Below are 54765 nucleotides of genomic sequence, written 5' to 3'. Positions count from 1 at the left end.
GGAGTCTTCGATTTTGGAAGTGAAGCATTTATCAATTTATTACGGTGACAAACAAGCGGTAAAAGATGTAAACATGAATATTGAAAAACATGCGGTGACGGCTCTGATCGGTCCGTCCGGCTGCGGGAAATCAACATTTTTGAGACAGATTAACAGAATGAACGATGCCATTGCTTCGGCAAGAAGCGAGGGAGAGATCCTTTATGAAGGGCTGAATATTTTGGGTGAAGCGATTAATATCGTGTCTCTCAGACGGGAAATCGGTATGGTGTTTCAAAAACCGAATCCGTTCCCGAAATCCATTTACAATAACATCACACATGCGCTGAAGTATGCGGGGGAACGCAGGAAAGCCGTTTTGGATGAGGCGGTCGAGGAAAGCTTAACGAAGGCGGCGCTTTGGGATGAAGTCAAAGACCGGCTTCATTCATCGGCTCTGTCGTTATCAGGCGGCCAGCAGCAGCGCCTTTGTATCGCCCGTACGCTTGCGATGAAACCTGCCGTGCTTCTTTTAGATGAACCGGCTTCAGCTCTGGACCCTATTTCAAACGCCAGAATCGAGACGCTTTTGACAGAACTGAAAAAAGATTATTCGATTATTATCGTTACGCATAACATGCAGCAGGCGCTGAGGGTGTCTGACCGAACGGCTTTCTTTTTAAACGGGGAAGTGGTGGAATACGGGCAGACAGAACAAATTTTCACGAGTCCTAAAGCGCAAAAGACAGATGACTACATTAACGGAAAGTTCGGATAGGGGGAAGGACTGTGAGCCTTGTGAAGGAAGCGGTGCACACACAGAATTTATTTGATATTCACGGCATGAACGTATGGTACGGAGCCCATCAGGCTTTAAAAGACATTACGATCGGTTTTGAGGAGCGGAAGGTAACTGCGATCATCGGTCCGTCCGGCTGCGGGAAATCCACTTTTATTAAAACATTAAACTTAATGCTGCAAATGGCCCCGAATGTCAAAGTGACAGGCGACATGATCTATAACGGGCGCAATCTGCTGAAGGAAAAGACGGATGCGGCAGAATTAAGAAAACAGATCGGTATGGTGTTTCAAAAAGGAAATCCGTTTCCCCAGTCAATATTTGAGAATGTCGTGTACGGTCCGAGAATTCACGGCGAAAAAAATAAAAAGAAACTGCTTGAAATCGCCGAGGAATCTTTAAAAGCAGCTGCGCTCTGGGATGAAGTGAAGGATCGCCTTCACCAACAGGCGCTTTCACTGTCAGGCGGTCAGCAGCAGCGGCTGTGCATCGCAAGAGCGCTCGCCACCAAACCGGACGTCCTTCTGATGGATGAACCGACGTCCGCTCTTGATCCCGTGTCCACGCGGAAAATAGAAGAGCTGATTTTGACATTGAAAGAAAAGTATACAATCGTCATTGTGACTCATAACATGCAGCAGGCTGCGAGGGTCTCTGATCAAACCGCGTTTTTCTATATGGGCGAACTGGTAGAGTGGGGCGATACGGGCAAAATATTTTCTCAGCCGGACCATCAAAAAACACATGATTATATCACCGGAAAATTCGGATAAAAAAAGGGCCCGGCCATTGACCGGGTCCGTTTTATATGTCTATTAAAAAAGCCTGCCGGCCGTATCCATCTGAATGGACGATGCCTGCAAGCTTTTTTAGCGGGTTAATGTTTTGACGATTTTTTTAAAGCTCATATCTGAGTCGACTTTGAAATGGCCGGCGCGGATTTCTTTGTGGTAGCCTGCGTCAATGACGTAATCATTGAAGTCTTTCGCTGAAGGAATAATCCCTTCTTTTTCAAGAATGGATGACACATCAGCAGTGCTCATTCCGTCTTTAATCGTCAGTTTGTATGTTACTTTTTTCTTTTTGGCGTCTGTGTTTTGGTCGTTGTTTAACGATTTTTCTTTAGAATCAAGCAGTTTTTGATAGTCATCCCGGTTGACGGAGACTTTGTGCTGATCGTCGAGGTAGCTGTTTACTTCTTTTTCTGTCAATGCTGTTTTTTCGGTTTTAACGGCGGCTGCCTGGTCATGGTCAGTCAAATAGAAGACAGCGGCGAGAACGGCCGTCGCTAAAATCATGCCTGCTGCAAAAGCCTGAATGCCCCGTTTTGTCATACGAGCACCTTCTCATTATCTTTAATAATGGTATTGACGTCCTCGACAGACACGTGCTCCGCTTTTGCGATGGCTTCCGCAGACATTCCGTTGTTATATTTTGAAATGATTTGTTTGGCGATTTTTTGGTTAATGCCGCTGCTTTTGGCTTTGCGGATCACGAGGTTGGTTTCCAGCAATTCTTCTTCAAGCACCGTCATTTTCTTTTTCAACTTGTAAATTTCCTGCATAGCGGAAAGCTGAAGCGTTTCTAGCTCCTGTTCCACGTCTTTCATCGGATCTCTTTGAGAATATGAGAATGCAATAAGCGCTATACTGACGATAAACAACGCAATAATAGCAATTTCCACGTTTAATCACCTTCTATTATTAATTTGCCCTTCTTTTTTATACCATAAAACGCCGCCATTCTAAAGGAAATAGAGAAAAAAACGGAATTTTGTCGGAAAATCTTTTTTACTCGGGGAGCAGACGGTTATTTCTCTATAGATTTCGTATCAGAAAGCCCTTTTTTGTCCTGTTTCGTCATATTTTACCTTCTTCTGACGCAAGCTCATTCAGAGGATCAGAAGCGTAAACTGATGTTTTCTGCACTTAAACAACATTTCATGTAAATCAGCTCTAGCATTCCGTCCATTATAGTGGTATTATATATAAGTCTGAATAAGTAAATGATATTTAGTTTGGAGGGAAAATAATGCGCGTTAATATTACTTTGGCTTGCACTGAATGTGGTGAGCGTAACTATATTTCTAAAAAGAACAAACGCAACAATCCGGACCGCGTTGAATTTAAAAAATATTGCCCACGTGATAAAAAATCTACGTTACACCGTGAAACAAAATAAGCTGTTTAACACAGCGGAAAAAGCTGGAGCTTTCAATAAAGTTCTGGCTTTTTTGTCTTTCAGGGAGGTTTGAGAAACGTGAAAGCACAAATCAGAACCGATATAAAAGCAAAGCTTTCTGACATGACAGAAAGTGAATGGGAGAAAAAATGCCGCAGCATGCGTGAAACGCTGTTTTCTTTAAAAGAATGGAAACAGGCCCGCGTGATCGCCGTTACCATCTCGACACGCCTGGAAATTCCGACACGGCCGATGATTGAACAGGCCTGGCAAGAGAAAAAACAAGTCTGTATCCCAAAATGCTTTCCGAAGACGGGAGCAATGGAGTTCCGTACATTTTCTGCGTATGATCAGCTGGAAACCGTATATGCGGGCCTCAGTGAACCGATCGAGAGTCTGACGGAAAAAGCCGCCCAAAATGACATTGACCTTGTGATTGTGCCCGGCGTGGCTTTTGACCGGGAAGGCTTCAGAATCGGATACGGCGGAGGATATTATGATCGGTACCTGTCCGGTTATAAAGGCCGTACCGTGTCGCTTCTCTTTGACTGCCAGCTGACAGACCGCATTCCCCGCATGCCCCACGATATTCCGGTCGATATGATCGTGACTGAATCTGAAACCATCGCTTAATCGCATAAAAAACTTTTTGCACCGGAATAATTCTCGCTGTTTGACAAACGATAGGGGCAGGAGGGATAAGATGAAAAAATTGTTGATCTACTCATTATGCGCCGTATCTGTTTTAGCCGTTTACCAAAACCGCTACCGTCTGATGAACAGCGTGCTCAGCCAGCCGGGGATCAGACGGACATTCATTCATTTCTTTTTAAAAATACCGTTTATCAGAAACAAATTCATTCAGCAGGCATTTTAAACAAATCCCGTTTTTTAAGCGGGATTTTTTGCATAAGAAAACCTGCCGGTAAAAAACGGCAGGTTTTCTCGTATTGTCAGCTTTTTTTCAGGAAACCGAGCAGAATTGAGATCATAGGAGAAATGTACAGGAAAAAGGTAAACGGCAGGTAGTCGACGACGGAAACCCCTAATGCGCTTGCCATAAAAGCGCCGCTTACTCCCCAGGGAATCAGCGGGTTGATCAAAGTTCCGCCGTCCTCAAGCGACCGCGCAAGGTGAATCCGCTTAATGCCGAGCTTGTCATATAAAGGTTTATAAGATTGACCCGGAATTAAGATCGACAAATACTGCTCACCTGTCGCAAGGTTTACGCCTATACTTGAGAAGACGGTCGCCATGACAAGACGTCCTTTCGTATGCACGCCTTTTATCAATCCTTGAAGCAGCGCCGCGATCAGGCCCGTTTTTTCCATCAGGCCGCCGAGCGCAAAGGCGATCATAATCAGAGAGACTGATCCCATCATCGATTGGAGCCCGCCTCTGTTGATAATGCTGGCCACAGCCTGGTCGCCGGTTTTAAACGCCGTCCCGCTTTGCAGGGCGGATATAAATCCTTGAATGCTGCTGTCAGGAATAAAAACAGCAGTCAGAAGCCCTGCGGAAATAATACCGGCGGTAAGCACCGGAATCACGGAAACCCGTCTCACAGCTAAAATGATCACCAACAGAGGTGAAAGAAGCGACCAAGGCGTAACGTGCACGGCCTCTTTTATTCCGGAAATGACCGCCTCAATATTTTGCGTTGAAGCGGCATTTATTGAAACAGATGAACCGAGAATATAAAAAAGAACGATCGTGATCAGCAGTGCCGGAACGGTAGTGCCCATCATATGGCGAATATGCTTAAAAATCGGAATTTCGCCGATTCCGGCGGCAAAATTCGTCGTGTCGGACATCGGTGACATTTTATCACCGAAACAAGCTCCGCAAATGACTGCTCCCGCCGTCCATTCGAGCGGAACTCCCGCCGCGCTTGCTACCCCTAACAGCGCGACGCCGATTGTACTGACAGTTGTCAGACTTGAGCCGACAAGCGTGCTGATAATCATGCAGGAAAATAATGCGGTCAAAAGCAGCTGACTCGGCTGTATAATTGACAGAGCGTAAACGGTGACGGTGGGAATGGCGCCGCTGTACATCCAGGCGCCGATCAGCACGCCGATCAAAGCCAGCACGATAATCGGCTGCACACCGTTTTTCAATCCGCTGACAATTCCTTTTTCAAGACTCTCCCACGAGAAACCGAGCCACAAACCTGCCAGAGACAGAATAATGACGCAAAAGAACAGCGGCATATGCGGCTCTGTATGAAAGAAAAACAGGCAGGAAATAATGACTGCTAACATCAAGACAAATAAACTGATGGCTGAGATGAACGTCAGCCTTTTTTCTTGTTTCAAAACAACACCCCATCAAACTTTAATCCTTTTGTGCTTTTGGGCACGAAAGTATTGTAACAGAAAAACGCATAAATGAGTGTTTTTTTACAATTGTGAATATACAATTTATGAAAATAATACAAGGATATTTTCTCCAATCGTTTTTTGCTTGACGCCCGGATCAGTGATGAAATACGCTTATACTAAGAAGAATAGAAATGGTGAAGAAGATGAATTCATTTTATGACGTGCAGCAGCTGTTTAAGTCATTCGGACATATTGTTTATTTCGGTGACAGACAAGCCGAAATTGACTTTATGAAAGATGAATTAAAGGAAATGTACTTGTCAAACGTGATTGAAAGAGATTTATGGCAAAAAGCCGCCGGAGTTCTTCAGAGAGAATCGGAGCGGATCAGAGGCAGTTAACACAGCAGGATTTTAATAAGAAAAGGAGATTATTATGGAAGATACATGGTTTGCGGGGATTGATCTTGGCGGAACAACCATCAAGCTGGCCTTTATCAACATGTACGGTGAAATTCAGCATAAATGGGAAGTTCCGACCGATAAATCAGGAAACACAATTACGGTCACGATCGCCAAAGCGCTTGATCAGAAGCTGGAAGAACTGAACAAGCCGAAACGGATTGTAAAATGGATCGGAATGGGAGCGCCCGGACCTGTGGAAATGACGACGGGAATGGTCTATGAGACGACAAATATGGGGTGGAAAAACTATCCGCTGAAAGACCATCTCGAGGCGGAAACGGGTATTCCGGCCGTCATTGAAAACGATGCCAATATCGCGGCGCTCGGAGAAATGTGGAAGGGTGCAGGTGACGGGGCCAAAGATGTCATTTTAGTGACGCTCGGAACCGGAGTCGGCGGAGGCATCATCGTCAACGGAGAAATCGTTCACGGTAAAAACGGGGCCGGCGGAGAAATCGGTCATATTTGCAGTATCCCGGAAGGAGGAGCTCCGTGCAATTGCGGAAAATCCGGCTGCATCGAAACGATTGCGTCCGCAACCGGCATCGTCCGCATCGCGAAAGAAAAGCTTGCGGCGGTTTCCGACTCTTCGCTCTTACAAGTGCGCGATCTGACGGCACGTGACGTGTTCGAAGCGGCTAAACAGCAGGATAAGACCGCGCTTGAAGTCGTCGATTATGTCGCAAAACATTTAGGCCTCGTGCTCGGAAATCTGGCAAGCGCCATGAATCCGACGAAAATCGTGCTCGGCGGAGGCGTGTCTAAAGCGGGGGAAATCCTGCGGTCAAAAGTGGAAGAGACCTTCAAAATCACCGCGTTCCCGCGTTCTGCGGAAGCGGCCGATATTTCGATTGCGGCACTTGGAAATGACGCCGGAGTCATCGGCGGGGCGTGGATTGCCAAAAATGAATGGCTCAAACATCAAAACTGCTGAAGAAAGTCTGCCTGCCCATATCGCGGGCGGCTTTCTTTTTTTATCTCCCCTGTCATATAGTTTTTAAAAAAGGGGGATGAACATGGCGGGAATTCGTGTCAAACCTGAATTGAAACAGCATATGAAAGATATTGCAAAGGTGCTTTCAATTGATGAAAAACTGTTGAAAGCCGCTGATAAAACGGCGGAAAGCGATGAATTATTTTGTCCCGGCTTTGCCGTTAGCGGGCAGTCAGAGGGTCCGCCGCTTGAGACGCTGAGCGGGCTTTCACGATACATCCGGCACTGTGAAAGCGTTCTTTCCGCTGATCAATGGGTGAAGGAAGAAAAGGTGTACGGCTCTGAATCGGTTTATGAAGAAATTGAGAAAATAACGGATGTCTTTCCGTTTGTCACAAGCCGTAAAATCGGCAGTTCCGTATTGGGAAAGCCGCTTTATGAGCTGAAAATAGGTGCGGATACGGCCGAAAGAAAAGTCCATGTAAACGCCTCATTTCATGCCAATGAATGGATCACCACCTCGGTCGCGCTTAAATGGTGTAAAGAATATTGCGCGGCATTATGCGAAAATAAAACCGTTTTCGGGCAGTCTGTGCTTGATATATTCAGCCGGACATCATTGTCATTCGTTCCGCTCGTAAATCCCGACGGTGTTGATCTCGTACTTTACGGATGTGAAGATTTATCAGAAAAAAATGAATTCCTCAACGAATTAAATGAGCGCCGCCCGGATTTCCGCGAATGGAAGGCGAATATAAACGGTGTGGATTTAAATAAACATTTCCCATCCAATTGGGATATTGAACAAAGGCGCAAACCGAAAGCCCCTTCATACCGTGATTTTCCGGGAACGGCGCCGCTCACTGAACCGGAGGCGCAGGCGATGCACCGGATGATAACGGAACAGCCGCCTGACCGGCTGATCGCGCTTCATACGCAGGGAGAAGAGATTTACTGGGGATACGAAGGATGTGAACCGGAGCAATCATCCCAGATGATTCGGGAGTTTGAAGCGATAAGCGGAAACCGCTATCAAGGCGTTAAAACCATTGACAGCCATGCCGGTTTTAGGGATTGGTTTATACAGCAGTATGGAAAAGAGGGCTATACCATTGAGCTCGGGAAGGGAAAAAACCCTTTGCCTTTTCATCAGTTTGCTGATATTTATCAAGCGACGGAAGGTATTTTGTGGAGGTCGCTTGTTTTTTGAGACATCTGTGAAATTTCTCATTTGTTTACATAAACAAATATGGGACAATAGAAAAGAATGGAGGGAAGGCTGATGAGATACTTGGTTTGTGTTCTGCTGTCCGCATTCGTTCTGTGTTTAGCGGCCTGTGAACCATCTCATCAGCAGCAAGACACAGGCGTTTCGGCAAAATCGGCAGAACAGAAAATCGTTCCGCTCAGTAAAAAGGAAGCGGAAAAAACGGAAGGATGGCTGGATAACAGAACAATTCTGTATACAGCACATCATCAGCTGATGAAATATGATCTTTTCAGCGGAAAATCCGAACGGCTCTATGAAACAAAGGGCAATATTGTCAATGTAAAGATCAGCCGGAAAAAACAGCTGATTCTCGTACAGGTGACAAGCAGCGGTCAGACTGAGCTTGTGCTTATGAACAAGCAGGGGAAAAGACTTTATCACAAAGCCTTTAACTCTTATGAGCTGGAGACGGCTTGGAATCCGTATGACCCGTATCAAATGATGATTACCGTTTTTACTGAAACATGGGACTTCACAGCCTATACGGCCGATATGAACAACGGCATTTTAAAAAAGAGTCCCGTTCAGGCCCCTTTTGTCCATTGGACCTCCACTGATGAATTCCAATATATCAAGCAAGGAAAAACGGAGGAAGAGGGTCCTTTATATTCTTATGACTTGCAGACGAAAAAAGAAAAAAGAGTGCTTCATCACGTCATCTGGGCTGATTCCCGCCCGGGCATGACGATTGCCGTCAGACCAACGGATCAATCGGACGGAGACGGCGAGTTCTTTTTCCAAAAGCCGGCATCCGTGACACACCGCTTTCCTCTCCAAAAAAAGTATGAGAGCTTCGCGCCGATGGAATATGATTACGATCAGACACACAAGCGGTTTTACATATTTAAGCCTGAAGGCCGCTCTTACAATCTGATCAGCTTTGACTTAGGAGACGAACGGGAGCGGACGGTGCTCAAAAACACGGAAATGGAGCCGATTCAGATCTCTCCGAACGGGGAATACGCTTTATACGGCTTTACGTATGACCGTCTGATTTCACTGAAAACGGGCATGACAGAACCAATCATAACAAATGAAAAAGGAGTTTGAACCAAATGGCAATTGCAGATGTCACAATCATTCCGATCGGAACAAAAACACCGAGCGTCAGTGAGTATGTAGCGGATGTGCAAAAAATTTTGGAGGGTTACAAAGCTGCCGGCAAAATCAAATTTCAGCTCACGCCGATGAACACGTTGATTGAAGGTGAGCTGAGCGACTTATTCGCAGTCATTCAGGATATTCACGAAGCCCCGTTCCAAAAAGGGCTGCACAGAGTGGCGACAAATATCCGCATTGATGACAGACGTGATAAAGAAACGACGCTGGAGAGCAAAATCAAAAGTGTCAGCAAACATTTGCAGCAATAAAAAATAAGCCTGTATCCATTGGATACAGGCTTTTAATGTGCAGTCGGATAGCCGCTGGTTACAACGGTCATTACGGTAAACCAGCCAAACACGCCCAGCGTGGCGGCGGCTAACAAAAATCCCAGGATATTTTTCTGTCTGACAGCCCGCAGGACTCCTAATACAGCTAATAATGCGACAAGGCCGAAGATTACAACAAGTAACATCATGCTCCTCCTTTGTCATTGGAACCTGAAAATCTTTCCATTTCATTTTAACCGTTTTCATTTTGTTTGTCGATAGCGTTTTCCCGGCCGCATCCATTGAATCTTCCCCAGAAAACCTTCATAATAAGGGCATATACATAAAGAGGTGATGAAAGTGAAATGGAGACGAATGCCGGCCGGTCCGATTCAGGCAAACGCGTATTTTCTTGTCAGTGAGGATCAGTCCTGTCTTATTTTTGATCCGGGCGGGGAAGCGGACAAAATCAACAATTACATAAAAGAAAACAATCTGAAGCCGCTGGCCATCTTACTGACGCACGCTCATTTTGACCATATCGGCGCACTTGACGAAGTAAGAGACAGATGGGATGTTCCCGTCTATCTTCACAAAAATGAAGAAAAGTGGCTGGAGGACTCTTCCTTAAACGGATCAGGCATATTGCGGGGCATCGCCGTAACGGCACGGCCCGCCGAACGGCTCATCGAAGGCGACGGCATTTTGGACATCGGGCCTTTCCATTTGGAGACATTGTTTACGCCGGGACATTCACCGGGAAGCGTTTCTTATTATGTGAAGGACGCAGATCTGGTGATTTCAGGTGATGTGCTCTTTCAGGGAGGCATCGGCCGAACTGATTTACACGGCGGAAGTCAGGACGTATTGCTTGATTCCATTCATCAAAAACTGCTCACGCTTCCCGGACATACACTTGTATTAAGCGGGCACGGGCCGGAAACGGACATCCAGACAGAGCAGGAGCGAAACCCGTTTATCAATGGTTTTTCACTGTAAATGAAAAAAGACAGACCATAATCGGTCTGTCTTTTTCTGTTCAGTGGGTTCCGCCGCCCGGTGTCATAATAAAAATAGAGTAGTATGTAAATCCGGCGAAAAATACGGTTAAGTAAGCTCCGAAAATATAAATATACATCCGCTCAGTCAGATTCAAATAAGAAAGAAATACGAAAAAGATCGTCTGTCCAAAAAACAAAAGAGAAGCGTCTTTCATGCCCCCTAGAAAAAACATGACCGCAAATATCCCCGTCCAAAATCCTAACACCCGGAACATGCGATTCATTCCTTATCCCCTCCCGAGAGTCTATCTGAAGTTTATTATAATAGATCGGCACTCAAAATGTAAACATTTTCATGATTATATTTATTGTGGAATTTATGTCTTTCCCTGTGTTTTATATCTTATGCCGTTCTCTAAAAAAGATCCGAAAAATCTTTTTGAAATACGTTTAGGGAAAAAAAGTTCAGGGTACTTATGTTAACAAAGAGACGGATTATCCGAGGGAGGAATTTTTAAAAATGAAAGAACTTATTTTTTATTCATACCCGAGCTGCACATCATGCCGAAAAACGAAACATTGGTTAAAAGCCCACAATGTTGACTTTCAAGAGCGACATCTATTCCGGGAGACACCGACAATTGATGAATTGAAACAGATCTTATCATTAACGACCGAAGGAATTGATGAAATATTGGCGACGAGAAGCCAAACATTTAAAAACCTTAACCTCAACATTGAAGAAATGACTGTAAATGAAGTGCTGAAGCTTTTGACTGAGAAGCCGAAACTGCTGCGGCGTCCGATTCTGATCGATCGCAATAAGCTCGTTATCGGATACAATCCGGGAGAACTGATGAAGCTGACGAAGAAAAAAACGGTACATCAATCTGTATCATAAGAGAAAAACGAAGATCCGCTGATCAAATATATCAGCTAATCTTCGTTTTTTGCGGTTGCGGGACTGGGCTAGCTGGATTCGAACCAACGATCACGGAGTCAAAGTCCATTGCCTTACCGCTTGGCTATAGCCCATCGGATGTAATTACAGTATGTGCGTCCGGCCCCGATTTATACATACAAAGTAATTTGAATGGAGGAGACCCGTGAAACATTTGAATGAAACATTATCTCGAACTTTAATTGAAGAATCAGGTGAAATCACACGCCAGTGGCTGCTCATACCAAAATCGGGGCGGCCTTCAGATGATCAGAAAGCGGAAATGCAGCACCGTCTGTTAATTGAAATCGTTGCCGGCATTTTATCGGAAAAAGAAGGCGGAGAAGAGGAGCTGACAAAGTGGGCGCTTCAGTTCGCAAGGGACCGGGCCGTCCATGAAGTACCGGTCTATGAAAGCGTCACGAGCTTTAAAGAATTCCGGAGATTGGTCTGGAACCGCATACAGACATGCTGCGAAACGATGTCTGAGAAGCCCGGGGCGAATGCGGTATTCCATTGGGGAGAGAAGCTGAACAAAGCAATTGACCATATGATTGAAGTATTTACAGAGGAATATTATAAAGTGACGGTTACACAATTAAACGCCCAAAAGGAAATGATTAACGAACTGAGCGCGCCGATTATGCCGATTGCCGCCGGTATTGGAATTTTGCCGCTTGTCGGCGAAATTGATACCTACCGGGCAAAAATGATTTTGGAATCGGTGCTTGACCAATGTTCTTCACTCCGGCTTTCTTATTTATTTTTAGATATATCAGGTGTGCCGATTGTGGATACGATGGTCGCTTATCAGATTTTCAAAGTGATTGACAGCACAAAACTTCTCGGCATAGAAACGACAATCTCAGGCATCAGGCCGGAAATCGCGCAGACCGTCGTGAAGCTCGGCATCGATTTTTCTCAGGTGAAAACGGAGCAGAGTCTGGCGAAGGCGCTGGCAAAAAACGGATTTATCGTAAAAGAATCATTAAGATGATAAAAAGCTGAATGGCCGGGAGGGATTTCTCCCTCAGCTATTCAGCTTTGTCAGCTTCAATCGTCATGATATGATGGCTGTCGATTTCTTTTACCGTAAATGTGTAGCCTTCAAAATCAATGGTGCTCCCGGGCTTCGCGTCAATATGCTGAGTAAGAAACCAGCCCCCCAGTGTATCGACTTGATCAGCCGTAATCTCTGTTCCGAGTAAATCATTGACGTCACTGATCAGCAATTTGGCGTTCAGGAGATAGCGGTTCTTCCCAAGCTTTTGAACGGAAGGTGTTTCGTCCGTATCAAATTCGTCGCGGATTTCGCCGACGATCTCTTCAATGATATCTTCCGCCGTTACTAACCCCGCGGTTCCGCCGTATTCATCAATGAGAATGGCCATATGGGCGTGTTCCCGCTGCATTTTAACGAACAATTGATAAATCGGAATCGTCTCAATCACATGGATCGCCGGCTGAATGTAAGGGCTGAGTTCGTGTTTTGTAAACGCCGCTCCTTCTGACAGGAATCTGAATAAAACTTCTTTTATATTGATGATGCCGACTACATGATCTTTATCTCCTTTTACGACGGGATACCGGGTATATTTATTTGTTTTGATAATGTCCCGGAGCATATGTCCCGATCCGCTGTCTAACGGCAGGCTCACCATTTCATTCCGGGGCACCATAATTTCTTTGGCAGTGCGCTTATCAAATGTGAAAATGTTATTTACGTAATGCAGCTCACTTTTTTTGATCATGCCGCTTCGATAGCTTTCGGCAAGGAGCACCCGCAATTCCTCTTCCGTATAAGCCATTTCATGTTCGGAAGCAGGCTTCAAGCCGAACATGGCTGTAATTAGGCGGGCGGAATGATTGAGCAGCCAGATGAACGGAAACATTAACTTATAAAACAAAATCATCGGTCTGGCAGACAAAAGTGTAATCCGCTCGGCTTTTTGGATAGCAAAACTTTTCGGGGCGAGTTCGCCGATGACGACATTCACATATGTAACCAGCAGAAAGGCGATGATCAATGACAGTACTTGGGCAACCGCTTCGTGAACTCCGGTCTTTAAAAATAACGGCTGAAGCATTGCTTTGACTGTCGGTTCACCCAGCCAGCCGATCCCCAAAGCGGTGACGGTGATGCCCAATTGGCACGCCGATAAATATTCATCGAGGTGTGTAATGACATGCTTGGCTGCTTTTGCTCCTTTTACATCTTCCTCAATGAGCTGATTAATACGGGAGCGCCTTGCTTTAACGATTGAAAACTCTATGGCGACAAAACACGCCGTTAATAATATAAATAGTACGATGGCGGATAGTTTGATGATATACAATGTAACGCCTTCCGCGAAGGAAGGCTTGCACCTCCCTTTTTTCGGAATAATACCACTGTAGAAAGCTGCTCAAACATCGAACCTGGTTTAGCCCGCCTCATTTACGGTAATAAAACAAGAAAGCGATACTGGAGGATGACAAGAGATGAATGTACATTCGGGTGCGGACTGGCTGTGGTACCAGCTCGGTCCGCATGAAAAAACGGAAGCGAAAAAAATGATCCATCACAATCACTGGCCGCAATGCGAAAAGTGGTTTGAACATGAAAATCATATAAACTTTCTGCGCTCAGATACAAATGATCAGAATAATGAAGCGGTTTTCGGATCTTTAATCTATCATCAAGGATTAGATGATGAAAAAAACCATACCGTATTTCACTTTTATATTACGAGAGACTTCTTTTTTACGATTAATTTTGATTTTTCGCTGCTGCGCGGTGTAAAAGAAAAGCATGCCACACAGCAGATTCAAACCTGTGAAAATCCGATTGAAGGCTTTTTTGTTCTGCTGGGAGAGCTGATGAATTCCTATCTGATCGGACTGGATGAATTTGAAGTCAAGCAGCGGACGCTGAAATGGCAGATTCATGATGACAACAGCAAAGGAATCTTGGAAAATGTGCATAAACTGCGCCATGAGCTGTTCATTTGGAAAGGCCTTACACTGGGGGCTAAAAAAGTGGAAATGGCTTTAAAAGAAGCATTTCTTCCGAAAAATGACAGGCAGAAAGATTACCTCAGAGCTCATCATAAGATGGAAAGAGGGATTACATATATCAATGAGTTTGATCAGGAACTGAGCAATCTGCTGCACGCCGAGGAAGTCATTACTTCCCAAAGAGGAAATGAAATTGTGAAAGCCTTGACGATCTTTACAACTCTCTTTACACCGATGACGGCGCTTGGAGCTCTCTGGGGGATGAACTTTGATAACATGCCGGAGCTTCATTGGAAATATGCGTATATCTGTTCCATCGTGCTCATTATTGTATCAACCCTGCTGATTTATATTTATCTGCGGCAGAAAGGCTGGACAGGGGACATTTTGAGGGAGCATCAAAAAAAATATTTGCGGAAAGAAAAGAAACGCTAAGAAGAGCAGGCATACGCCTGCTTTTTTGATGGCTGAAAATGGCCGAATGGTTCCGGATTTCATTCAGTAAATCAATGTCAGGGGGCTTATTTTTTATTTTTTTGCGTTTTACACAGTGTAAAACGCATAATCTCTCCTTTGCCGGCTTTTGTGTATCTGATTTACAATACGTGCGGAAGGAGGGAAGTCTTGTGAAAAATATTGAAACATACAGCAGGAACATCATAAACGAGGCCTATACGGCAAGGGCTTCAGATATACACATTGTGCCGAGAGAAAAGGATGCTTTCATTCATTTTCGCATCGGCCATGCTCTTGTGAAAAAAAGAGTCTTAAAAAAAGAGGAATGCGTAAGGCTTATTTCTCATTTCAAGTTTTTATCGGCCATGGATATAGGAGAAAGACGTAAGCCGCAAAACGGGTCATTGTCTCTGCCGCTTCCGACGGAAACCGTTCATTTGAGAATGTCAACCTTGCCGACAATGAATGATGAAAGTCTTGTCATCAGGCTTTTGCCTAAGCGGCAGATTCCCCCTCTGGATAAACTGTCCTTATTTCGGGGGGCGGGCGCCGCACTATTGTCCTTTCTGAAGCATTCACACGGCCTGCTTCTGTTTACCGGCCCGACCGGCTCTGGAAAAACGACCACTCTTTACTCGCTTGTCAACTATGCAAAACGGCATTTCAACCGGCGGATTGTCACGCTTGAAGACCCCGTAGAAACAAGAGATGAGGATGTGTTGCAAGTTCAGGTGAATGAAAAAGCCGGAGTCACATATTCCGCCGGTTTAAAAGCGATTTTAAGACATGATCCCGATATGATCATCTTAGGGGAAATCAGAGATGCCGAAACGGCTGAAATCGCAGTCCGCGCGGCCATGACGGGACACCTCGTTCTTTCAAGCCTGCATACAAGAGATGCTAAGGGCGCCATATACAGGCTGCTGGAGTTTGGGGTGAACATGACAGAAATTGAACAAACCGTCATTGCCATTGCCGCTCAGCGTCTGGTTGATTTAACATGTCCGTTCTGCAAAGAGGAAAACTGTTCCGTGTACTGCCGGATGTACAGGCAGACCCGCCGTGCGGGCATTTATGAACTGCTCTACGGGAAAAACCTCACCCAATGCTTTCAGGAAGCAAAGGGAGAGCACGCCAATTTTCAATATCAGACGCTCCGCAGGCTGATCAGAAAAGGAATCGCGCTCGGCTATGTCACAACCGACAATTACGATCGGTGGGTGTATCATGAAGCGGATTAAACGAACCTGGCCGTTGAAGGATCAAGCGGCTTTTTTGAAAAGGCTCGGTGAAATGACGGAAAAAGGATACAGTCTGATTGAAGGGCTCAGACTGCTGAAACTCCAGCTGCATAAACGTCAGCTTGCAGAGCTGACGGACGGAATCCGCCGGCTGAGGGAAGGTGATGCGTTTTACGAAGTGCTTGAGGCACTGTCTTTTCATAAAGAAGCCGTCTCTATCTGCTATTTCGCAGAGAAACACGGAGAATTGCCGGGGGCGATGAAACAAAGCGGCGAATTATTACAGAGAAAGCTCATGCAGACGAATCAAATCAAAAAAATGCTCCGGTATCCGATGTTTTTAATTTCTTCCGTCTGTGTCATGTTTTATATCCTGCAAAGTTTAATTATTCCGCAGTTTTCTGGGATTTATCAATCAATGAATATGAATACATCCGGTGCGACTGCTTTCATCTTTGCATTTTTTCGGCATTTTCATGAAGCCTGCGCACTGGCGCTGTCCGCCGCTTTCTGCTTGTTTTTGTACGTTTGGTTCTTATGTAAGAAAAAATCCCCGCAAGATAAAATGCTCATTGTTGTGAAAATACCCCTCTTGGGAAAAGCGGCCGTTCTTTTTAACAGCTACTTTTTCTCTTTACAGCTCAGCAGTCTTCTGAAATCCGGCCTTTCTATCTATGACAGCTTAACAGCTTTTAAAGAACAATCTTTTCTGCCTTTTTATCGTGAAGAAGCAGAGATGCTCATTACACGTCTGAAAGCCGGAGAAACCATAGAATCCGCTCTTTCCGGGCATCCGTATTATGAAAAAGATCTTGCGGCTGCAGTCAGCCACGGACAGGCAAACGGCCTGCTTCACCGCGAACTTTATACGTACAGCCAGTTTATGATGGAGCGTCTTGAACAAAACGCGGCGAAGTATACCGGCATTCTCCAGCCTGTCATTTACGGTGTTGTGGCCGGTATGATTTTAATTGTCTACATGTCAATGCTGATGCCGATGTACCAGATGATGAACCAAATGTAAGGGAGTGCTTCGGCTGAAAAATCAAGATGGATTTACTTTAATTGAAATGCTGATCGTTTTATTTATCGTTTCCATTCTGCTTTTAATCACCATTCCTAACGTTACAAAACATAATCAAAGCATTCAGCATAAAGGCTGTGAAGGACTGCAGAATATGGTGAAAGCCCAAGTGACGGCGTACGAAATCGACCATGAAGGTAAAATGCCGGATATGAACGATTTACAATCAGAGGGGTATATCAAAAAGAATACAGCCTGCCCGAATGGTAAACAGATCTTAATTAGTGGCGGAGAAGTTACAGTTGAACAATAACAGGCGGACAGAAAACGGGTTTACCCTTCTTGAAAGCCTGGTTGTGTTAAGCCTGGCGTCCGTCCTGCTGACGGTTTTGTTCACGACGGTTCCGCCGGTCTGCACCCACCTTGCCGTGCGGCAAAAAACAGAACAGCTTCAAAAAGATATTCAGCTTGCGCAGGAAACGGCTATCGCAGAACATAAAAGAACAAAAATCACTTTTCTTCCAAAAGAGCATAAATACAAACTGCAGTCAGGCGGTAGGATTGTCGAGCGTTCTTTTGATTCATTTCACATTACACTTGTGACTTTACCGGAGAGCCTTGAATTTAACGAAAAAGGCCATCCGAATTCGGGAGGAAAGATTCGATTGAAGAGCGCCGGGTTCACCTATGAGATCACAGTTTACTTAGGGAGCGGAAATGTCCATGCTAAACGGAAATAAAGGGTTCTCTACTATTGAAACACTATCAGCAATGGCCATTTGGCTGTTCCTTATGACGTCTATCATTCCGGTCTGGACGGGCATGCTGACAGACGGTCTGAAAATAGAAGATCGCCAGGAAGCGTACCAGCTTCTTCAGAAACATATCAGCACTTATATGATGACCGGAAAAAAGCCGCCGTCTCCCGGTGTGAAGTGGAAGGAGGATGGTGAGTATTACAAAGTGTGTGCGGCTGACCGCGGCGAAAAAGAAATGTGCCTCAGCATTCTCAAAACAGACTGGCTTTACGCTTCTTAATGTTTTGTTCTCCTTGGCAGTCTGTCTTTTCCTATCAGGCACCCTGGGCCCGATTTTACATCTGTTTTTATCAAACCGGACCGATAACGGCGGATTAGACAGCCGGGAGCATCAAATTGCCGTTCAGCAGATCATGAACGAATGTAAACAGGCTGAGACTGTGAAGCCGGCGGACGGCGGATTGGCGTTAGCATGCCGGAAAACAGGGGGCGAAGAAGTGCGTTTTGAAATTTATCATAAGATGATAAGGAAAAGAGTAAACGGAAAAGGCCACGTGCCGATCCTGCAAAACGCGGCATCATTAACGGCTGATGTGAAAAACGGCCTGCTCTTATTAGAGATCTCAAGCGTTACAGGTAAAAAGAATCAGGCGGTCATTCCGGTTTACAGCTCTTTAAAAGGTGATTAAATGTACAAATCTGACGGTTTTATCTATCCCGCGGTTCTGTTTGTTTCTGCCGCAGTTTTACTTGTCATCAGCTATACTTCATCTGATTTCATCACCCGAAAAACATTTGCGAAAGAGGCCGGGGAGTACTGGATCGGAGAGAATCTGCTCCAAAACGGCGCGCTGCTGTCAAGCCGCCATATGACACAGGGACAAAAGGTCCAAACTGGTACACAGCGTTTTCCGTACGGAACTGTTTCCTTCCGCATCACCGGGAGTAATCGCCGGGAAACGGTTCAGGTTACAATTCAGGCCGAAACAGTGTCAGGCACGAGACGGGAGGCTCACCTTTTGTTCGATCAGAAGAAGAAACAGCTGATTCAATGGACGGAAGTATAAAAAAGAGGCGGCGGGACAACACTTCATAGTAAAGACAGCACTATGAGGTGAGAGCCGTGAAAACAAATGATTATGTAAAATATATGACTGAGCAATTCGTTAAATATTTCGATACGCCGAAACAGGAACGGAGAGAGCGAAAAGAAGTGCGGAAAGAAAAGAAAGTGCCGGCTTCTCAGCACTGGTTCGGAATATTGCCGTACAGTTTTAAGCTGTGGATGCAGCGGAAAAAATAAAGCGAATCACACGAAAGGTCCTCCTGTATCAGGAGGGCCTTATTGGTATTCCTCAATGACGGCAATTTTATTTACCTTTTGGCTGTAGGGATTAAAAGAAATCGTAACAAACACACCAAATTCTTTTGCGCCATCCCGCAATGTCAAGTGGTATTGTTTGACTGCTTCGTCCGTTCTTTTCCGGTCCCACACCTTTTGAATAAATAACGTTTGGGCGAGCGGATACCTTTTTTTAGCTTCTTTTTCTGCTAACTTTTCCCATTTTGATTTATGGTGAACAGCATAATAAGGCACCGTTTTCGCCTGAGCTGTTCCTGAAACCCCGAAAACAAGAAGAGAAAGGCAAATCAGACTTTGTGTGATCATCATTCTTCGTCCTTTCGCTGTATATACTTTCCATTTTGTGCTAGGCACCTCGTTATTTTCTCACGTTTTATTAGAAAAAATTCCAAAAAGGTGTGTAATTTGAAGCAAAACGATGTTTTTGAAAGATACGATTCTCAAAAACGAACAAATTGACCGATTTTGACATTTTTCAAGACGATAATCCTTGATTATACTTTGTTCATGAAGTTCTTTAAAGAGAACGGTTGTCATATTTATTAACAGTTTTTACAGGGGGTAAGGCATGTTCCGATTGTTGCGAATGGAAAAAAAGGGCAAGGTGAGATGGCGGATGATGCTATTTTTACGGCTTTCGTTCATTTTTTGCCTGTCCGTGACGATATGTGCTCAGTTCACAGGTGATACAAGTTCCTCCTTCAATGATGTGAAAAGCTTCAGTCTCCCGGTTCAAACGTGCGGAGATTTTCAATATACGGATGACGATTGCCGTTATGACGAACGCTGGGATCAGAGTGATTTACATATAACAAATCAAACTGATACGTCAGGCACCGTGTGTGCGCCGCTTCAACTCTATGCCGAGCTGGAGAATAAGGGAAAAGAGCGGACTGTTTCTGACTGGAAATGGGAGCTCCATAAAATCACTTCTCAGCAGCAGCCTTTACGAAACGGCAATGTTGTGGATAAAGGGCTTATTACTGATAAAAAAAGCAAAACGATTTTTAAAATTGAGTCAAAGCGGTCTTTGCAGCCGGGCATATACGCATTCAAGATTTACAAGCCTGAAGGGTATCCGGCGGACGAAGAACAATTTGAGTGGTCAAAACCGATGAAACTCGTCAAATGCCGGGAACAGGCAACCGTTTCCGATCTGAAGAAAACGGAGAAAGAGCCGGCTGAGCCGGTAAAAGAAAGCGGGGAAGAACATGAAAAAAACGCTGAAACTGATCAGTAATATTTTGTATGCCGTCATCTTCAGCCTGATTATTGTGCTGACGTTAACGGTGATTTCGACCCGGGCTTCCGGGGGTGAGCCGGCCATCTTCGGCTATACGCTGAAATCCGTGCTGTCGGGTTCAATGGACCCGGAATTTAAGACGGGTTCGCTCATAGCGGTAAAGAAAATTTCTGACGTGAATGACTTAAAAAAAGGGGATGTGATCACCTTTACGCAAGATGACGGAACAGCCGTCACACACAGAATAATCGGGATCACAAAAAAGGACGGGAACCTGCTGTTTGAGACAAAAGGGGACCATAATGCCGCCCCGGATGCCGCCCCCGTTCAAGCTGAAAAAGTGGCGGCCCAGTATACGGGATATCAGCTTCCGTATGCGGGATATGTCATACATTTGGCAAGCCAGCCGATCGGAACGGCGATTCTGTTAATCGTTCCCGGCGTCATGCTTTTGATTTACTCAATAACAGTCATCGTCAGCGCCCTCCGCGATATTGAGCGGAAAACGAAAGCGCTGGAAGAACATGCGAAAAAGAGAACCATCTCCACATGAATACGGTTGCAACCTGGCGACAGGATTTGATAACAAAAAATAAAAAGTAAGGGGAGTACAAACATGGGTATGAAAAAGAAATTAAGCTTGGGCGTTGCCTCTGCCGCACTCGGTTTAGCATTAGTAGGAGGAGGCACATGGGCCGCATTTAATGATGTGAAGTCGACGGACGCTACATTTGCGTCAGGAACACTTGATTTATCGGCTAAAGAACAATCAGCCAATGTCAATTTGTCAAACTTAAAACCAGGTGATAAATTGACGAAAGATTTTGAATTCAGAAACAACGGTTCACTTGCCATTAAAGAAGTGCTGATGGCTTTGAATTTTACTGACTTTAAAGGAGCAAAGAAAGGAAATGAATCTGCGGAGGATTTCCTCAGCCAGTTTGAAATTACGGTTCTGACAGTCGGTAAAGAAGGGGGCAACGGCTATCCTAAAAATATCATTTTAAAGGCGGCCAGCCTGAAAGACTTATACTTAATGTCAACAAAGCAGGATAAAGCAGCTGCCGAGGCGATCAGCAAGCACATTGATCCGAAATTCCTGAGCGAGAGCGGAAAAGTCAATGTGGCAACCATTAACGGCAAAACAGCTCCTGAGTACGACGGAGTTCCGAAAACGCCTGCTGATTATGACCAGGTGAGAATGGAAATCCAATTTAAAAATGACACCGCAAAAACTGCGGACGGATTAAGTGTGCAAAACAAGTTCCAAGGCAATTCGATTTCTCTTCAATTCTCTTTTGAAGCCACGCAATGGAACGGCTTGACTATTAAGAAAGATCATACGGATAAAGACGGTTACGTCAAGGAAAATGAAAAGGCTCACAGTGAGGATAAAAACTAATCCGAAAGTCGGACAGTTAAAAGAGGAGTTGTGCACATATGGCGGCACTACTCCTCTTTTTGCGCTTTTCTCCATTTTTGATAATCTAAAAATTCACGAAATTGTTTTTTTGATACCCCGGATGTCATCGCATCGCGAACTAATTTCTCCCATTCACTATCTAATTGACCATCGTATTCGGTTTCATGTTTTTCATCAAGTAAAGTATGAACCGAGACGTCCAGAACAGCGGAGACTTTTTCGAGAAATTGAATGGAGGGGTTCGTCTGTAAATTTCGTTCTATTGAGCTTAAATAAGACTTCGCTACCCCAGCTTTTTCAGCTAGTTCTGATAGTGAGTAGCCTTTTTCTTTTCGGTATTGTTTAATACGCTGGCCAATCAATGTCATCACCTTCCTTGTGATATTATAGCACATTCAGAAAGGATTTACGGTATGACTTCTGGCTGCCTGGATATGTTGAGAAGACTTTTTATGCGAAAGCAGGTATTTGCGTATTTCTTCTAGGCTGATATTTGCTTTTTGGGCTTCTAATATCAGCTCAACCCATTCCTTATCTAATTGCGAAAATTCCATTTTTGCATTTTTCATGCATTTTCTCCTCCTAAAATACTTGTTTATGTATTTCAGCCAATCCGCCCATGACCTTATCTTTACATGTCTGGAAGTGATTCATCGCATGCGAAACGCCAGAAATTTTTTCTATATACTTTTATTATAATATAGAATTTCCAGAAAAAACGGGAAAGGTGTCGAATGGATAACGCTTATCCAGAAAAATTACTTTGCAGGAAAAATAAACCGCCGTTTTCAATCTGAATGTGAATTTTCGGCTGATATAAGGCTTTCAGCGCTTGTTTTTCCAAATGGTATTCCTCAGGTTTTTCTTCTGTCTGCTCATAAAACTGATCGAGCAGCCTGAGGTCCTTTTTCCATCTGGCGATCGCGCTGTCAGCCCAGTCTGACGGCTCTTTGGAGGCAGCGTCTTTTAAGTAATGCTCCATCCTTTTAATCCCGCTTTCCGGCTTAATCATCGGCGATATGGTAAAGCAATAGTCTGATATTTGCGAGGTCAGCGGAAGCGGTGCAAGCTTCTGCTGAAACCCTTCTATAATTGTTCCAGAAACAAGATGCAGGCCTAAAGACAAAAGTCTGTCTTTTTTCATGTCGGATTGGTATGAAATCACTACATTTAATCCAAGCCAGGGCTGAAGCGGCACTCTGGCTCCGGCTGATACAATTTTCTCATATATTCTTGTAAATCTCCCATTTTGTTTAACTGCTTGAAAGATTTGAAAGAGGCGCGGGGCTCCAAAGTAAATAAACTCGCCGTCCATATCCTCCGGAGCCGTTTCTTTATCAGTGATGAACGTAATCTTCATCGGGTTCGGTTCGCCGCCCGTTTTTTCACGCCAATGCCAATAAAACGGACGGTTCATAATTTGTTTGTCCATCTCGACCGTCAACTGAACCGTCATAAAACCCGGCCCGTGTTCTGTAATCGGGCAGTGGTTCGCTTCAAAAAAGCGCAGTAAAAATTGGTGAACCTCCTGCTGTCTCATGTCGCGCTTCCTCCTTTTTAAGAGCCTTTTTTTCTGGCGGGCTTTTCCGTACCGTACGACAGAAAAGAGGTGAGATTGTCCATTTTGATTCTCATTTCCTCCTCTGTCAGCGAATGGCATAAAATATCATGCAAATGGTCTTCAAAATTGCTCACTTTGATTTTTGTTAAAATGTCATCTAATTCTCCGACGACATTTTCAAATAAATGAATTTTGTCATACAGAAGTTTTAAGATATGCTCTTCCACCGTATGTTTTGTCGCCATATTGTAGATATGGACATCTCTTTCCTGACCGAGTCTGTGAATCCTTCCGATTCTTTGTTCAAGCCGCATCGGGTTCCACGGGAGGTCATAATTGATAATATGGTTGCAGAATTGCAGGTTGATCCCTTCGCCTCCGGCTTCTGTAGCGATCAGCACCTGCACTTTGCCGCGGAAGAGATCCTTCATCCAGTCTTTTTTTCCGCGTTTAAATCCGCCTCTGAACGGAACGGAGCTTATGCCGTTCTGCTGAAGGAACCATTGCAGGTAAATCTGTGTCGCCCTGTATTCAGTAAAAATAATGACTTTATCATTAATCTTTTGGATCAAGTCAACAACTTGAATCGCTTTTGAGTTTTGCGTGACTTGATTGATGCGGTCCATTAAATTAGCGATCGTCTGTTCATCGAATGCGGGCGCTTGTTTGTCTTTTTGGTCAAGCATTTTTTTGAGCGTCATATACACGGCTTCTCTGCTTGAACAGCACTCTCTTTGCAGCGTCATAATGGAAAATGCGCTGGCGGGCTTTTCCGTGCCGTTTTTCAGTGCGGCAATGTCATCGTAAAGCGCCTGTTCCGTCGGTGAAAAGGTGATCGGCACTGTTTCCACGTGGCGCTTCGTCCATGTAAGGCCGGTGTCGCTCCGCGTGTTGCGGATCATCACCTTATTGACGAGTTCTTTCAAATGCTCATGAGCGTCAATCCCGTCCTTCTGATTGAAGGTTTCTTGAAATCCGCTTTCATTTCCTAAATGGCCGGGCTTTAACAGTGACACTAAATTGAAGATTTCTTCGATCCGGTTTTGAATCGGCGTCGCCGTCAGAAGCAGGCAGTATTTCTTCACAAGACTTCTCGCAAATTCATAATTTTTCGTTTTGCTGTTTTTGAGCTTGTGCGCCTCGTCAATAATGACGAGATCATACGGAATAGAAAGGACAATGTCTTTGTGAGGGGAGCGTTTGGCCGTATCAATAGAAGAAACGACGATATCGCACTGTTCCCACACATAGCTTTTCTTCTGTTCAACAGCGGGTATTAAAAACTTCTCCTGAAGCTCTTTCACCCACTGGGAAACGAGTGATGCCGGCACAAGAATCAGGATTTTTTTGGCCAGCCCGCGAATCATATATTCTTTTAAAATCAGGCCCGCTTCCACCGTTTTTCCGAGCCCCACTTCATCAGCCAAAATCGCCTTGCCGTTCATTTTTTCAACGACTTTCTGCGCGACCTCAAGCTGATGGGGAAGCGGAGTGAAATCGGGCAGGTATAAAGGAGCTCTCAACCCTTCAAATTCAGGAATGGCAAGGGTCTGCTGGACTTCAGCCGACAGTTTGTACAGCTCCCAATTTGACCAGGGACCGTCCGTTTTCAGCCGCTCAGAAAACTCTCCCGGCCAGTTTGCATCAAATATGATCTCTGCTGTCATTTGTAACAAAACCGCCTTTCTTTTAAAAAACTGATTTATCATAATTTTTGTTGCCGGACGTAAATGAGGGTGGTAGGATATAAGTAATGATTTCACTAAAAGATATTGCTTTAGTATGTCCATAAAATTGGTAAATATGAGCGAATGACAGCAAGGGGAGAGACTCGGACGAAAGATGGGCGTCCGGGCGCCGAAGGAGCAAACTGCGGAGTGAATCTCTCAGGCAAAAGAACTCTTGCTCGACGCAACTCTGGAGAGTGTCTGCACTTAGAAGAAGCAGGCCACCAAAGGGGACGTCTTTATGATATGTTCATAAAGTAAACTTTCAGGTGCCGGGACAGAGAAACCTTCATTTTCATGAGGTGTTTCTCTGTCCTTTTTTATATGTTTTTACAAGCGCCAATGACTGAAGGGGGAAGATGATGCTGAAACGAACACCGCTTTATGATGTGTATAAAGAATACGGCGGAAAAACGATTGATTTTGGAGGATGGGAGCTGCCGGTTCAATTTTCTTCTATTAAAGAGGAGCATGAAGCCGTCCGCACAAAAGCGGGCCTGTTTGATGTGTCTCATATGGGGGAAGTTGAAGTATCCGGTAAAGACGCCCTGTCTTTTCTGCAAAAAATGATGACAAATGACGTTGCCGATTTAAAGCCGGGAAACGCGCTTTATACCGCCATGTGCTATCCTGACGGCGGTACGGTCGATGATTTGCTGATCTATCAGAAAAGCGAGAGCTGCTATCTGCTCGTGATAAACGCGTCTAATATTGAAAAAGACATCGCCTGGCTGACGGAACATGAGGAAGGCGACGTCACGCTGACGAATCAGTCTGACCGGATTTCACTGCTTGCCGTTCAGGGGCCGAATGCTCAGTCGGTTCTTGCGAAGCTGACTGAATGTGATTTGTCCTCCTTAAAGCCGTTTGCATTTATTGACGAGGCGGACGTTGCCGGACGCCAAGTCCTGCTTTCAAGAACGGGCTATACCGGTGAAGACGGGTTTGAGTTATATTGCCGCAATGAAGATGCGGTTCATCTATTTAAGGAGATACTTGCAGCGGGAGAGCATGAAGGCCTCGTTCCGTGCGGCCTCGGAGCCCGTGATACGCTGAGATTTGAAGCGAAGCTTGCTTTATACGGTCAGGAATTGACGAAAGATATTACACCGATTGAAGCCGGAATCGGATTTGCCGTGAAACACAAGAAAGATTCCGATTTTTTCGGGAAATCTGTATTGCGTGAACAGAAAGAAAAAGGAGCCCCGCGAAAGCTGGTCGGACTTGAGATGATTGAAAAAGGGATTCCGAGACACGGGTACGCCGTGAAAAAAGACGGTGTTCCGATCGGGGAAGTCACGACAGGTACGCAATCTCCGACTTTAAAGAAAAATATCGGTCTTGCCTTAATCAAAACGGAATTCAGTGAAGTCGGAACGGAAGTAGAAGTGGAAATCCGTAAAAAAACGGTAAGAGCGAAGATTGTCCGCACACCGTTTTATAAACGTCCAAAACAGAGCTGAAAAAGGAGAGTCATATGAAGCATCGATATTTGCCCGCGACAGAACAGGATAAAAAAGAAATGCTGAAAGCCATCGGCGCAGAAACAATTGATGAACTGTTTGCCGATATTCCGGAAGATGTGAGGTTTCAAAAAGACTACCAAATTAAAAAAGCAAAATCTGAAACGGAGCTGACGAGAGAGCTGACAAAGCTTGCGGCGAAAAATAAGGACGCTGTTACATATGCGTCTTTTCTGGGCGCAGGAGTGTACGATCACTACCAGCCGATCATCGTCGATCATGTGATATCCCGATCAGAGTTTTACACGGCATATACGCCTTACCAGCCTGAAATCTCACAAGGGGAGCTGCAGGCGATTTTTGAATTTCAAACAATGATCTGTGAATTAACGGGAATGGATATCGCAAACTCCTCTATGTACGACGGGGGAACGGCGCTTGCGGAAGCGGCGATGCTTGCGTCGGGACATACAAAAAAGAAAAAAATCGTCATTTCCGCAGCCGTTCATCCGGAATCACGGGATGTTTTGAAAACATACGCAAAGGGCCAATATATTGAGGTTGTAGAGGTGCCCGCGAAAAACGGCGTTACAGATCTTGAAGCATTGGAACATGCCGTTTGTGATGAGACGGCCGCCGTGATCGTTCAGTATCCGAACTTCTTCGGACAAATCGAGCCGTTAAAGGACATTGAGCCGCTCGCACATAAAGGAAACAGCCAGCTGATTGTTTCTTCAAACCCGCTCGCGCTCGGTATTTTGACACCGCCCGGGGCATACGGAGCTGATATTGTCGTCGGAGACGCGCAGCCTTTCGGCATACCTGCGGCGTTCGGCGGCCCGCACTGCGGCTATTTTGCAGTAACGAAAAAACTGATGAGAAAGGTGCCGGGCCGGCTTGTCGGCCAAACGGAGGATGAAAACGGGCGAAGAGGTTTTGTTCTCACCCTTCAGGCGCGCGAGCAGCATATCAGAAGAGACAAAGCCACGTCTAACATTTGTTCAAATCAGGCGCTGAATGCTTTAGCGGCTTCAGTCGCGATGACGGCGCTCGGAAAAAACGGCGTCAAAGACATGGCCCGCCAAAATATATTGAAAGCTGATTACGCGAGACGCCAAGCGGAAAAAGCCGGCTTGCACGTAGCATTTGACGGCCCGATATTTAATGAATTTGCCGTCAGGCTGAATCTTCCCGTTAAGGAAGCAAACCGGCGGCTCCTGCAAGACGGCATCATCGGCGGATATGACTTAGGTCTTGCGTATCCGGAACTGGATCAGCATATGCTGATTGCCGTCACAGAGCTGAGAACGAAAGAAGAGATCGATTCGCTTATTGCGGGATTGGGGGATCAACATGAATAATCAAGATCAGGCGCTTATTTTTGAAATGTCCCGCGAAGGGCGTGTCGGTTACAGCCTTCCGGAGCTTGATGTGCCGGAAACAGAGCTTGAAAGCCTTCTTCCCGGTGACTATATCCGCGATGAAGACGCAAAGCTGCCGGAAGTATCAGAGCTCGATATTATGCGGCATTATACCGCTCTTTCCAAGAGGAACCACGGAGTTGATTCAGGCTTTTATCCGCTCGGCTCCTGTACGATGAAATACAATCCGAAATTAAATGAAAAGATTGCCCGGTTCGCAGGTTTTTCCGCTATTCATCCGCTTCAGGACGAGGACACGGTTCAGGGGGCGCTTGAGCTTTTATACGATTTAAGCGGACACTTGGAGGAGATTACGGGCATGGACGAGGTGACGCTGCAGCCTGCGGCGGGCGCTCACGGCGAATGGACCGGCCTGATGATGATCCGCGCCTACCACGAAGCGCGGGGAGACTTCGGACGGACGAAGGTGATTGTCCCTGATTCAGCCCACGGTACGAATCCGGCATCCGCCACGGTCGCCGGTTTTGAAACGATTACCGTTAAGTCAAATGAGCACGGGCTGGTTGACATTGAAGATTTGAAAAGAGCGGTAAACGAAGAAACAGCGGCGCTGATGCTGACGAATCCGAACACCCTCGGGTTATTTGAAGAAAACATTACGGAAATGGCTGAAATCGTCCATCAGGCCGGCGGAAAGCTTTATTATGACGGAGCGAATTTAAATGCCGTTTTAAGTAAAGCAAGACCGGGAGATATGGGATTTGACGTCGTTCACCTTAATCTGCATAAAACATTTACCGGGCCGCACGGCGGGGGAGGACCGGGCTCAGGGCCGGTCGGAGTGAAAAAAGAATTCATTCCGTATCTGCCGAAACCCGTTCTCACGAAAAAAGAGGGCCGTTTGACTTTTGATTATGACCGGCCGCAGTCGATCGGGCGCGTAAAACCTTATTACGGCAACTTCGGCATTAATGTCAGAGCCTACACGTATATCCGTTCCATGGGGCCTGACGGCTTAAAAGCTGTGACCGAAAACGCGGTTTTAAATGCAAATTATATGATGAGAAGACTCGCGCCTTATTATGATCTCCCGTTTGACCGTCATTGCAAGCATGAATTTGTGTTATCGGGAAGAAAGCAGAAAAAGCTCGGCGTAAGAACGCTTGATATTGCCAAACGGCTTTTGGATTTCGGCTATCATCCGCCGACTGTGTATTTTCCTCTCAATGTTGAAGAAAGCATCATGATCGAACCGACGGAAACGGAATCGAAGGAAACGCTTGATGCGTTTATAGATGCCATGATTCAAATTGCGCGGGAAGCGGAGGAATCGCCTGAAATCGTTCAGGAGGCGCCGCATACAACAGTTGTCAAAAGAATGGATGAAACCAAGGCGGCAAGAAAGCCGGTTTTAAAATACGAACGTACACCTGACGTCAGCCGCTGACACGGTATAAAAAAAGAGCTTCCGTATAAAACGGACAGCTCTTTTTTCATGATTAGTTTTTTGCTTTAATTTTTCCGCCCCATTTTTTAAATCCGCCTTTCAGGTTGTAAATATCTTTGCAGCCGTGTTTGCGGAGCGTCTGTGCCGCGCGTCCGCTGCGGACATTGTTTTGGCAGTACAGATAAACGGGTTTATCAGGACGGATTTCACTTTTGCGCTGTTTCAGCTGTGACAGCGGAATGTTGCGCGCGCCGAGAATATGGCCGCCTTCAAATTCATTCGGTTCACGGACGTCAATCAGCTGCGCTTTTCTGTAGCCCGCGCGGAATTCCTCTTCCGTAAGTGTTTTCATTAAACGCTGCTGGTAAAAATACGAAACGATCATATAAACGATAAACGCCGCAACAATAATTAAAGCAATCATATTAGACAATGCAATTCTACTCCTTTAGCTTATAAAATCAAAACCCTGCTTCCTGAAAACAAGGCTTACCGGACGTTTTGGGACAAATACTATTATAGTAAAGCATGAAGCGATTGTCATCCTTAATGAAACGAAATATTTTTCATTTTCAAGGCAGTTTGTTAAACTGATTTTATTAAAACGATAAAGAAGGGTTCAGTGTATGGAAAAAGAAACATGGCGGTTTATTGACTCAGGGAATGAAAGCCCGGCATTTAACATGGCGCTGGATGAAGCGCTTTTATATTGGCACAGCCAAAAAAAAATTCCTCCGGTGATCCGTTTTTACGGCTGGAATCCGGCAACTTTGTCTGTCGGGTATTTTCAAAATATTAAGAAGGAAATTAACTTTGACGCAGTACATAAACACGGCCTCGGGTTTGTCAGAAGACCGACAGGCGGACGGGGTGTTCTGCATGATAAAGAATTGACATACAGCGTAATCGTTTCAGAGGATCACCCGGAAATGCCGGCCACGGTGACAGAGGCGTACCGGGTGATTTCAGAAGGTATTCTGCAGGGATTCAGAAACCTTGGACTTGATGCCTGCTTTGCGATTCCGCGAACAGAGAAAGAAAAAGAAAGCTTGAAAAATCCGCGCTCGTCCGTCTGCTTTGATGCCCCTTCGTGGTATGAGCTGGTCGTCGAAGGACGGAAAGTTGCCGGAAGCGCACAGACACGCCAAAAAGGTGTCATTCTTCAGCACGGTTCCATCCTGCTTGACATTGATGAGGATAAGCTGTTTGATCTGTTTTTATATCCGAGCGACAGAGTCCGTGAGCGCATGCAGCGGAATTTCAAAAACAAAGCGGTAGCCATCAACGCCTTAGCGCCGAAACGGGTAACGATGGATGAGGCCAGAATCGCTTTTAAAGCCGGTTTTGAGGAAGGGCTGAACATTCATCTTGAGCCTTACACACTCACGTCTGAAGAGCTTGCATTTGTCAATGAGCTGGCTGAGACGAAATACGCGTCTGATGAATGGAATTATAAGCGCTGATAAGGCTTGACAGACCGGAAGCATCCTTGTTTTTTCATGACCGTTAGTGTAAACTTGTAATGGTTTATAAAGTTAAGGTGCTTTTTGGGAGGGTTACTTATGACAACACCAAGTATGGAAGATTATATTGAACAGATTTATATGCTGATAGAAGAAAAAGGATATGCACGGGTTTCTGATATCGCGGAAGCTTTGGCAGTCCACCCCTCCTCTGTAACGAAAATGGTTCAAAAACTAGATAAAGACGAGTATTTGATTTATGAAAAATATCGCGGGCTCGTATTGACGTCAAAAGGCAAAAAGATCGGCAAACGGCTCGTATACAGACACGAATTGCTTGAGCAGTTTTTAAGAATCATTGGTGTTGATGAAGAGAAGATTTACAATGATGTTGAAGGAATCGAACATCATCTGAGCTGGAACAGCATTGACCGCATCGGCGACCTCGTTCAGTATTTTGAAGATGACGAAAGCCGGAAAAAAGAATTGAAATCCGTACAGAAAAAAACCGAAAATCCCGGTGAATAAAGGGCAGCCCGAAATGGGGCGCCCTTTTTTTAATGTCTTCATTCTTTGGTCTATTTCGCCCAGCCGTTTCTTAAAATAATAATACACCTTGAGATGGAAGGGAGAGGGCGCGCTATGCAGATTGACGGCGTATTTTCGGGCGGGGGGATAAAAGGGGTGGCGCTTGCCGGCGCTTATGAAGCGCTGGAAGAAAAGGGCTTTCGCTTTGAAAGGCTCGCCGGAACAAGCGCCGGCGCGATTATTGCCGCATTTATCGCTGCGGGCTATACGAGCAGAGAGGTTCATTCCATCATAGATGAGGTGGACGGAAGGCAATTGCTTGATCAGAGATACTCATTTCTCCCGCTGAAAATCCTGCAGTGGGTGTCGATATATTGGCGCCTCGGACTATACAGAGGCGATATGCTGGAAAAGTGGATTGCGGATAAATTAAAAGCGAAGGGCATCATCGCGTTCGGCGATTTGAAAAAAGGCTCGCTCCGTCTCATCGCTTCAGATCTGACGAACGGAACGATGATCGTGCTTCCTGACGATCTTCCCCGCTACGGATTAAATCCGGAGATGTTCCCGGTTGCCAGAGCCGTCAGAATGAGCTGCAGCATTCCTTATTTTTTTGAACCGATAAAACTGAAGACCGAAAAAGGCACCTCAACGGTCGTTGACGGCGGCGTGTTAAGCAATTTCCCGATTTGGCTGTATTCAAAAGAACGCAAACGGCCGGTCATCGGAATTTCGCTTTCGCCCAACGAAAAAGAGCGCCCGAAAAAATCAATCCGCAACGCTTTTGAGCTGTTCGGGGCTTTGTTTGAAACGATGAAAGACGCTCATGATGCCAGGCATATCGCGACAAAGTACGAACAGAATATTATTTTTATTCCAGTGGAACATGTGATGGCGACGGAGTTTCATCTCACACCGCAAAAAAAACTAGCTCTCATTGAGCTAGGAAAAAGCAGAACAGAGCAATTTTTGAAGCAATGGAGCTATTAAAAAAGCGCTCTGTTTTTCTTTTTATTCTTTTTGCCTTCTATGACGGTAAGCTGGGTCTGGCTTTTTTTCTTAAGAATCATCGGCTTCGGTCTGCTGCTGCTCGGCACGCTCCGCAAATGGCTGACCCGGCCTCTGTGTCCGGCGCGGTGCTTCGCTTTTTGCTCCTTCATTCGGAGCCGCGATTGTCTGGCCGCTTTTTTGAAAGCGGTTCCGTCACGGCCGGTGCGTCGGTTCAGGACCGTCCTCACGATAAAATAAATAATAATGCCTGCGATAATAACGGTGATTGCTCTTGAAATCATCTGCCCGGGGTTGGTTACCGCCGCATAAATGAAACCGAATGCGCCAAGCGCTATCAATACAGCAAAAAAAGGTTGTACACGATGATTCATAACTGCCCACCTCCAAAATAATAACGGTAACGGTTCAGATTACGTTGTGAGACGGCTTTTCGCTCTGTTCTGAAATGTCTTCCAGTCTGAGAAGCTCGTTAAAGCTTTCTATGGCAACCTCGACCTGGTCATCCGCCGGTTCCTTTGTCGTTAAAAGCTGCAGCCACAGGCCGGGATAACCGAGCACTTTCAAAACGGGGATATTCCGTACTCTGTTCGTCAGCTGGAGCACTTCAAAGGAGATGCCGAGAACGACCGGTATAAGCGCAATCCTGTCTAAAATCCGCACCCAAAGCGGATCTGTCGGAACGAGTAAATAGACGAACATGCCGACAATGATCGTAAATAAAATAAAGCTTGAACCGCAACGGTAATGAAGCCGTGACTGTTTCTGAACATTTTCTATTGTAATTGGCAAATTCTGTTCATAACAGTTTATGACCTTATGTTCGGCTCCATGATATTGAAACACTCTTTTAATTAACGGCGTCATTGATAAAAAATAAATGTATCCGAGAAGCAGAATCAGCTTAAACAGACTTTCGATTCCGATCTGCGCGGCGTCTGAGGAAAATACGGGCCTTACAAGCTCCGCTAAGAAGACCGGGACGAGCGTAAAAACGAATTTGCTGAACAAAAACGACAGAACGCCGATCACCGCCAGGCTGAAAAACATCGATAAGCCGGAACCCTTCTTATCTTCCTGCTCCAGCTTGGCGTCATCCTGAGGATCAAGCCCGTAACGTTCGCTGGAAAAGTTTAAATGCTTTGTGCCGTTGGCGCTCGCCTCAATGATGGCGACGATTCCCCGCAAAAAAGGAATCTTTTTTAAAGCCGAAAGCTTGGCGTTCGGCACTCTCGGAAGCTTGAAAAAATCAATGCTTCCGTCATTCCTGCGGATGGCGGTAACATAATTTTTTCTGCCGCCGAACATTACCCCTTCAACGACAGCCTGCCCGCCGTATGCAGGGGGCGTTTTTTGTTTGGACATTGTTTATCAACCTGCCTGTTTTCTTAGGATTTACTAACCATTTCCTTTCACTCTATTGTACAGGAAACCGCGGTAAACCTCTAGTTAGACAGCCGGAAAATCAATGCTTTTTCTACATGCAGTATACCCCGTTTCTTTAGATTTTACTCATTGAATGAAAATATGGCGCAGCTTTTTATGACTTTTCAATTTTTGGGCAGTCTATGACTGGAGGTGCCATGATGACAAGCGAAAAACATTCAGAACAGGAAGAAAAAAAGAAGCAGGATGATGATCAGCAGCCTGTTTCATTTACCGGCAGAATTTGCGGTATCGGATTTGCCGGCGGTGTATTTTGGAGTTTGATCGGCTATCTCGGGTATGTCTTTCATTTTTCAGAGATCAGCCCCAACATGATTCTTCAGCCGTTTATGATCGGAGAATGGAAAAAACAATGGCTGGGCACGATGGTCAGCATCGTTGTCATCGGATTCATTTCAATTGCCGGGGCGTTTATTTATTTCGTCTGCCTGAAGCGTTTTAAAACCATGTGGCCGGGGATGGTGTACGGCGTCATTTTATGGTGTGCGGTTTTTTTCTTATTCAATCCGATTTTCGAAGATGTGAAATCCGTCACTGAATTGAAATCAGATACAATCGTGACGACGCTTTGCCTTTACATTCTGTACGGTTTGTTTGTCGGCTACTCAATTTCCTTCAACTACAATGAACTTACGTCAGACAAGCTTGCAAGGGCGCTCGGCAACAAGTGAATAAGTGTATAATCCCTGTCCGGTATGGTAAAATGTTCACGAGAAGTGAACATTTTTTATGCTGAAAACCGGGCGGGGATGCTCCCGCGTTGTCAGGCGGCAGTCAAGAATCGGCGAGGAGGAGAAAGGGAATGAAACTTGAGAAATTGCGAAATCTTTTCGGTCAGCTGGATATAGACGGAATGTTGGTGACAAGCTCCGCCAATCTGCAGTACATGACGGGATTTACGGGTTCGTCAGGCCTTGCGGTCATATCGAAAGAACGTGCGGCATTTATCACGGATTTCCGTTACACCGAGCAGGCGAAGACGCAAGTGAAGGGTTTTGACATTATCGAGCACGGCGGAAGCTTAATCCAAACGGCTGCGGATACGATTCTTGAGTACGGCATTAAAAAACTCGGCTTCGAGCAAAACAGCATGACGTACGGAACATATGCATCCTACCAAGCGGTGCTGCAGGAAGCGGAGATGGTTCCCGTCGCGGATTCCGTTGAAAAGTTGCGCTTGATTAAGTCAAGTGAAGAGATTAAGATATTAGAGGAAGCTGCGAAGATTGCGGATGATGCGTTTGAACATATTCTGACGTTTATCAAACCGGGCATCTCAGAGATTTCAGTTGCAAACGAGCTTGAATTTTATATGAGACGTCAAGGAGCAGACGGCTCTTCCTTTGATATGATCGTCGCCTCGGGAGTCAGATCCAGCCTTCCCCACGGAGTGGCAAGCGGCAAATTGATTGAAAAGGGAGACTTGGTCACGCTCGATTTCGGCGCTTATTATAAAGGCTATTGTTCTGATATCACACGCACCGTCGCGGTCGGAGAGCCAAGTGATAAACTGAAAGAGATTTATCAGGTCGTATACGATGCCCAAGCGCTTGGTGTCCTGCATATTAAACCCGGCATGACGGGAAAAGAAGCGGATGCCCTGACGAGGGATCATATCACCGCAAAAGGCTACGGACAGTATTTCGGCCATTCGACAGGACACGGGTTCGGAATGGAAGTCCATGAATCACCGGGGCTGTCTTTCAGGTCATCGGCCGTTCTTGAGCCGGGCATGGCGGTAACGGTTGAGCCGGGCATATACATACCGGAAGTCGGGGGCGCAAGAATCGAAGATGATATCATCATCACTGAGGACGGCAACCGGACAATTACGCATTCCCCTAAAGAATTAATTATTTTGTGATCGGAATATAGGAGGACATCAAACATGATTTCAGTTAACGATTTTCGTACAGGACTAACGATTGAAGTAGACGGCGGCATTTGGCGCGTCGTTGACTTTCAGCACGTAAAACCGGGAAAAGGAGCGGCATTTGTCCGTTCTAAATTGCGTAACCTGCGCACGGGCGCTATTCAGGAGAAAACATTCCGTGCAGGTGAAAAAGTCGCGAAAGCTCAAATCGAAACAAAAACGATGCAGTATCTTTATGCCAACGGCGATCAGCACGTGTTCATGGATACAAGCTCATATGAACAGCTTGAATTGAACGAAAACCAAATCGAAGAAGAATTGAAATACCTTCTGGAAAATATGTCTGTGCATATTATGATGTATCAGTCTGAAACGCTCGGTATTGAACTGCCGAACACAGTTGAACTGAAAGTTGTTGAAACAGAGCCGGGAATTAAAGGCGACACGGCGTCAGGCGGCACGAAACCTGCCAAAACGGAAACAGGCCTTGTCGTAAACGTACCGTTCTTCGTGAACGAAGGCGATACGCTGGTTGTAAATACATCAGACGGTTCTTACGTGTCAAGAGCGTAGTTAAAGAAATTCGGAGTCTGCTCCTTTTACGGGGCAGGCTTTTTTTGCGTTCTGCCTCAGAATCTTTCTTCTATATGAAAATAGTGAGACTACTTCCGTCAGCTAGAGCATATAGTGTAACAAAATGCTTGAAGTTGGGGGATTGCAATGAAATTTTTGTTCGGTTCAATCAATTCTACTGTTTTAACGATGGCCGGTTTACGAGTTTTGTCCTCGCTCATTGAATTATCTGCCGCTATTATCATGCTTTTGACAAACGACATCAGAAAAGCGGTTGTGGTGAATAGTATTTTGGCAATCGTCGGCCCTCTGATCTTTATCATCACAATGACGATCGGCATTTATCAGATTGCCGGACAGCTCTCATATGCAAAATTAATATTGATTTTTGCGGGGGTGGTGCTGATTTTGGCCGGTGTGCATAAATAGAGGGCCGGGGTGTCATAAAGTCTGTCCCGGATCATACATTTTAAAGAAGCCAATCGGTAAAAAGGAGGAGACTCTATTGAATGAAATTACAGAGGTTCTCCCTGAATTATTGAGAGATGCCATCTCCGCCGTGCCCGAAGAAGCGAGGCGGGATACAGAAGAAATCAGAATCCGGGTCGACAGGCCGGTTGAACTGATCCAAAAAGGACAACCTTTGTATTTGTCATATGTGTGTACGGCCGGCGACGCACAGCTGATCCTCAGCCGGCTCAGCAATTACAGTATGTACACGCTGGAAGAAGAGCTGAAAAAAGGATACATCACAATCAGAGGAGGCCACCGTGTGGGGCTGGCCGGAAGAGTCATCGTCGAAAACGGAGCCGTCAAAGGACTCCGGGATATTACTTCTTTTAATATCCGAATCGCCCGGGAGAAGCTGGGGATCGCAGAACCGCTCATTCCTTTCTTATGGAAAGAAAACTGGCTGAACACGCTGATCATCGGTCCTCCGCAAACGGGGAAAACGACCTTGCTTCGTGATTTGGCCCGGCTTTCCAGCACCGGATCAAAACGCATCCCGGCAAAAAAGACAGGTATCGTAGATGAACGGTCGGAAATTGCCGGCTGCCTGCGGGGCATTCCACAGCACAGTTTCGGCCGCAGAGTCGATGTCCTTGATGCCTGTCCGAAGGCGGAAGGGCTGATGATGATGATCCGTTCTATGAGTCCTGATGTCATAATTGTGGATGAAATCGGGAGAATGGAAGACTCACAAGCGCTGCTGGAGGCGCTCCATGCGGGCGTATCCGTTATCGTCTCTGCGCACGGATGGAATATGAAAGACTTGGTCAAGAGGCCGTCGCTGAAAATGCTTTGGGAGGAAAACGTGTTTGACCGGTATGTTGAACTGTCAAGGCACCGCGGTCCGGGAACGATCAGCAGGATGTACGGAAAGGACGGGGAACCGGTTCCGCATGCTGAAAGCGTGATGACATGCTGAAGCTTTTGGGTGCCGTGTTCATTCTGACAGCGACGACATGGACGGGATTTGAGATCGCCAAAATGTATATTGAAAGGCCGAGACAGATCCGTCAGCTGCGCGCGGCGCTGCAATCGCTTGAAGCGGAAATCATGTTCGGGCATACGCCGCTGCACATAGCTTCGGGACAAATCGCCGCACAGCTTTCCAAGCCTGTATCGTCATTGTTTCAAGCTTTCAGCAGGAGGCTTGAGCAGGGAAGCGATTCCGCCAAAACGGCCTGGGAACAGAGCTTGAAACATAACTGGCCCTCCATGGCGATGAAAAAAAGCGAATACGATGTGCTGAAGCAATTCGGAGAGACGCTCGGGCTCCATGACCGTGTTTCTCAGCAGAAACATATCAAGCTTGCGCTTACACATTTGGAAGCGGCGGAAGCGGATGCCGGACGGGCGCAGGCGAAAAATGAAAAAATGGTGAAAAGCTTAGGATTTTTAGCCGGACTGTTACTCATTCTTCTATTGATGTAAACATGAGGGGAGCAAACATAAAATGGGAGTCGACGTAAATGTCATTTTTCAAATCGCCGGAGTCGGTATCGTGGTTGCGTTTCTGCACACCATACTTGACCAAATGGGAAAAAAAGAATACGCCCAATGGGTGACGCTGCTTGGCTTTATCTATATTTTATTTATGGTGGCGACGATTGTCGATGACCTGTTCAAAAAGATCAAAGCTGTGTTTCTATTCCAAGGATAGGGGGGCTTACAGATTGAGATTGTTCAAATTGTAGGTTTAGGCCTGATCGCCACATTTCTCTCCCTGATCGTAAAAGAACAGAAACCGACTTTCGCGTTTATGATTGTCGTCTTCAGCGGCTGCGTGATCTTTCTCTATCTCATCGATCAGATTTACGACATTATCAGAATGATAGAAAAAATAGCCGTCAATGCAAATGTCAATATGGTCTATGTGGAAACCATTTTAAAAATTATCGGCATCGCCTACATCGCTGAATTCGGTGCGCAGCTGACAAAGGATGCGGGCCAGGGAGCGATTGCTTCGAAAATAGAGCTGGCCGGAAAAATTTTGATACTGGTAATGGCCGTGCCGATACTCACCGTCATTATTGAAACGATTCTCGGACTTATTCCTTCTTGATCATCAATAAAATGGAAAGGGGGGCACAAAAAATGAAGCGCTTTCGGTGGGCGGGGGCTTTTTTGTTCATCCTCTTATTTTTTCAGACTGAATGTGTACAAGCTGCCGGAACAGACGGTGCGTCGCAGGAAACCGCAGTTCACCAAGAATCCGCTGATGAAGTGGCGAAAAAGCAGGCCGAAGCGCTGAAAACAGAAGGCATCGGAAAGTTTTGGGACGACATCATGACAGAATACGGCGGTCTTCTGCCTGAAAGCCAAAAGGGAAGCATCATCGACTTTATTAACGGTGAAAAAACGTTCTCGCCGGAGGCATGGCTGAAGGCTTTATTTTCATACTTGTTTCATGAAGTGCTCGCAAACGGAAAGCTTCTGGGAACTTTGATTCTTCTCACCATTTTTTGTGTCATTCTGCAGCTTTTGCAAAATGCGTTTCAGCAGAGCACTGTCAGCAAAGTGGCTTATGCAATCGTCTACATGGTGCTGATTATTCTCGCTTTAAACAGCTTTCATGTTGCCGTCAATTATGCCAGTGAAGCGATCCAGACGATGACAAGTTTCATTCTCGCGCTCATCCCGCTTTTACTCGCGCTTTTGGCGTCTTCCGGGGGAGCCGTCTCCGCAGCTTTTTTTCACCCCGTTATTTTATTTCTGATGAATACGAGCGGCCTTCTCATTCAAAACATTGTCATGCCGCTTATTTTCCTGTCAGCGATTTTAAGCATCGTCAGCACGATGACGGATCAATATAAAGTCACGCAGCTTGCCAATCTGCTCAGAAATATCGCGATCGGCGCGCTTGCCGTATTTCTCACCGTGTTTCTCGGCGTCATCTCCGTACAGGGGGCTTCGGCTGCCGTGACGGACGGGATTACGCTCAGGACTGCAAAATTTATCACAGGCAATTTTATTCCCGTGCTCGGCCGGATGTTTACGGATGCGACGGATACGGTCATCAGCGCCTCGCTCCTATTAAAAAACACCGTGGGAATCTTAGGAGTCGGAATTTTGATCTGCATCTCCGCGTTTCCGGCGATCAAAGTGCTCTCGCTTGCTTTTATTTATAAGCTCGCGGCCGCTATTCTGCAGCCGCTCGGAGGCGGGCCCGTCATTACGTGCCTCGGCGTCATCAGCCGAAGCGTGCTGTATATTTTCGCGGCGCTCGCCATCGTCTCTCTCATGTTTTTCCTCAGTATTACAGTCATTATTACAGCAGGCAACCTCACCATGATGATGAAATAAAGGAGGCCCATTGGATATGAGCTTTTTAACAGAATGGCTGACAAGCATTATTTTGTTTATCTTATTCGCCATCGTCATCGACATGCTGCTGCCCAGCTCCAGTATGCAAAAATACGCCAAGATGGTTGTCAGCCTGCTGTTAATCATTGTCATGCTCAACCCGATCTTCAAACTTTTCAAAACAGACCCGGAAATCATCTTCGATTATTTGACAAAACAAGAGCAATCTCAATCCGCTGATATAAAAAATCAAATCAAATCAGAAAAAAAAGAAATACAAGCATCAAACCGCGCATATGTTTTAGAAGAAATGGCTGTCCAACTAAAAAAGAAAGCGGAGGAGATGTTCAGTCATGACGAATACAAAATAGACGACATCCGCCTTACAGCGGAAGAACAGGTTCGTTCAGAAGAAGATGTAAAAACGATCAGCGTGTATATGGCCCCATCTTCTGAAAAAACCGTGCAAACCGTCGCACCGATCGACATCCGCACAGACCGCAAATACGAACCGGAAGGCGCAGCCGACAAAAAAGAGGCCGCAGACATCAAAGAAAAACTTGCGGATATATGGGAAATCGGCAGTGAGAAAATTACGGTTTATATGGAAGGCGGGGAGAAAAACGGCCATGAATAAAAACGGACTATGGACCATACTCAAAAAACAGCTGATGATCGGACAGGCGAAAGACGGAGAAAAACCAAAACTGACAAAATATCATTACTTTCTGTTCGTGTTTGTGCTCGGAGTATCTTTTATGCTGGTGAGCCAGCTGTTCTCTTCACCGGAGAAAACCGGGAAGGACCAAGCGGCGCAGACCGTCATGTCCGGCCGAACGGAAGACAAAAGCGGGCAAAAAAGCGCACCCGTTTTTAAGGCATCGAAAGACAGCAGCGCCAAAAACACGATCGATGATTATGAAAGAGACTATGAAAACCAGCTGAAAGAAATCCTTGAAACGATTATCGGCGTGGAGGATGTATCAATTGTCGTGAACGTAGACGCAACATCTTTGAAAGTGTTTGAGAAAAATAAAACGAAAAAAGACACCACCACCGAAGAAACCGATAAAGAAGGCGGCAAAAGAAGCGTAACCGATCAAACCTCTGAAGAACAAATTGTCATGATTCGAAACGGGGATCAGGAAACCCCGGTCGTCGTCCAGACGAGAAAGCCCGATATCCGCGGTGTACTCGTTGTCGCTCAGGGAGTGGACAACGTTCAAATAAAAAAAACCATCATTGATGCCGTCACAAGGGTGCTTGATGTTCCGAGCTACCGTGTAGCGGTTGCCCCTAAAAAAATCAAGGAGGATTCATAAATCATGCTGAAAAAACAAACGGTTTGGCTTTTAACAATGCTCAGTCTCGTCGTGGTATTAAGTGTTTATTATATTATGTCGCCGGAAAGCAAAAATGCCGTGCAGATGAAAAGCGAAAAAAGCAGCGGAGAAGTGGCAACTGAAAAAACGCCGGCTCCTGAAACGAAAGATAAGAACGGAAGCGGCACGGATAAAGAAGACGGAACAAAAGGAACGAAAGATTCTAAAGGCGCAAAAGAGGATAAAGAAACATCAGCCGAAGCATCGGACAAAGACGGATCGGTCGCTACAGAAACAGCTGATGAAAACTTATTTACCGCATACCGCATGGAACTTGAAGACGCAAGAAGCAAAGAAAGGGAACAGTTAAACAGCATTGTTTCAAGCGATGATGCGACCGCAAGGGAAAAAAGCGAAGCCTACGATAAAATGACGGCGCTGAGCAATGCTGAAGGGACGGAAAAACAGCTGGAAACGCTGATTAAAACACAAGGCTACAAAGATGCGCTCGTGGATGCTGAAGGAGACAAAATCAACATTACGGTCATGTCTGACAAACATTCAAACGCAAAAGCTTCCGCTATCATTGACCTGGTGGAAAAAGAAATCAAGACGATGAAAGACGTCGCCGTCACGTTTGAACCGACAAAATAAGAGATCTCCACCGCCCGCACCCGCTGCGGGCTTTTCTGATGTCATTTTAGATCAGTGTTGAATTTACACAAGCGCTCCTGTAAGATAAACATAGTATGTACTTTTAGTAGCAACCCATAAATTTCTATTTTTTATACATAGGAGTGGAAACTGATGTTAAAAATCAACGAAATTCATGAACTGATAAAAAGAATCGATGAATCTTCCATCGACGAATTCGTTTACGAAATCGAAGGCGTAAGCCTCAAACTGAAAAAAAATGAAGCGCCGGCAGTGAATGTAACGGGACAAGCTCAAGCCGTTCCCGCCGCTTACGCACCTGCTCCGCAGGCTGCAAAACCGGAAGCGCATGAAGCCGCTCCTGTTCAGGAAGCGCCGAAACAAGACGAAAACCTGCACAAAATTACGTCTCCGATGGTCGGAACGTTTTATGCTTCTTCATCGCCGGAAGCCGGCCCTTACGTAAACCAAGGTTCAAAAGTGAGCGAAAATACAGTTGTTTGTATCGTAGAAGCAATGAAACTCTTTAACGAGATTGAAGCCGAAGTAAAAGGAGAAATCGTTGAAGTGTTAGTTGAAAACGGCCAGCTGGTCGAATACGGACAACCTCTATTTCTTGTAAAAGCTGAGTAAGGAGACCTGCTATTATGATTAAAAAGCTATTGATCGCCAACCGAGGAGAAATCGCCGTCAGAATCATCCGGGCCTGCAAAGAGCTGGGCATTGAAACTGTAGCCGTTTATTCTGAGGCAGATAAAGACGCCCTGCATGTCCAAATGGCCGATGAGGCTTTTTGTATCGGGCCGAAAACATCAAAAGAAAGCTATTTAAATGTAACGAACATCGTCAGCGTCGCAAAGCTGACCGGCACGGATGCGATTCATCCGGGATACGGGTTTTTAGCTGAAAACGCCGACTTTGCCGAGCTGTGCGAGGAATTGAACGTAACGTTTGTCGGCCCTACGGCTGACGCCATTTCAAAAATGGGAACAAAAGATATCGCGCGCGACACGATGCAGCTGGCGGGTGTGCCGATTGTGCCCGGTTCAAAAGGAATCATAAAAAATACCGAAGAAGCGGTTTCGCTTGCAGGTGAAATTGGGTATCCTGTGATTATAAAAGCCACTGCGGGCGGAGGCGGAAAAGGCATCCGGGTCGCACGCACAGAAGAAGAACTGATCAAAGGCATTGAGATTACCCAGCAGGAAGCCGCTACGGCATTCGGAAATCCGGGTGTGTACATCGAGAAGTACATAGAAGATTTCCGCCATGTTGAAATTCAGGTGCTTGCGGATAATTACGGAAACACGATCCATCTCGGAGAGCGTGACTGTTCTATCCAAAGACGTCTGCAAAAACTTCTTGAAGAGTCACCGTCACCTGCGCTTGATTCTGAAATCAGGGAGCAGATGGGCGAAGCTGCGGTAAAAGCAGCGAAGGCCGTCGGTTACACGGGAGCCGGCACAGTAGAATTCATTTATGACTACAGAGAACAGCGCTACTACTTCATGGAAATGAACACGCGTATTCAAGTAGAGCACCCTGTCACAGAAATGGTGACGGGAACGGATCTGATCAAAGAACAGATCAAAGTGGCATCCGGACAGGAGCTTTCGCTCAGACAGGAAGACGTTGAATTTAACGGCTGGGCGATTGAATGCCGCATCAATGCTGAAAATCCTGCGAAAAACTTCATGCCTTCACCCGGTAAAATTAACATGTACCTGCCGCCGGGCGGACTCGGCGTACGCGTGGATTCAGCCGCATATCCCGGCTATTCGATCCCGCCGTACTATGACAGTATGATTGCTAAAGTCATCACATACGGAACAACGCGTGATGAGGCAGTCGCACGGATGAAACGCGCGCTGAGCGAATTCGTGATTGAAGGTATTGAAACGACGATTCCGTTCCATCTGAAACTGCTTGAACACGAAACATTTGTCAGCGGAGAGTTTAATACAAAGTTTTTAGAAACATATGATGTAATGGGCTCATAATTTTTGCGGGAGGTGAATTGAATGGAAGACAACAGTGTGCTTAAAATGGATCATGACGAGGCTCATTTAGGCAAGGTTGAAATTGCTCCTGAGGTCATTGAAGTCATTGCCGGCATCGCCGCTTCCGAAGTTGAAGGAGTTGCTGAAATGCGCGGCAATTTCGCCACCGGCGTCGTAGAACGCTTCGGCAAAATCAATCACGGTAAAGGCGTAAAGGTCGATTTAGCCGATGACGGGATTACCATCGACGTCTATTGCGTCGTTCAATTCGGGATCTCGATCCCGAAAGTGGCGGCAAGCGTTCAGGAGAATATCCGCCAAACCTTATTAAACATGACGTCTCTGACCATTAATGAAATCAATATTCATATCGTCGGCATTCAATTTGACACGAAAGCCCAAGAAGTCGAAATCGACGAAGAAATGTAATGAGCGTATAAAAACCAAGGGGATGGGCAGCCCTTTGGTTTTTTATACGTTTCCCGTCATTTCAGGCATGAAGAAAGCCGGCTTACAAACGGCAGCCGAGTTTCTTCATGCTGTGAAATCCGAATGAAATTAATACGGTTTGTGAAAATATTCGGCATTAGGGTGAAAAAACCTAAATTTCGACATGCGATTGAGAAAAAAATATGTTATGATCTCTTTAAGCTTAACGACAAGCGGATAAAGCGGATCTGAAGGAGAAAGAAAATGAAAAGAAGAACAGCTAGAGAAAAAGCTTTGCAGGCACTTTTTCAGATTGATGTCAGCGATATTGCACCGAACGAGGCCATTGAGCACGCGCTTGATGGTGAAAAAACAGATGCCTTCTTTGAACAGCTGGTGTACGGAGTGATCGAACATCAGGTTCAGCTTGATGAAATGATTTCCGGCCATCTCGTCAATTGGAAGCTTGACCGGATTGCAAACGTAGACCGCGCGATCCTGCGTCTGGCGGTGTATGAAATGGTTTATACTGACGACATTCCTGCTAACGTGTCATTAAACGAAGCAATCGAGCTGGCAAAACGGTTCGGCGACGATAAAGCTGCAAAATTCGTAAACGGGGTTCTTTCTAACATTAAAACTGATATCGAATCATAGGAGGAAAGAAAATGACTGCAACAATCATCGACGGAAAAGAAACGGCTAAAGAAAAACGCGAACAATTGGCAAAAGAAGTAGAAGAGCTGAAAGCACAAGGCGTAGTGCCCGGTTTGGCGGTCATTTTAATCGGAGACGATCCCGCTTCTGTTTCATATGTGACAGGCAAGAAAAAAGCCGCTGAAACAATGGGAATGAAATTTAAACTTGACCGCTTTGACTCAAGCTTAACCGAGGCGGAGCTTTTAACAGTGATTGATCAGTATAATCAAAATCCGGAATTCCACGGCATTCTCGTCCAGCTGCCGCTTCCGGATCATATTTCTGAAAAAGCCGTAATCGAGCGGATCTCTCCCGATAAGGATGTTGACGGTTTCCACCCTCTCAACGTCGGGAAAATGCTGCTTGGCGAAGATACATTTCTACCATGCACGCCGCACGGAATTGTCGAGTTATTGAAAAAGACGAACGTAGATCTTTCCGGCAAAGAAGTTGTTGTAGTCGGACGAAGCAATATTGTCGGTAAACCGGTCGGCCAGCTGCTGCTGAACGAAAACGCGACCGTCACATATTGCCATTCCCGTACGAAAAATATGTCTGAGCATACGAAAAAAGCAGATATTCTTGTGGTAGCGGTCGGTAAAGCGAATTTCATCAAAGCCGATCAAATCAAAGAGGGCGCCATTGTCATTGATGTCGGCGTCAACCGTCTCGAAAGCGGAAAACTCTGCGGAGACGTTCAGTTTGATGAAGCGAAAGAAAAAGCATCTTTCATTACGCCGGTGCCGGGCGGAGTAGGTCCGATGACCATCACAATGCTTGCGCATAATACTGTTAAATCTGCCAGACGTACGTTATCATAGATAACCGGAGACAGTCACAAAAAGTGTGACAATGAGCACGATACCCGCTTCTTAAGGCTCCTTTCAGCCAGAGCGGGTTTTCTTAGTTTAGGGCAAAAAGCCTTTATGAAAGGAGTGCAGGATGTGAGTGAAGCGGCATATGTCACGGTTTCCGCGCTGACCAAATACATTAAACGAAAATTCGATGTGGACCCTCATCTTGAAGACATTTGGATTAAGGGTGAGCTCTCCAATGTTAAAATTCATACGAGAGGCCACATCTATTTTACATTAAAAGATGAGCATGCCCGCATGCAGGCCGTCATGTTTCAAAGACAAAGTTCGAGGCTTGCGTTTAAGCCCGAGGACGGAATGAAGGTCATCGTAAGAGGCGGCATTTCCGTCTATGAACCGAGCGGAAGCTATCAGCTGTACGCGAAAGAAATGCAGCCGGACGGTGTGGGGGCGCTCTACTTAGCATATGAAGAATTAAAGAAAAAACTTGCCGGCGAAGGGTTGTTTGATGACCGGCATAAGCAGGCCATCCCCGCTTTTCCGGCCACGATCGGGGTCGTCACGTCACCGACGGGAGCAGCCGTCAGAGACGTCATTACCACACTCAAAAGAAGATACCCCCTTGTGAAAGTCATTGTGCTTCCCGCGCTCGTTCAAGGTGAAAATGCCAGCAGATCAATTGTGAAGCGCATTGAAGAAGCCAATGCACAAAAAATGTGTGACGTCCTGATCGTCGGAAGGGGAGGGGGCTCGATCGAAGAATTGTGGGCATTTAACGAAGAAATCGTGGCCCGGGCGATTTTTGCTTCCGTCATTCCGATTATATCAGCCGTCGGACATGAAACGGATTTTACAATCAGTGATTTCGTCGCGGATATCCGGGCGGCAACGCCGACAGGAGCGGCAGAAATCGCCGTCCCGCACACGACGGACTTAATGGAACGGACAAAAACGGCGGAAGTCCGCCTGACAAGAGCGATGCAGCAGCATATCAGCAAGAAAAAAGAACGGGTTCAATCGCTCCAGTCATCCTACGCGTTCCGTTTTCCGAAACGATTGTATACCCAAAAGGAACAGCAGTTTGATCTTTTGTATCAGCAGTTCCAATCACAGCTCACAGGGCTTACGGACAGGAAACAAAGGCAGCTGGAGCGGAATACGTACAGATTAACGGCGCTCCACCCTGAAACCCAGCTGAAACAGGCGAAAAAACGGTACGAGGAGCGCTCAAATCAGCTCGCCCGAAGCATGAATGTCCAGCTGAAGCAGCTTCATTCGCAGTTTCAGACGGTTCTTGGTAAACTGAATGCATTAAGTCCCCTTCAGGTGATGGAGAGAGGATACAGTCTGGCCTATAAAGATAAAGAGCTGATCAAAAGCGTTGATCAAGTGGAACAAAATGATACGCTTGAAGTAAAGATGACAGACGGCGTTCTGACGTGTGAAGTATTGCAAAAGAGAGGCGAACGAAAATGACAGAAACCAAAAAAAGTGAAGAGCTGACATTTGAAGAGGCGATGAAAGGCCTTGAAGGCATTGTGGCAAAGCTTGAAGAAGGAGACGTGCCGCTTGAGCAGGCGATTAATTATTTTCAGGAAGGGATGGCCCTTTCAAAAATGTGCCATGAAAAGCTTCAGCATGTCGAAAAGCAAATGGACTTTATTTTAAAAGATAACGGCGAACTTGCACCTTTCAGCGTTCAGGAGGAAGACGAAGGTGACAAATAAACTGGACGCATTTTTAGCATCGCGCAAAAAACTGATTGAACAGCAGCTTTCTTTGTATACGGAACGGCTTGCGATGCCTGAAATCCTCAAAAAATCTATGCTGTATTCTTTGGAAGCGGGCGGAAAGAGGCTGCGCCCCCTCGTCGTCTTAGCCGTTCTGAATGCTTACGGAAAAGATGAAAAAGACGGGATTCCGGTCGGATGCGCTGTCGAAATGATTCATACGTATTCCTTAATCCATGATGATCTTCCTTGCATGGACGATGATGATCTCCGCCGGGGAAAGCCCACAAACCATAAAGTCTTCGGAGAAGCGGCAGCCGTATTGGCCGGAGACGGGCTTCTGACAGAAAGCTTTAAATTGATCACATCCCACGTGTCTGAGGCGGTTTCAGCAGAAAAACGGCTCCGTCTCGTCGATGAGCTGATCAGCGCGGCAGGAACGGAAGGAATGGTCGGCGGGCAGGCTGCCGACATGGAAGCGGAACAAAAGCGGATAACGCTTGAGGAGCTGGAATCCATCCACGAGCGGAAAACGGCCAAGCTCCTCGGTTTTTCTGTGACGGCGGGCGCCATTTTGGCAGATGCGCCGGAGGATGAAGTCGAAAAGCTGCGTCTGTTCAGCAGCCATATCGGCATCGGATTTCAAATCAGAGATGACATCCTTGATATTGAAGGGCATGAGGAGAAGATCGGCAAACCGGTCGGCTCAGACACGTCGAATGAAAAGTCAACGTATCCGTCGCTTTTAACGCTTGAAGGCGCGAAAGAGAAGCTGGCGTATCATATCAGCGAGGCGAAACGGATCATCAGCGGCCTTTCTCTTCAGAAAGAACTGCTGCATGACCTCTGTGATTTAATCGCGGCGAGAGATCATTAAAAACGGTCCTGATTTGAAGGGGCTGCCGCTCCTATGGTAAAATGTAAGCAGTTTCGATGAAAATACAAAGGGAGTCTTTTTCTTTTTTCAAAAAGACACTGTTTAATTTGCAGAAATTCATGCTGAAAGTGAGTTGATCCGCTTTGGATCTTTTATCAATACAGGACCCGTCATTTCTTAAAAAGATGTCAATTGAACAGCTGGAAGAGCTGAGTGAGGAAATCCGCAATTTCCTCATCACATCGCTGTCTGCCTCTGGCGGCCATATCGGGCCGAACCTCGGGGTTGTCGAGCTGACAATTGCGCTTCACAAAGAATTTGACAGTCCGAAAGATAAATTTTTATGGGATGTCGGACATCAGTCCTATGTTCATAAACTGTTAACCGGGCGCGGCAAGGAGTTTGAAACCTTGCGCCAATATAAAGGGCTTTGCGGTTTCCCGAAGCGCAGCGAAAGCGAACATGACGTATGGGAAACAGGCCACAGCTCAACATCGCTCTCAGGCGCGATGGGAATGGCAGCCGCCCGTGATATTAAAGGATCGAAAGAATATATCATCCCGATTATCGGAGACGGCGCTTTAACCGGAGGAATGGCGCTCGAAGCGCTGAACCATATCGGTGATGAGAAAAAAGATATGATCGTCATCCTGAATGATAATGAGATGAGCATTGCGCCGAATGTCGGGGCAATTCATTCTATGCTGGGACGGCTTCGCACGGCCGGCAAATATCAATGGGTAAAAGACGAGCTTGAATATTTATTTAAGCGCATCCCGGCCGTCGGCGGAAAATTGGCCGCCACAGCGGAACGGATAAAAGACAGCTTAAAATATATGCTTGTGTCAGGCATGTTTTTTGAAGAGCTGGGCTTTACGTATTTAGGCCCTGTTGACGGTCATTCCTACCACGAACTGTTTGAAAACCTGCAATACGCCAAAAAAACGAAAGGTCCTGTCCTTTTGCATGTCATTACGAAAAAGGGCAAAGGCTATAAACCGGCTGAGACCGACACAATCGGCACATGGCACGGAACGGGGCCTTATAAAATCAATACGGGTGATTTCGTCAAGCCGAAAGCCGCGGCGCCTTCATGGAGCGGACTTGTCAGCGGCACCGTGCAGGAGCTGGCGCGCGAGGATGACAGAATTGTCGCGATTACACCGGCTATGCCGGTCGGCTCTAAGCTTGAAGGATTTGCGAAAGAATTTCCTGAGCGCATGTTTGACGTCGGAATCGCAGAACAGCATGCGGCGACAATGGCCGCGGGAATGGCGCTTCAGGGTATGAAGCCGTTTCTTGCGATTTATTCGACCTTTTTACAGCGGGCGTACGATCAGGTCGTCCATGATATCTGCCGTCAAAACGCGAATGTATTTATCGGCATTGACCGCGCCGGTTTGGTCGGCGCTGACGGGGAGACGCATCAAGGCGTCTTTGACATCGCCTTTTTGCGGCATATACCGAACCTCGTTTTAATGATGCCGAAGGATGAAAATGAAGGCCGCCATATGGTCAATACAGCCCTTTCATACGAGGAAGGTCCGATTGCGATGCGCTTCCCGCGCGGAAACGGGCTCGGCGTTAAGATGGATAAAGAGCTGAAAACCATTCCGATCGGAACATGGGAAGTGCTCCGTCCCGGAAAAGACGCGGTCATTTTAACATTCGGTACGACCATTGAAATGGCGCTGGAAGCGGCTGAAGAACTGCAAAAAGAAGGCCTGTCCGTGCGTGTCGTGAATGCGAGGTTCATAAAGCCGATTGATAAACAAATGATGAAGGCCATTCTTAATGAAGGTCTGCCGATTTTAACGATAGAAGAAGCTGTGCTTGAAGGCGGATTCGGCAGCACGATTCTTGAATACGCTCATGACCTCGGCATGTATCATACACCGATTGACAGAATGGGCATCCCAGACCGGTTTATTGAACACGGCAGCGTAACCGCCCTGCTTGAAGAAATCGGTCTCACGAAGGCTGAGGTTATGAATCGGATAAAACTGCTGATGCCGCCGAAGACACATAAAGGAATTGGATCATGACAGCAAAAAAAGAACGATTAGATGTACTTCTTGTAGAAAAAGGCCTTGCGGAAACGCGGGAAAAAGCGAAACGCGCCATTATGGCGGGCATCGTATACTCAAATGAAAACCGATTGGACAAACCGGGTGAAAAAATCGCCCGGGATCTTCCGTTAACGGTAAAAGGAAACCCTCTTAAATACGTCAGCAGAGGCGGATTAAAACTTGAAAAAGCCTTGGAAGTGTTTCCTGTCTCGGTAAAAGGCAAAACGATGATTGACATCGGCTCGTCTACAGGGGGATTCACGGATTGCGCCCTCCAAAACGGAGCTGAGCGGTCCTACGCAGTGGATGTCGGCTATAATCAGCTTGCTTGGAAGCTCAGACAGGACGAGAGGGTCGTCGTCATGGAACGGACGAATTTCCGCTATTCCGAGCCTTCCGATTTCACAGAGGGTTTGCCGGAATTTGCGACAATCGATGTTTCTTTCATCTCACTCCGCCTCATTCTGCCGGTTTTAAAAACGCTGCTTGTACCGGGGAGCGATTGTATCGCACTGGTGAAGCCGCAATTTGAAGCCGGACGGGAATCCGTCGGAAAAAAAGGCATTGTCAGAGATCCCGGCGTTCATGCTGACGTTCTCCGCCGCATGAATCAATTTGCCGCTTCTGAAGGATATACAGTGAAAGGACTGTCCTTCTCACCGATTACAGGGGGAGACGGCAATATTGAGTTTCTGCTTCATCTGGAATGGGGCGGAGAAGACGGAAACGGCGCTGAACTGCCGGAAGAAGATATTCTCCGTATCGTCCGCGAAGCACATGAGACATTAAAAGCCAAAAAGACAGATGTACCGGAATAATAGGGGGCTATTATTCCTTTTTTCTGCCATCATGTACTTTTTATCAAGAAGCGGTTAACATAATGACAAGAACAGCTTGAAAACAGAGGTGCTTACATGACAAAAGGCCAAAGGCATATAAAAATCAGAGAGCTTATTACAAGCCATGAGATTGAAACGCAGGATGACTTAGTTGACATGCTGAGAGAAGAAGGATATAAGGTAACCCAGGCGACTGTCTCCAGAGACATTAAAGAGCTGCATCTCGTAAAGGTGCCGACGAACAACGGCTCCTACAAATACAGCCTGCCGGCGGATCAGCGGTTCAATCCGCTGTCAAAACTGAAGCGTTCATTAATGGATGCGTTCGTAAAAATTGACTCAGCAAGCCATATGATCGTATTAAAAACGATGCCGGGGAATGCTCAGGCAATCGGCGCTCTGATGGATAATCTCGAATGGGAAGAAATCATGGGCACGATCTGCGGAGATGACACGATCTTAATCATCTGCAGGACGCCTGAAGATACGGAAGGCGTACAAAGCCGTCTTTTGGAGCTGCTGTAGCGTAATTATCAGATAAAAGGTGGAATGCTGTTTGTTAGCTGAACTATCAATAAAAAACTTTGCCATTATAGAGGAACTGACGATTTCGTTTGAACGGGGGCTCACCGTCCTGACGGGAGAAACAGGGGCCGGCAAGTCAATTATTATAGACGCCGTTTCCCTATTAGTCGGCGGACGCGGCTCGTCCGAATTTGTCCGTTACGGTGAAACAAAGGCCGAGCTTGAAGGACTGTTTCTATTGGACAGCGGTCATCCCGTTTTTGAAGTATGCCGTGAGCAGGGAATAGACGCATCTGACGACATGATTGTCATGAGAAGGGACATCAATGCCGGAGGAAAAAGCGTCTGCCGTGTCAACGGAAAATTAGTGACGATTGCGGCTTTAAGGGAAATCGGCAGACTTTTATTAGATATTCACGGACAGCATGATAACCAGCTGTTAATGGAGGACGACAAACACTTGGAGCTTTTGGATAAATTTGCGGGCGCTGAGGCCGAATCCGCGCTTCAGGCTTACCATGAAGGCTATGAGCGTTATATGGAGCTGCTCAAAAAAGTGAAGAAGCTGTCAGAAAGCGAGCAGGAAATGGCGCATCGGTTAGACCTGATTCAATTTCAGCTTGAAGAAATCGAGTCGGCGAAGCTTGAATTGAATGAAGACGAACTTCTTCAGGAAGAGCGGAAGCAGATATCCAACTTTGAAAAAATTTATGAATCATTGCAAAACGCCTATAATGCGCTCCGCAGCGAGCAGGGGGGGCTTGACTGGGTCGGAATGGCCTCTGCCCAGCTTGAAGATATTTCGGATATCAATGAACCGCTGCAAAAGCTGTCTGAAAGTGTGTCAAGTTCCTATTATCTGCTGGAGGATGCAACCTTTCAAATGCGCAATCTGTTAGATGATCTGGAATATGACCCGGAACGGCTGAATTTTATTGAAACCCGTTTAAATGAGATCAAACAGCTGAAGCGCAAATACGGAGCGACGGTAGAAGACATTTTGGAATACGGCTCTAAAATAGAAGAGGAAATCGATCAAATCGAGAACCGCGACAGCCACCTTGAAGCCCTGAAGAAGGAATTGGAGTCGGTCGGCAAAGATGTGGCCGTAGAAGCCGCCAATTTATCAAAAATCAGAAAAGCATGGGCCAAGAAACTGGCGGAAGCGATTCATCAGGAATTACAAAGTCTGTATATGGGCAAATCAACGTTTGATACGGAATTTCTCGTGAAAACCGATCCGTCAGCCAGTGAAGCACCGGTTGTTAACGGGCAGCCCGTGCAGCTTACCCAAAAGGGGATCGACCTTGTGAAGTTTTTAATTTCAACAAACACCGGTGAGCCTTTAAAACCGCTGTCAAAGGTCGCTTCCGGAGGCGAGCTTTCAAGGGTGATGCTGGCGATGAAGAGTATTTTTTCTTCCCAGCAGGATGTCACCTCCATCATCTTTGACGAAGTGGACACCGGTGTAAGCGGGCGGGTTGCCCAAGCCATCGCGGAAAAAATCCATAAAGTATCGACCGGTTCACAGGTGCTCTGCATTACACACCTGCCGCAGGTTGCCGCTATGGCGGATACGCACCTTCTGATCGCAAAAGAATTCAAAGACGGACGGACGACAACGCATGTCACGCCGCTTTCCAAGCAGGATAAGGTAGCGGAAATCGGCCGCATGATTGCGGGTGTTGAAGTGACCGATCTGACAAAACGGCATGCACAAGAGCTTTTAAAACAGGCCGGACAGGTAAAAACGACAGGATAAGCTGCTGATACAGGCAGCTTATTTTTTGTTCCATTTCTCTAACAGTGTATCCAATGTTTTTCTTCGTATGCCGGTTATAAATCAAGCGCAGGAAGGCAAAAGTATAGATGTAGCAGAAAAAGAAAGTGGTGTGGGATAGGAGCGAGGAGAGTGAAGGAATGAATGCACGATAACATGAGGAAAGCAATAGGTGTAATTCTCCTTGTTTCTTTACTAAGTGTAGGCTTTTTTAAGCCGTTTAAAGAATATTTACTGATACCGTCAGAAATGAGCGTCTTTGAAAACCAGACACAGGCCGTTCCGGTCAATGCATCAATAAGCGCTGAAAAGGGCGAATTATCAGAAGCCTTTACGCTGAAAGAAGAGCACGGTCATGCAAACATAACAGGGCAAACACAAGGCAGGTCAGAAGTAGTATATGATCTTGCCGGATTTCCCATTAAAAAAACGAAAGTGCGTGTCCTTCCTGAATTGAAGGTCATTCCGGGCGGACAGTCCATCGGTGTAAAACTGCATTCAGTCGGTGTTTTGGTCGTCGGTTTTCACCAGGTGATGACAAAGGATGGGAAAAAGTCTCCGGGAGAACAAGCGGGTATTGAATCTGGCGACATCATTATTAAAATGAACGGACATAAAATTGAAAAAATGAGCGACATCGCCCCGTTTATTCAAAAAGCGGGCAAAACCGGTGAATCTCTGGATTTATTGGTGAAACGCGATAAGCAAAAAATCAAAACAAAGCTGATTCCGACAAAGGACGAAGCCGAGGGGAAATATCGAATCGGCCTTTATATCCGTGATTCGGCAGCCGGCATCGGCACCATGACATTTTTTGAACCGAAAACAAAAAAATACGGCGCATTGGGCCACGTCATCTCTGATATGGATACAAAAAAACCGATTGTTGTAGAAGACGGAGAAATCGTCCGTTCTACTGTAACATCGATTGAAAAAGGAAAAGGCGGCAATCCAGGCGAAAAACTGGCAAGGTTTTCG

Annotated in this window: 70 protein-coding genes, 1 tRNA gene and 1 riboswitch (2 of these 72 only partly in view); of the genes, 56 read left to right on the top strand and 15 right to left on the bottom strand. The window is 46.1% G+C overall.

What is annotated here, in order from left to right; genetic code table 11:
* Positions 1-757 carry the 3' portion of a phosphate ABC transporter ATP-binding protein PstB gene (gene pstB / locus HAP68_RS12030; protein ID WP_024085607.1) on the top strand. It extends 50 nt beyond the left edge of the window, so 757 of the gene's 807 nt are visible here — the last part of the coding sequence; its start codon lies beyond the left edge, outside the window; its stop codon occupies positions 755-757.
* 11 nt (positions 758-768) lie between these two features.
* Positions 769-1551, top strand: coding sequence for a phosphate ABC transporter ATP-binding protein PstB (pstB, locus tag HAP68_RS12025; RefSeq protein ID WP_003153040.1), 783 nt, complete (start codon positions 769-771; stop codon positions 1549-1551).
* A gap of 96 nt (positions 1552-1647) precedes the next feature.
* Here the strand turns inward: pstB (HAP68_RS12025) and HAP68_RS12020 are convergent, their stop codons facing one another.
* Together HAP68_RS12020 and HAP68_RS12015 are read right to left on the bottom strand one after the other, a co-directional pair.
* A complete protein-coding gene (locus HAP68_RS12020; protein WP_003153042.1) occupies positions 1648-2112 on the bottom strand; it encodes an endolytic transglycosylase MltG in 465 nt (154 codons plus the stop codon).
* Positions 2109-2462: a hypothetical protein gene (locus HAP68_RS12015; protein WP_003153047.1), complete on the bottom strand. Its 354-nt coding sequence runs from the start codon at positions 2460-2462 to the stop codon at positions 2109-2111. The genes HAP68_RS12020 and HAP68_RS12015 overlap by 4 nt, the downstream gene beginning before the upstream one ends.
* A 347-nt stretch (positions 2463-2809) precedes the next feature.
* Between HAP68_RS12015 and rpmG the strand changes: the two genes are divergently transcribed.
* The 3 genes from rpmG to HAP68_RS12000 all read left to right on the top strand — a co-directional run bounded on the left by rpmG (position 2810) and on the right by HAP68_RS12000 (position 3836).
* Positions 2810-2959: a 50S ribosomal protein L33 gene (gene rpmG / locus HAP68_RS12010; RefSeq protein ID WP_003153056.1), complete on the top strand. Its 150-nt coding sequence runs from the start codon at positions 2810-2812 to the stop codon at positions 2957-2959.
* Positions 2960-3037: 78 nt separating this feature from the next.
* Positions 3038-3592, top strand: coding sequence for a 5-formyltetrahydrofolate cyclo-ligase (locus HAP68_RS12005; protein ID WP_024085606.1), 555 nt, complete (start codon positions 3038-3040; stop codon positions 3590-3592).
* A gap of 70 nt (positions 3593-3662) precedes the next feature.
* Complete coding sequence (locus HAP68_RS12000) at positions 3663-3836, top strand: hypothetical protein (protein WP_003153061.1); 174 nt, start codon at positions 3663-3665, stop codon at positions 3834-3836.
* A 76-nt stretch (positions 3837-3912) separates the two neighbouring features.
* Here HAP68_RS12000 and nhaC read toward each other — a convergent pair whose 3' ends face one another.
* Positions 3913-5277, bottom strand: a complete 1365-nt coding sequence (nhaC, locus tag HAP68_RS11995) for a Na+/H+ antiporter NhaC (RefSeq protein ID WP_014305423.1) — start codon at positions 5275-5277, stop codon at positions 3913-3915.
* Between the two features lie 197 nt (positions 5278-5474).
* On the opposite strand from nhaC, the gene HAP68_RS11990 reads away from it, so the two are divergent.
* The 5 genes from HAP68_RS11990 (at position 5475) to HAP68_RS11970 (ending at position 9321) form a co-directional block, all read left to right on the top strand.
* A complete protein-coding gene (locus HAP68_RS11990; RefSeq protein WP_003153065.1) occupies positions 5475-5684 on the top strand; it encodes a YqgQ family protein in 210 nt (69 codons plus the stop codon).
* A 34-nt stretch (positions 5685-5718) separates the two neighbouring features.
* Positions 5719-6681, top strand: coding sequence for a glucose kinase GlcK (glcK, locus tag HAP68_RS11985; RefSeq protein ID WP_003153068.1), 963 nt, complete (start codon positions 5719-5721; stop codon positions 6679-6681).
* A gap of 82 nt (positions 6682-6763) precedes the next feature.
* A complete protein-coding gene (locus HAP68_RS11980; protein WP_024085605.1) occupies positions 6764-7891 on the top strand; it encodes a M14 family metallopeptidase in 1128 nt (375 codons plus the stop codon).
* A 72-nt stretch (positions 7892-7963) separates the two neighbouring features.
* Complete coding sequence (locus HAP68_RS11975) at positions 7964-9001, top strand: YqgU-like beta propeller domain-containing protein (protein WP_024085604.1); 1038 nt, start codon at positions 7964-7966, stop codon at positions 8999-9001.
* Positions 9002-9006: 5 nt separating this feature from the next.
* Complete coding sequence (locus HAP68_RS11970; protein WP_014305418.1) at positions 9007-9321, top strand: MTH1187 family thiamine-binding protein; 315 nt, start codon at positions 9007-9009, stop codon at positions 9319-9321.
* Between the two features lie 32 nt (positions 9322-9353).
* Here HAP68_RS11970 and HAP68_RS11965 read toward each other — a convergent pair whose 3' ends face one another.
* Entirely contained in the window at positions 9354-9527 is a 174-nt protein-coding gene (locus HAP68_RS11965) for a DUF2759 domain-containing protein (protein ID WP_024085603.1), read from the bottom strand.
* 154 nt (positions 9528-9681) lie between these two features.
* On the opposite strand from HAP68_RS11965, the gene HAP68_RS11960 reads away from it, so the two are divergent.
* The gene (locus HAP68_RS11960; RefSeq protein ID WP_003153077.1) at positions 9682-10320 is read left to right on the top strand and encodes an MBL fold metallo-hydrolase; all 639 of its coding nucleotides are present in this window, start codon (positions 9682-9684) and stop codon (positions 10318-10320) included.
* Positions 10321-10360: 40 nt separating this feature from the next.
* Here HAP68_RS11960 and HAP68_RS11955 read toward each other — a convergent pair whose 3' ends face one another.
* On the bottom strand, positions 10361-10606 hold the full coding sequence (locus tag HAP68_RS11955; RefSeq protein WP_003153078.1) for a DUF2626 domain-containing protein: 246 nt from the start codon (positions 10604-10606) through the stop codon (positions 10361-10363).
* A 236-nt stretch (positions 10607-10842) separates the two neighbouring features.
* Here HAP68_RS11955 and HAP68_RS11950 point away from each other — a divergent pair, with 236 nt between their 5' ends.
* Complete coding sequence (locus HAP68_RS11950; protein ID WP_003153079.1) at positions 10843-11223, top strand: Spx/MgsR family RNA polymerase-binding regulatory protein; 381 nt, start codon at positions 10843-10845, stop codon at positions 11221-11223.
* A 63-nt stretch (positions 11224-11286) separates the two neighbouring features.
* On the opposite strand, the gene HAP68_RS11945 is transcribed toward HAP68_RS11950, so the two are convergent.
* Positions 11287-11357: transfer RNA gene (locus tag HAP68_RS11945), tRNA-Gln, on the bottom strand.
* A 71-nt stretch (positions 11358-11428) separates the two neighbouring features.
* Here HAP68_RS11945 and HAP68_RS11940 point away from each other — a divergent pair.
* Positions 11429-12259: an STAS domain-containing protein gene (locus HAP68_RS11940; protein WP_003153080.1), complete on the top strand. Its 831-nt coding sequence runs from the start codon at positions 11429-11431 to the stop codon at positions 12257-12259.
* A 37-nt stretch (positions 12260-12296) separates the two neighbouring features.
* Here the strand turns inward: HAP68_RS11940 and HAP68_RS11935 are convergent, their stop codons facing one another.
* Positions 12297-13598, bottom strand: coding sequence for a hemolysin family protein (locus HAP68_RS11935; protein ID WP_014305416.1), 1302 nt, complete (start codon positions 13596-13598; stop codon positions 12297-12299).
* 145 nt (positions 13599-13743) lie between these two features.
* On the opposite strand from HAP68_RS11935, the gene HAP68_RS11930 reads away from it, so the two are divergent.
* The 9 genes from HAP68_RS11930 (at position 13744) to HAP68_RS11890 (ending at position 19041) form a co-directional block, all read left to right on the top strand.
* Positions 13744-14694, top strand: a complete 951-nt coding sequence (locus HAP68_RS11930; protein ID WP_014305415.1) for a magnesium transporter CorA family protein — start codon at positions 13744-13746, stop codon at positions 14692-14694.
* A 191-nt stretch (positions 14695-14885) separates the two neighbouring features.
* Positions 14886-15956, top strand: a complete 1071-nt coding sequence (gene comGA / locus HAP68_RS11925) for a competence type IV pilus ATPase ComGA (protein ID WP_003153083.1) — start codon at positions 14886-14888, stop codon at positions 15954-15956.
* Positions 15943-16980 carry a competence type IV pilus assembly protein ComGB gene (gene comGB, locus HAP68_RS11920; RefSeq protein ID WP_024085602.1) on the top strand — a complete coding sequence of 346 codons (1038 nt, stop codon included), beginning with the start codon at positions 15943-15945 and terminating at the stop codon, positions 16978-16980. The genes comGA and comGB overlap by 14 nt, the downstream gene beginning before the upstream one ends.
* 4 nt (positions 16981-16984) lie before the next feature.
* The gene (gene comGC, locus HAP68_RS11915) at positions 16985-17293 is read left to right on the top strand and encodes a competence type IV pilus major pilin ComGC (protein ID WP_003153087.1); all 309 of its coding nucleotides are present in this window, start codon (positions 16985-16987) and stop codon (positions 17291-17293) included.
* The gene (gene comGD / locus HAP68_RS11910) at positions 17283-17720 is read left to right on the top strand and encodes a competence type IV pilus minor pilin ComGD (RefSeq protein WP_024085600.1); all 438 of its coding nucleotides are present in this window, start codon (positions 17283-17285) and stop codon (positions 17718-17720) included. The genes comGC and comGD overlap by 11 nt, the downstream gene beginning before the upstream one ends.
* A complete protein-coding gene (gene comGE, locus HAP68_RS11905; RefSeq protein WP_015388003.1) occupies positions 17704-18018 on the top strand; it encodes a competence type IV pilus minor pilin ComGE in 315 nt (104 codons plus the stop codon). Before comGD ends, comGE begins: the two co-directional genes overlap by 17 nt.
* Positions 17927-18427 (top strand): competence type IV pilus minor pilin ComGF, encoded by a 501-nt coding sequence (gene comGF / locus HAP68_RS11900; RefSeq protein ID WP_223203779.1) that lies wholly within the window; start codon positions 17927-17929, stop codon positions 18425-18427. The genes comGE and comGF overlap by 92 nt, the downstream gene beginning before the upstream one ends.
* The gene (gene comGG, locus HAP68_RS11895; protein WP_003153092.1) at positions 18428-18805 is read left to right on the top strand and encodes a competence type IV pilus minor pilin ComGG; all 378 of its coding nucleotides are present in this window, start codon (positions 18428-18430) and stop codon (positions 18803-18805) included.
* Between the two features lie 56 nt (positions 18806-18861).
* Positions 18862-19041, top strand: a complete 180-nt coding sequence (locus tag HAP68_RS11890; protein WP_003153093.1) for a YqzE family protein — start codon at positions 18862-18864, stop codon at positions 19039-19041.
* Positions 19042-19080: 39 nt separating this feature from the next.
* Here HAP68_RS11890 and HAP68_RS11885 read toward each other — a convergent pair whose 3' ends face one another.
* Positions 19081-19410 carry a DUF3889 domain-containing protein gene (locus HAP68_RS11885; RefSeq protein ID WP_024085599.1) on the bottom strand — a complete coding sequence of 110 codons (330 nt, stop codon included), beginning with the start codon at positions 19408-19410 and terminating at the stop codon, positions 19081-19083.
* A gap of 259 nt (positions 19411-19669) precedes the next feature.
* On the opposite strand from HAP68_RS11885, the gene tapA reads away from it, so the two are divergent.
* From tapA to tasA, 3 genes are all read left to right on the top strand, one after another.
* Entirely contained in the window at positions 19670-20341 is a 672-nt protein-coding gene (gene tapA / locus HAP68_RS11880; protein ID WP_024085598.1) for an amyloid fiber anchoring/assembly protein TapA, read from the top strand.
* Positions 20313-20897: a signal peptidase I SipW gene (gene sipW / locus HAP68_RS11875; RefSeq protein WP_003153100.1), complete on the top strand. Its 585-nt coding sequence runs from the start codon at positions 20313-20315 to the stop codon at positions 20895-20897. Before tapA ends, sipW begins: the two co-directional genes overlap by 29 nt.
* Before the next feature lie 63 nt (positions 20898-20960).
* On the top strand, positions 20961-21746 hold the full coding sequence (tasA, locus tag HAP68_RS11870; protein WP_015388008.1) for a biofilm matrix protein TasA: 786 nt from the start codon (positions 20961-20963) through the stop codon (positions 21744-21746).
* Between the two features lie 47 nt (positions 21747-21793).
* On the opposite strand, the gene sinR is transcribed toward tasA, so the two are convergent.
* The 4 genes from sinR to HAP68_RS11850 form a co-directional block, all read right to left on the bottom strand.
* Positions 21794-22129, bottom strand: coding sequence for a transcriptional regulator SinR (gene sinR / locus HAP68_RS11865; protein ID WP_003153104.1), 336 nt, complete (start codon positions 22127-22129; stop codon positions 21794-21796).
* A 33-nt stretch (positions 22130-22162) separates the two neighbouring features.
* Entirely contained in the window at positions 22163-22336 is a 174-nt protein-coding gene (sinI, locus tag HAP68_RS11860) for an anti-repressor SinI (RefSeq protein ID WP_003153105.1), read from the bottom strand.
* A gap of 176 nt (positions 22337-22512) precedes the next feature.
* Complete coding sequence (locus HAP68_RS11855; protein WP_003153106.1) at positions 22513-23307, bottom strand: YqhG family protein; 795 nt, start codon at positions 23305-23307, stop codon at positions 22513-22515.
* Positions 23308-23324: 17 nt separating this feature from the next.
* Positions 23325-24995, bottom strand: coding sequence for a DEAD/DEAH box helicase (locus HAP68_RS11850; RefSeq protein WP_003153107.1), 1671 nt, complete (start codon positions 24993-24995; stop codon positions 23325-23327).
* A gap of 144 nt (positions 24996-25139) precedes the next feature.
* Positions 25140-25240: riboswitch (glycine riboswitch) on the top strand.
* 177 nt (positions 25241-25417) lie between these two features.
* Here HAP68_RS11850 and gcvT point away from each other — a divergent pair.
* The 3 genes from gcvT to gcvPB are packed head-to-tail and all read left to right on the top strand — an operon-like array spanning position 25418 to position 29347.
* Complete coding sequence (gene gcvT, locus HAP68_RS11845; protein WP_024085597.1) at positions 25418-26518, top strand: glycine cleavage system aminomethyltransferase GcvT; 1101 nt, start codon at positions 25418-25420, stop codon at positions 26516-26518.
* 14 nt (positions 26519-26532) lie between these two features.
* On the top strand, positions 26533-27879 hold the full coding sequence (gene gcvPA, locus HAP68_RS11840) for an aminomethyl-transferring glycine dehydrogenase subunit GcvPA (protein ID WP_015388010.1): 1347 nt from the start codon (positions 26533-26535) through the stop codon (positions 27877-27879).
* Positions 27872-29347, top strand: a complete 1476-nt coding sequence (gene gcvPB / locus HAP68_RS11835) for an aminomethyl-transferring glycine dehydrogenase subunit GcvPB (protein ID WP_024085596.1) — start codon at positions 27872-27874, stop codon at positions 29345-29347. The genes gcvPA and gcvPB overlap by 8 nt, the downstream gene beginning before the upstream one ends.
* Before the next feature lie 52 nt (positions 29348-29399).
* Here the strand turns inward: gcvPB and HAP68_RS11830 are convergent, their stop codons facing one another.
* Positions 29400-29780, bottom strand: a complete 381-nt coding sequence (locus HAP68_RS11830) for a rhodanese-like domain-containing protein (protein ID WP_007408335.1) — start codon at positions 29778-29780, stop codon at positions 29400-29402.
* Between the two features lie 193 nt (positions 29781-29973).
* Here HAP68_RS11830 and HAP68_RS11825 point away from each other — a divergent pair, with 193 nt between their 5' ends.
* The 3 genes from HAP68_RS11825 to HAP68_RS11815 all read left to right on the top strand — a co-directional run bounded on the left by HAP68_RS11825 (position 29974) and on the right by HAP68_RS11815 (position 32328).
* The gene (locus HAP68_RS11825; protein WP_003153114.1) at positions 29974-30810 is read left to right on the top strand and encodes a lipoate--protein ligase family protein; all 837 of its coding nucleotides are present in this window, start codon (positions 29974-29976) and stop codon (positions 30808-30810) included.
* A 99-nt stretch (positions 30811-30909) separates the two neighbouring features.
* Positions 30910-31338 carry a transcriptional regulator MntR gene (gene mntR / locus HAP68_RS11820; RefSeq protein ID WP_007408338.1) on the top strand — a complete coding sequence of 143 codons (429 nt, stop codon included), beginning with the start codon at positions 30910-30912 and terminating at the stop codon, positions 31336-31338.
* 114 nt (positions 31339-31452) lie between these two features.
* The gene (locus HAP68_RS11815; protein ID WP_003153118.1) at positions 31453-32328 is read left to right on the top strand and encodes a patatin-like phospholipase family protein; all 876 of its coding nucleotides are present in this window, start codon (positions 31453-31455) and stop codon (positions 32326-32328) included.
* Here the strand turns inward: HAP68_RS11815 and HAP68_RS11810 are convergent.
* Both HAP68_RS11810 and HAP68_RS11805 read right to left on the bottom strand, forming a co-directional pair.
* Positions 32325-32720, bottom strand: coding sequence for an SA1362 family protein (locus tag HAP68_RS11810; RefSeq protein ID WP_003153119.1), 396 nt, complete (start codon positions 32718-32720; stop codon positions 32325-32327). The two genes, HAP68_RS11815 and HAP68_RS11810, sit on opposite strands and share 4 nt — an antisense overlap.
* A gap of 34 nt (positions 32721-32754) precedes the next feature.
* On the bottom strand, positions 32755-33711 hold the full coding sequence (locus tag HAP68_RS11805; RefSeq protein WP_003153120.1) for a DUF1385 domain-containing protein: 957 nt from the start codon (positions 33709-33711) through the stop codon (positions 32755-32757).
* Positions 33712-33932: 221 nt separating this feature from the next.
* On the opposite strand from HAP68_RS11805, the gene HAP68_RS11800 reads away from it, so the two are divergent.
* The 25 genes from HAP68_RS11800 to spoIVB all read left to right on the top strand — a co-directional run.
* The gene (locus tag HAP68_RS11800; RefSeq protein ID WP_003153121.1) at positions 33933-34463 is read left to right on the top strand and encodes a YqhR family membrane protein; all 531 of its coding nucleotides are present in this window, start codon (positions 33933-33935) and stop codon (positions 34461-34463) included.
* Positions 34464-34594: 131 nt separating this feature from the next.
* Positions 34595-35656, top strand: a complete 1062-nt coding sequence (locus HAP68_RS11795) for a M24 family metallopeptidase (RefSeq protein ID WP_003153122.1) — start codon at positions 34595-34597, stop codon at positions 35654-35656.
* Between the two features lie 24 nt (positions 35657-35680).
* Positions 35681-36238, top strand: coding sequence for an elongation factor P (gene efp / locus HAP68_RS11790; RefSeq protein ID WP_003153123.1), 558 nt, complete (start codon positions 35681-35683; stop codon positions 36236-36238).
* A gap of 147 nt (positions 36239-36385) precedes the next feature.
* Complete coding sequence (locus tag HAP68_RS11785) at positions 36386-36667, top strand: YqhV family protein (protein WP_003153124.1); 282 nt, start codon at positions 36386-36388, stop codon at positions 36665-36667.
* Positions 36668-36743: 76 nt separating this feature from the next.
* Positions 36744-37667 carry a stage III sporulation protein AA gene (gene spoIIIAA, locus HAP68_RS11780; RefSeq protein ID WP_015388013.1) on the top strand — a complete coding sequence of 308 codons (924 nt, stop codon included), beginning with the start codon at positions 36744-36746 and terminating at the stop codon, positions 37665-37667.
* On the top strand, positions 37661-38176 hold the full coding sequence (spoIIIAB, locus tag HAP68_RS11775; RefSeq protein WP_003153126.1) for a stage III sporulation protein SpoIIIAB: 516 nt from the start codon (positions 37661-37663) through the stop codon (positions 38174-38176). Before spoIIIAA ends, spoIIIAB begins: the two co-directional genes overlap by 7 nt.
* A 22-nt stretch (positions 38177-38198) precedes the next feature.
* Positions 38199-38405 carry a stage III sporulation protein AC gene (gene spoIIIAC / locus HAP68_RS11770; protein ID WP_003153142.1) on the top strand — a complete coding sequence of 69 codons (207 nt, stop codon included), beginning with the start codon at positions 38199-38201 and terminating at the stop codon, positions 38403-38405.
* A 12-nt stretch (positions 38406-38417) separates the two neighbouring features.
* Positions 38418-38807, top strand: coding sequence for a stage III sporulation protein AD (gene spoIIIAD / locus HAP68_RS11765; protein ID WP_071392571.1), 390 nt, complete (start codon positions 38418-38420; stop codon positions 38805-38807).
* Between the two features lie 32 nt (positions 38808-38839).
* A complete protein-coding gene (gene spoIIIAE, locus HAP68_RS11760; protein ID WP_003153145.1) occupies positions 38840-40048 on the top strand; it encodes a stage III sporulation protein AE in 1209 nt (402 codons plus the stop codon).
* A 16-nt stretch (positions 40049-40064) separates the two neighbouring features.
* Positions 40065-40685, top strand: coding sequence for a stage III sporulation protein AF (spoIIIAF, locus tag HAP68_RS11755; RefSeq protein ID WP_003153146.1), 621 nt, complete (start codon positions 40065-40067; stop codon positions 40683-40685).
* Complete coding sequence (gene spoIIIAG / locus HAP68_RS11750; protein ID WP_024085595.1) at positions 40678-41370, top strand: stage III sporulation protein AG; 693 nt, start codon at positions 40678-40680, stop codon at positions 41368-41370. Before spoIIIAF ends, spoIIIAG begins: the two co-directional genes overlap by 8 nt.
* Positions 41371-41373: 3 nt before the next feature.
* Positions 41374-42024: a SpoIIIAH-like family protein gene (locus tag HAP68_RS11745; RefSeq protein ID WP_024085594.1), complete on the top strand. Its 651-nt coding sequence runs from the start codon at positions 41374-41376 to the stop codon at positions 42022-42024.
* 153 nt (positions 42025-42177) lie between these two features.
* Complete coding sequence (accB, locus tag HAP68_RS11740; protein ID WP_003153152.1) at positions 42178-42657, top strand: acetyl-CoA carboxylase biotin carboxyl carrier protein; 480 nt, start codon at positions 42178-42180, stop codon at positions 42655-42657.
* Positions 42658-42671: 14 nt separating this feature from the next.
* Entirely contained in the window at positions 42672-44024 is a 1353-nt protein-coding gene (gene accC, locus HAP68_RS11735) for an acetyl-CoA carboxylase biotin carboxylase subunit (RefSeq protein ID WP_007408348.1), read from the top strand.
* A 21-nt stretch (positions 44025-44045) separates the two neighbouring features.
* Positions 44046-44453 carry an Asp23/Gls24 family envelope stress response protein gene (locus HAP68_RS11730; RefSeq protein WP_003153156.1) on the top strand — a complete coding sequence of 136 codons (408 nt, stop codon included), beginning with the start codon at positions 44046-44048 and terminating at the stop codon, positions 44451-44453.
* A gap of 264 nt (positions 44454-44717) precedes the next feature.
* On the top strand, positions 44718-45110 hold the full coding sequence (gene nusB, locus HAP68_RS11725; protein ID WP_003153163.1) for a transcription antitermination factor NusB: 393 nt from the start codon (positions 44718-44720) through the stop codon (positions 45108-45110).
* A gap of 11 nt (positions 45111-45121) precedes the next feature.
* Positions 45122-45973, top strand: coding sequence for a bifunctional methylenetetrahydrofolate dehydrogenase/methenyltetrahydrofolate cyclohydrolase FolD (gene folD, locus HAP68_RS11720; RefSeq protein WP_007408350.1), 852 nt, complete (start codon positions 45122-45124; stop codon positions 45971-45973).
* A 123-nt stretch (positions 45974-46096) separates the two neighbouring features.
* On the top strand, positions 46097-47443 hold the full coding sequence (gene xseA / locus HAP68_RS11715) for an exodeoxyribonuclease VII large subunit (RefSeq protein ID WP_024085593.1): 1347 nt from the start codon (positions 46097-46099) through the stop codon (positions 47441-47443).
* Positions 47440-47694, top strand: a complete 255-nt coding sequence (locus HAP68_RS11710; protein WP_007408352.1) for an exodeoxyribonuclease VII small subunit — start codon at positions 47440-47442, stop codon at positions 47692-47694. Before xseA ends, HAP68_RS11710 begins: the two co-directional genes overlap by 4 nt.
* The gene (locus HAP68_RS11705) at positions 47684-48574 is read left to right on the top strand and encodes a polyprenyl synthetase family protein (RefSeq protein WP_014305396.1); all 891 of its coding nucleotides are present in this window, start codon (positions 47684-47686) and stop codon (positions 48572-48574) included. The genes HAP68_RS11710 and HAP68_RS11705 overlap by 11 nt, the downstream gene beginning before the upstream one ends.
* A 143-nt stretch (positions 48575-48717) precedes the next feature.
* On the top strand, positions 48718-50619 hold the full coding sequence (gene dxs / locus HAP68_RS11700) for a 1-deoxy-D-xylulose-5-phosphate synthase (RefSeq protein WP_024085592.1): 1902 nt from the start codon (positions 48718-48720) through the stop codon (positions 50617-50619).
* Positions 50616-51461, top strand: a complete 846-nt coding sequence (locus HAP68_RS11695) for a TlyA family RNA methyltransferase (RefSeq protein ID WP_015388017.1) — start codon at positions 50616-50618, stop codon at positions 51459-51461. The genes dxs and HAP68_RS11695 overlap by 4 nt, the downstream gene beginning before the upstream one ends.
* Positions 51462-51557: 96 nt before the next feature.
* Positions 51558-52007: a transcriptional regulator AhrC/ArgR gene (ahrC, locus tag HAP68_RS11690; protein WP_003153173.1), complete on the top strand. Its 450-nt coding sequence runs from the start codon at positions 51558-51560 to the stop codon at positions 52005-52007.
* A 31-nt stretch (positions 52008-52038) separates the two neighbouring features.
* The gene (gene recN / locus HAP68_RS11685) at positions 52039-53769 is read left to right on the top strand and encodes a DNA repair protein RecN (protein ID WP_024085591.1); all 1731 of its coding nucleotides are present in this window, start codon (positions 52039-52041) and stop codon (positions 53767-53769) included.
* Between the two features lie 162 nt (positions 53770-53931).
* On the top strand, positions 53932-54765 hold the 5' portion of the coding sequence (spoIVB, locus tag HAP68_RS11680) for a SpoIVB peptidase (protein ID WP_007408360.1). The gene runs 447 nt beyond the window's last position; 834 of the gene's 1281 nt are visible here — the first part of the coding sequence; its start codon is at positions 53932-53934; its stop codon lies beyond the right edge, outside the window.

It is taken from the genome of Bacillus sp. Bvel1 (assembly GCF_014872755.1).
Lineage (GTDB): Bacteria > Bacillota > Bacilli > Bacillales > Bacillaceae > Bacillus > Bacillus velezensis.
The sequence above is the reverse complement of the archived record's forward strand: the minus strand, read 5'-3'. Positions and strand labels throughout refer to the sequence as shown.

What these genes read in the sequence shown, in the direction of transcription:
- HAP68_RS12020 (WP_003153042.1), bottom strand. Translation starts at nt 2,112, where the DNA reads ATGACAAAACGGGGCATTCAGGCTTTTGCAGCAGGCATGATTTTAGCG.
- rpmG (WP_003153056.1), top strand. Translation starts at nt 2,810, where the DNA reads ATGCGCGTTAATATTACTTTGGCTTGCACTGAATGTGGTGAGCGTAAC.
- HAP68_RS12000 (WP_003153061.1), top strand. Translation starts at nt 3,663, where the DNA reads ATGAAAAAATTGTTGATCTACTCATTATGCGCCGTATCTGTTTTAGCC.
- HAP68_RS11990 (WP_003153065.1), top strand. Translation starts at nt 5,475, where the DNA reads ATGGTGAAGAAGATGAATTCATTTTATGACGTGCAGCAGCTGTTTAAG.
- glcK (WP_003153068.1), top strand. Translation starts at nt 5,719, where the DNA reads ATGGAAGATACATGGTTTGCGGGGATTGATCTTGGCGGAACAACCATC.
- HAP68_RS11980 (WP_024085605.1), top strand. Translation starts at nt 6,764, where the DNA reads ATGGCGGGAATTCGTGTCAAACCTGAATTGAAACAGCATATGAAAGAT.
- HAP68_RS11975 (WP_024085604.1), top strand. Translation starts at nt 7,964, where the DNA reads ATGAGATACTTGGTTTGTGTTCTGCTGTCCGCATTCGTTCTGTGTTTA.
- HAP68_RS11970 (WP_014305418.1), top strand. Translation starts at nt 9,007, where the DNA reads ATGGCAATTGCAGATGTCACAATCATTCCGATCGGAACAAAAACACCG.
- HAP68_RS11965 (WP_024085603.1), bottom strand. Translation starts at nt 9,527, where the DNA reads ATGTTACTTGTTGTAATCTTCGGCCTTGTCGCATTATTAGCTGTATTA.
- HAP68_RS11955 (WP_003153078.1), bottom strand. Translation starts at nt 10,606, where the DNA reads ATGAATCGCATGTTCCGGGTGTTAGGATTTTGGACGGGGATATTTGCG.
- HAP68_RS11950 (WP_003153079.1), top strand. Translation starts at nt 10,843, where the DNA reads ATGAAAGAACTTATTTTTTATTCATACCCGAGCTGCACATCATGCCGA.
- HAP68_RS11930 (WP_014305415.1), top strand. Translation starts at nt 13,744, where the DNA reads ATGAATGTACATTCGGGTGCGGACTGGCTGTGGTACCAGCTCGGTCCG.
- comGB (WP_024085602.1), top strand. Translation starts at nt 15,943, where the DNA reads ATGAAGCGGATTAAACGAACCTGGCCGTTGAAGGATCAAGCGGCTTTT.
- comGE (WP_015388003.1), top strand. Translation starts at nt 17,704, where the DNA reads ATGCTAAACGGAAATAAAGGGTTCTCTACTATTGAAACACTATCAGCA.
- comGF (WP_223203779.1), top strand. Translation starts at nt 17,927, where the DNA reads ATGGTGAGTATTACAAAGTGTGTGCGGCTGACCGCGGCGAAAAAGAAA.
- comGG (WP_003153092.1), top strand. Translation starts at nt 18,428, where the DNA reads ATGTACAAATCTGACGGTTTTATCTATCCCGCGGTTCTGTTTGTTTCT.
- HAP68_RS11885 (WP_024085599.1), bottom strand. Translation starts at nt 19,410, where the DNA reads ATGATGATCACACAAAGTCTGATTTGCCTTTCTCTTCTTGTTTTCGGG.
- tapA (WP_024085598.1), top strand. Translation starts at nt 19,670, where the DNA reads ATGTTCCGATTGTTGCGAATGGAAAAAAAGGGCAAGGTGAGATGGCGG.
- sipW (WP_003153100.1), top strand. Translation starts at nt 20,313, where the DNA reads ATGAAAAAAACGCTGAAACTGATCAGTAATATTTTGTATGCCGTCATC.
- tasA (WP_015388008.1), top strand. Translation starts at nt 20,961, where the DNA reads ATGGGTATGAAAAAGAAATTAAGCTTGGGCGTTGCCTCTGCCGCACTC.
- sinI (WP_003153105.1), bottom strand. Translation starts at nt 22,336, where the DNA reads ATGAAAAATGCAAAAATGGAATTTTCGCAATTAGATAAGGAATGGGTT.
- HAP68_RS11855 (WP_003153106.1), bottom strand. Translation starts at nt 23,307, where the DNA reads ATGAGACAGCAGGAGGTTCACCAATTTTTACTGCGCTTTTTTGAAGCG.
- HAP68_RS11850 (WP_003153107.1), bottom strand. Translation starts at nt 24,995, where the DNA reads ATGACAGCAGAGATCATATTTGATGCAAACTGGCCGGGAGAGTTTTCT.
- gcvT (WP_024085597.1), top strand. Translation starts at nt 25,418, where the DNA reads ATGCTGAAACGAACACCGCTTTATGATGTGTATAAAGAATACGGCGGA.
- gcvPA (WP_015388010.1), top strand. Translation starts at nt 26,533, where the DNA reads ATGAAGCATCGATATTTGCCCGCGACAGAACAGGATAAAAAAGAAATG.
- gcvPB (WP_024085596.1), top strand. Translation starts at nt 27,872, where the DNA reads ATGAATAATCAAGATCAGGCGCTTATTTTTGAAATGTCCCGCGAAGGG.
- HAP68_RS11825 (WP_003153114.1), top strand. Translation starts at nt 29,974, where the DNA reads ATGGAAAAAGAAACATGGCGGTTTATTGACTCAGGGAATGAAAGCCCG.
- mntR (WP_007408338.1), top strand. Translation starts at nt 30,910, where the DNA reads ATGACAACACCAAGTATGGAAGATTATATTGAACAGATTTATATGCTG.
- HAP68_RS11815 (WP_003153118.1), top strand. Translation starts at nt 31,453, where the DNA reads ATGCAGATTGACGGCGTATTTTCGGGCGGGGGGATAAAAGGGGTGGCG.
- HAP68_RS11810 (WP_003153119.1), bottom strand. Translation starts at nt 32,720, where the DNA reads ATGAATCATCGTGTACAACCTTTTTTTGCTGTATTGATAGCGCTTGGC.
- HAP68_RS11805 (WP_003153120.1), bottom strand. Translation starts at nt 33,711, where the DNA reads ATGTCCAAACAAAAAACGCCCCCTGCATACGGCGGGCAGGCTGTCGTT.
- HAP68_RS11800 (WP_003153121.1), top strand. Translation starts at nt 33,933, where the DNA reads ATGACAAGCGAAAAACATTCAGAACAGGAAGAAAAAAAGAAGCAGGAT.
- HAP68_RS11795 (WP_003153122.1), top strand. Translation starts at nt 34,595, where the DNA reads ATGAAACTTGAGAAATTGCGAAATCTTTTCGGTCAGCTGGATATAGAC.
- efp (WP_003153123.1), top strand. Translation starts at nt 35,681, where the DNA reads ATGATTTCAGTTAACGATTTTCGTACAGGACTAACGATTGAAGTAGAC.
- HAP68_RS11785 (WP_003153124.1), top strand. Translation starts at nt 36,386, where the DNA reads ATGAAATTTTTGTTCGGTTCAATCAATTCTACTGTTTTAACGATGGCC.
- spoIIIAB (WP_003153126.1), top strand. Translation starts at nt 37,661, where the DNA reads ATGCTGAAGCTTTTGGGTGCCGTGTTCATTCTGACAGCGACGACATGG.
- spoIIIAC (WP_003153142.1), top strand. Translation starts at nt 38,199, where the DNA reads ATGGGAGTCGACGTAAATGTCATTTTTCAAATCGCCGGAGTCGGTATC.
- spoIIIAE (WP_003153145.1), top strand. Translation starts at nt 38,840, where the DNA reads ATGAAGCGCTTTCGGTGGGCGGGGGCTTTTTTGTTCATCCTCTTATTT.
- spoIIIAF (WP_003153146.1), top strand. Translation starts at nt 40,065, where the DNA reads ATGAGCTTTTTAACAGAATGGCTGACAAGCATTATTTTGTTTATCTTA.
- spoIIIAG (WP_024085595.1), top strand. Translation starts at nt 40,678, where the DNA reads ATGAATAAAAACGGACTATGGACCATACTCAAAAAACAGCTGATGATC.
- HAP68_RS11745 (WP_024085594.1), top strand. Translation starts at nt 41,374, where the DNA reads ATGCTGAAAAAACAAACGGTTTGGCTTTTAACAATGCTCAGTCTCGTC.
- accB (WP_003153152.1), top strand. Translation starts at nt 42,178, where the DNA reads ATGTTAAAAATCAACGAAATTCATGAACTGATAAAAAGAATCGATGAA.
- accC (WP_007408348.1), top strand. Translation starts at nt 42,672, where the DNA reads ATGATTAAAAAGCTATTGATCGCCAACCGAGGAGAAATCGCCGTCAGA.
- HAP68_RS11730 (WP_003153156.1), top strand. Translation starts at nt 44,046, where the DNA reads ATGGAAGACAACAGTGTGCTTAAAATGGATCATGACGAGGCTCATTTA.
- nusB (WP_003153163.1), top strand. Translation starts at nt 44,718, where the DNA reads ATGAAAAGAAGAACAGCTAGAGAAAAAGCTTTGCAGGCACTTTTTCAG.
- folD (WP_007408350.1), top strand. Translation starts at nt 45,122, where the DNA reads ATGACTGCAACAATCATCGACGGAAAAGAAACGGCTAAAGAAAAACGC.
- HAP68_RS11710 (WP_007408352.1), top strand. Translation starts at nt 47,440, where the DNA reads ATGACAGAAACCAAAAAAAGTGAAGAGCTGACATTTGAAGAGGCGATG.
- HAP68_RS11695 (WP_015388017.1), top strand. Translation starts at nt 50,616, where the DNA reads ATGACAGCAAAAAAAGAACGATTAGATGTACTTCTTGTAGAAAAAGGC.
- ahrC (WP_003153173.1), top strand. Translation starts at nt 51,558, where the DNA reads ATGACAAAAGGCCAAAGGCATATAAAAATCAGAGAGCTTATTACAAGC.